Origin of the sequence: Thermus tengchongensis (assembly GCF_021462405.1) — a bacterium.
GTDB lineage: Bacteria > Deinococcota > Deinococci > Deinococcales > Thermaceae > Thermus > Thermus tengchongensis.
Genome location: NZ_JAKEDU010000008.1, coordinates 50,277 through 92,950 on the forward strand (window position 1 = coordinate 50,277; position 42,674 = coordinate 92,950).

Annotated in this window: 36 protein-coding genes, 1 tRNA gene and 3 pseudogenes (1 of these 40 only partly in view); 22 read left to right on the forward strand and 18 right to left on the reverse strand. The window is 66.4% G+C overall.

Features of this window, described 5'->3' with window-relative positions; genetic code table 11:
* A protein-coding gene (locus L1087_RS09920) for a secondary thiamine-phosphate synthase enzyme YjbQ (RefSeq protein WP_038040528.1) crosses the window boundary here: on the forward strand, positions 1-48 show its 3' portion. 342 nt of this gene lie to the left of the window's left edge; the window shows 48 of its 390 coding nt (coding positions 343-390); its start codon lies beyond the left edge, outside the window; it ends in the stop codon at positions 46-48.
* Here L1087_RS09920 and L1087_RS09925 read toward each other — a convergent pair.
* The 4 genes and pseudogenes from L1087_RS09925 to L1087_RS09940 form a co-directional block, all read right to left on the reverse strand.
* Positions 45-1,070 (reverse strand): annotated as a pseudogene (locus L1087_RS09925) (TGS domain-containing protein); the annotation flags it as partial. The gene L1087_RS09920 and the pseudogene L1087_RS09925 overlap by 4 nt on opposite strands.
* A 163-nt stretch (positions 1,071-1,233) precedes the next feature.
* Positions 1,234-2,391, reverse strand: a pseudogene (locus L1087_RS09930) (RelA/SpoT family protein); the annotation flags it as partial.
* A 17-nt stretch (positions 2,392-2,408) separates the two neighbouring features.
* Positions 2,409-4,730, reverse strand: a complete 2,322-nt coding sequence (locus tag L1087_RS09935) for a coiled-coil domain-containing protein (RefSeq protein ID WP_234558736.1) — start codon at positions 4,728-4,730, stop codon at positions 2,409-2,411.
* Between the two features lie 2 nt (positions 4,731-4,732).
* Positions 4,733-5,788: a mechanosensitive ion channel family protein gene (locus L1087_RS09940; RefSeq protein ID WP_234558738.1), complete on the reverse strand. Its 1,056-nt coding sequence runs from the start codon at positions 5,786-5,788 to the stop codon at positions 4,733-4,735.
* A gap of 32 nt (positions 5,789-5,820) precedes the next feature.
* Here L1087_RS09940 and hemQ point away from each other — a divergent pair, with 32 nt between their 5' ends.
* Together hemQ and L1087_RS09950 are read left to right on the forward strand one after the other, a co-directional pair.
* Positions 5,821-6,573, forward strand: a complete 753-nt coding sequence (gene hemQ / locus L1087_RS09945; protein ID WP_234558740.1) for a hydrogen peroxide-dependent heme synthase — start codon at positions 5,821-5,823, stop codon at positions 6,571-6,573.
* The gene (locus tag L1087_RS09950) at positions 6,570-7,058 is read left to right on the forward strand and encodes a chlorite dismutase family protein (RefSeq protein ID WP_234558742.1); all 489 of its coding nucleotides are present in this window, start codon (positions 6,570-6,572) and stop codon (positions 7,056-7,058) included. The genes hemQ and L1087_RS09950 overlap by 4 nt, the downstream gene beginning before the upstream one ends.
* Here L1087_RS09950 and L1087_RS09955 read toward each other — a convergent pair.
* From L1087_RS09955 to L1087_RS09965, 3 genes are read right to left on the reverse strand one after another with little or no spacing between them, the layout of a single operon-like run.
* The gene (locus tag L1087_RS09955) at positions 7,055-7,669 is read right to left on the reverse strand and encodes a PepSY-associated TM helix domain-containing protein (protein ID WP_267964853.1); all 615 of its coding nucleotides are present in this window, start codon (positions 7,667-7,669) and stop codon (positions 7,055-7,057) included. The genes L1087_RS09950 and L1087_RS09955 overlap by 4 nt on opposite strands.
* On the reverse strand, positions 7,647-8,186 hold the full coding sequence (locus L1087_RS09960) for a DUF2271 domain-containing protein (protein ID WP_234558743.1): 540 nt from the start codon (positions 8,184-8,186) through the stop codon (positions 7,647-7,649). The genes L1087_RS09955 and L1087_RS09960 overlap by 23 nt, the downstream gene beginning before the upstream one ends.
* On the reverse strand, positions 8,167-8,955 hold the full coding sequence (locus L1087_RS09965; protein WP_234558744.1) for an FAD:protein FMN transferase: 789 nt from the start codon (positions 8,953-8,955) through the stop codon (positions 8,167-8,169). Before L1087_RS09965 ends, L1087_RS09960 begins: the two co-directional genes overlap by 20 nt.
* A gap of 85 nt (positions 8,956-9,040) precedes the next feature.
* Between L1087_RS09965 and L1087_RS09970 the strand changes: the two genes are divergently transcribed.
* Together L1087_RS09970 and L1087_RS09975 are read left to right on the forward strand one after the other, a co-directional pair.
* Positions 9,041-9,700, forward strand: coding sequence for a response regulator transcription factor (locus L1087_RS09970; protein WP_234558745.1), 660 nt, complete (start codon positions 9,041-9,043; stop codon positions 9,698-9,700).
* Positions 9,690-10,910: a sensor histidine kinase gene (locus tag L1087_RS09975; protein WP_234558746.1), complete on the forward strand. Its 1,221-nt coding sequence runs from the start codon at positions 9,690-9,692 to the stop codon at positions 10,908-10,910. The genes L1087_RS09970 and L1087_RS09975 overlap by 11 nt, the downstream gene beginning before the upstream one ends.
* Here the strand turns inward: L1087_RS09975 and ruvA are convergent.
* Together ruvA and L1087_RS09985 are read right to left on the reverse strand one after the other, a co-directional pair.
* Positions 10,882-11,457 (reverse strand): Holliday junction branch migration protein RuvA, encoded by a 576-nt coding sequence (gene ruvA / locus L1087_RS09980; RefSeq protein WP_135260546.1) that lies wholly within the window; start codon positions 11,455-11,457, stop codon positions 10,882-10,884. The genes L1087_RS09975 and ruvA overlap by 29 nt on opposite strands.
* Positions 11,454-12,218, reverse strand: coding sequence for an enoyl-CoA hydratase/isomerase family protein (locus L1087_RS09985; protein WP_234558747.1), 765 nt, complete (start codon positions 12,216-12,218; stop codon positions 11,454-11,456). The genes ruvA and L1087_RS09985 overlap by 4 nt, the downstream gene beginning before the upstream one ends.
* Positions 12,219-12,306: 88 nt before the next feature.
* Between L1087_RS09985 and L1087_RS09990 the strand changes: the two genes are divergently transcribed.
* The 3 genes from L1087_RS09990 to lpdA are packed head-to-tail and all read left to right on the forward strand — an operon-like array spanning position 12,307 to position 17,595.
* Positions 12,307-15,006 (forward strand): 2-oxoglutarate dehydrogenase E1 component, encoded by a 2,700-nt coding sequence (locus L1087_RS09990; protein ID WP_234558748.1) that lies wholly within the window; start codon positions 12,307-12,309, stop codon positions 15,004-15,006.
* An 11-nt stretch (positions 15,007-15,017) separates the two neighbouring features.
* Positions 15,018-16,220 (forward strand): 2-oxoglutarate dehydrogenase complex dihydrolipoyllysine-residue succinyltransferase, encoded by a 1,203-nt coding sequence (gene odhB, locus L1087_RS09995; RefSeq protein ID WP_234558749.1) that lies wholly within the window; start codon positions 15,018-15,020, stop codon positions 16,218-16,220.
* Between the two features lies 1 nt (position 16,221).
* Positions 16,222-17,595 (forward strand): dihydrolipoyl dehydrogenase, encoded by a 1,374-nt coding sequence (gene lpdA / locus L1087_RS10000; protein ID WP_234558750.1) that lies wholly within the window; start codon positions 16,222-16,224, stop codon positions 17,593-17,595.
* Between the two features lie 50 nt (positions 17,596-17,645).
* On the opposite strand, the gene L1087_RS10005 is transcribed toward lpdA, so the two are convergent.
* Both L1087_RS10005 and L1087_RS10010 read right to left on the reverse strand, forming a co-directional pair.
* Complete coding sequence (locus tag L1087_RS10005; protein ID WP_234558751.1) at positions 17,646-19,718, reverse strand: S8 family serine peptidase; 2,073 nt, start codon at positions 19,716-19,718, stop codon at positions 17,646-17,648.
* Between the two features lie 9 nt (positions 19,719-19,727).
* Complete coding sequence (locus L1087_RS10010) at positions 19,728-21,737, reverse strand: Ig-like domain-containing protein (protein WP_234558752.1); 2,010 nt, start codon at positions 21,735-21,737, stop codon at positions 19,728-19,730.
* Positions 21,738-22,059: 322 nt separating this feature from the next.
* Here L1087_RS10010 and L1087_RS10015 point away from each other — a divergent pair, with 322 nt between their 5' ends.
* From L1087_RS10015 to carA, 4 genes are read left to right on the forward strand one after another with little or no spacing between them, the layout of a single operon-like run.
* The gene (locus L1087_RS10015; RefSeq protein WP_234558753.1) at positions 22,060-23,304 is read left to right on the forward strand and encodes an argininosuccinate synthase; all 1,245 of its coding nucleotides are present in this window, start codon (positions 22,060-22,062) and stop codon (positions 23,302-23,304) included.
* On the forward strand, positions 23,294-24,682 hold the full coding sequence (argH, locus tag L1087_RS10020) for an argininosuccinate lyase (protein WP_234558755.1): 1,389 nt from the start codon (positions 23,294-23,296) through the stop codon (positions 24,680-24,682). Before L1087_RS10015 ends, argH begins: the two co-directional genes overlap by 11 nt.
* A 1-nt stretch (position 24,683) precedes the next feature.
* Entirely contained in the window at positions 24,684-25,217 is a 534-nt protein-coding gene (locus L1087_RS10025) for an N-acetyltransferase (RefSeq protein WP_234558777.1), read from the forward strand.
* A 1-nt stretch (position 25,218) separates the two neighbouring features.
* Entirely contained in the window at positions 25,219-26,394 is a 1,176-nt protein-coding gene (gene carA / locus L1087_RS10030; protein ID WP_234558757.1) for a glutamine-hydrolyzing carbamoyl-phosphate synthase small subunit, read from the forward strand.
* A gap of 90 nt (positions 26,395-26,484) precedes the next feature.
* Here carA and L1087_RS10035 read toward each other — a convergent pair whose 3' ends face one another.
* From L1087_RS10035 to L1087_RS10045, 3 genes are all read right to left on the reverse strand, one after another.
* Complete coding sequence (locus tag L1087_RS10035; protein WP_234558758.1) at positions 26,485-28,116, reverse strand: formate--tetrahydrofolate ligase; 1,632 nt, start codon at positions 28,114-28,116, stop codon at positions 26,485-26,487.
* A gap of 9 nt (positions 28,117-28,125) precedes the next feature.
* Positions 28,126-29,277 carry an ATP-binding protein gene (locus L1087_RS10040; RefSeq protein ID WP_234558759.1) on the reverse strand — a complete coding sequence of 384 codons (1,152 nt, stop codon included), beginning with the start codon at positions 29,275-29,277 and terminating at the stop codon, positions 28,126-28,128.
* Between the two features lie 86 nt (positions 29,278-29,363).
* Positions 29,364-30,311: a threonine/serine dehydratase gene (locus L1087_RS10045; RefSeq protein ID WP_234558760.1), complete on the reverse strand. Its 948-nt coding sequence runs from the start codon at positions 30,309-30,311 to the stop codon at positions 29,364-29,366.
* Positions 30,312-30,376: 65 nt separating this feature from the next.
* Between L1087_RS10045 and secG the strand changes: the two genes are divergently transcribed.
* Both secG and L1087_RS10055 read left to right on the forward strand, forming a co-directional pair.
* A complete protein-coding gene (gene secG / locus L1087_RS10050; RefSeq protein WP_038040470.1) occupies positions 30,377-30,604 on the forward strand; it encodes a preprotein translocase subunit SecG in 228 nt (75 codons plus the stop codon).
* 36 nt (positions 30,605-30,640) lie between these two features.
* Positions 30,641-30,716: transfer RNA gene (locus tag L1087_RS10055), tRNA-Ala, on the forward strand.
* Positions 30,717-30,750: 34 nt separating this feature from the next.
* On the opposite strand, the gene L1087_RS10060 is transcribed toward L1087_RS10055, so the two are convergent.
* A complete protein-coding gene (locus L1087_RS10060; RefSeq protein WP_234558761.1) occupies positions 30,751-31,857 on the reverse strand; it encodes an LptF/LptG family permease in 1,107 nt (368 codons plus the stop codon).
* A complete protein-coding gene (locus tag L1087_RS10065) occupies positions 31,854-32,489 on the reverse strand; it encodes a hypothetical protein (protein WP_234558762.1) in 636 nt (211 codons plus the stop codon). Before L1087_RS10065 ends, L1087_RS10060 begins: the two co-directional genes overlap by 4 nt.
* A 65-nt stretch (positions 32,490-32,554) precedes the next feature.
* Here L1087_RS10065 and L1087_RS10070 point away from each other — a divergent pair, with 65 nt between their 5' ends.
* Positions 32,555-34,000 (forward strand): O-antigen ligase family protein, encoded by a 1,446-nt coding sequence (locus L1087_RS10070; RefSeq protein ID WP_234558763.1) that lies wholly within the window; start codon positions 32,555-32,557, stop codon positions 33,998-34,000.
* Complete coding sequence (locus L1087_RS10075) at positions 33,997-34,410, forward strand: hypothetical protein (RefSeq protein ID WP_234558764.1); 414 nt, start codon at positions 33,997-33,999, stop codon at positions 34,408-34,410. Before L1087_RS10070 ends, L1087_RS10075 begins: the two co-directional genes overlap by 4 nt.
* Here the strand turns inward: L1087_RS10075 and L1087_RS10080 are convergent.
* Together L1087_RS10080 and L1087_RS10085 are read right to left on the reverse strand one after the other, a co-directional pair.
* On the reverse strand, positions 34,407-35,186 hold the full coding sequence (locus L1087_RS10080; RefSeq protein ID WP_234558765.1) for an apolipoprotein A1/A4/E family protein: 780 nt from the start codon (positions 35,184-35,186) through the stop codon (positions 34,407-34,409). The genes L1087_RS10075 and L1087_RS10080 overlap by 4 nt on opposite strands.
* Before the next feature lie 14 nt (positions 35,187-35,200).
* Entirely contained in the window at positions 35,201-36,826 is a 1,626-nt protein-coding gene (locus L1087_RS10085; RefSeq protein WP_234558766.1) for a hypothetical protein, read from the reverse strand.
* Positions 36,827-36,866: 40 nt separating this feature from the next.
* On the opposite strand from L1087_RS10085, the gene L1087_RS10090 reads away from it, so the two are divergent.
* The 6 genes and pseudogenes from L1087_RS10090 to L1087_RS10115 all read left to right on the forward strand — a co-directional run.
* Complete coding sequence (locus tag L1087_RS10090) at positions 36,867-38,204, forward strand: nucleotide sugar dehydrogenase (protein WP_234558769.1); 1,338 nt, start codon at positions 36,867-36,869, stop codon at positions 38,202-38,204.
* Entirely contained in the window at positions 38,201-39,118 is a 918-nt protein-coding gene (locus L1087_RS10095) for a Gfo/Idh/MocA family protein (protein WP_234558771.1), read from the forward strand. Before L1087_RS10090 ends, L1087_RS10095 begins: the two co-directional genes overlap by 4 nt.
* Positions 39,119-39,120: 2 nt before the next feature.
* Complete coding sequence (locus tag L1087_RS10100) at positions 39,121-39,708, forward strand: acyltransferase (RefSeq protein ID WP_234554983.1); 588 nt, start codon at positions 39,121-39,123, stop codon at positions 39,706-39,708.
* Positions 39,705-40,802, forward strand: coding sequence for an aminotransferase class I/II-fold pyridoxal phosphate-dependent enzyme (locus tag L1087_RS10105; RefSeq protein WP_438948067.1), 1,098 nt, complete (start codon positions 39,705-39,707; stop codon positions 40,800-40,802). Before L1087_RS10100 ends, L1087_RS10105 begins: the two co-directional genes overlap by 4 nt.
* Entirely contained in the window at positions 40,799-42,070 is a 1,272-nt protein-coding gene (locus tag L1087_RS10110; RefSeq protein WP_234558773.1) for a lipopolysaccharide biosynthesis protein, read from the forward strand. Before L1087_RS10105 ends, L1087_RS10110 begins: the two co-directional genes overlap by 4 nt.
* Positions 42,071-42,114: 44 nt before the next feature.
* Positions 42,115-42,674 (forward strand): annotated as a pseudogene (locus L1087_RS10115) (DUF4277 domain-containing protein); the annotation flags it as partial.

Here is a 42,674-nt window from a genome sequence, read left to right on the forward strand (position 1 = left end):
GGACCGAGGATGCGGGAGGTGTGGGTCAAGCTCCTCTGGCCGGCCTAGACCCAGCGCACCTCCTGCACGCTTTTCACGCCCTTTATGGCCTGGACCAGGCCCTCCCGCTCCCCGTCCTGCACGGTGAGGCGGAGGCGGATGCGGGCCAGGGGGCCGAGGATGCGGGTTTCCGAACCCAGGGCGCTTTTGCCCGCCTCGGCCACCACCTGCATCACGTCCCTCAGGAGCCCGGCGCGGTCCTGGGCCAGGACCTCGAGGGTGGCCACCTTCCCCCCCACCCCCTCCCAGTAGGCCCCGATGACCCGGTCCGCCTCCGGTCCCTGGAGGATGCGGCGCAGGTTGGGGCAGTCCGCCCGGTGGATGGTGACCCCCCGGCCCCGGGTGACGAAGCCCAAGATGGCGTCCCCCTTCATGGGCTCGCAGCAGGAGGCCAGGCGGATGGGGGCCTGCAGGTCCTGCTCCAGGCGAATCCCCCACTCGTTCCTGGGGGGGGCCTTGGGCTTTTCCGGCTTGAGAAGGACCTTGGGATAGAGCTTCTCCGCCACCTGCTTGGGGGTGAGGCGGTTTAGGGCCAGGGCCAGGTAGAGCTCCTCGGGGGAAGGGGTGAGGCCCAGCTTCCTGGCGGCTTCCTCCAGCTGGCTATCGCTGGGCTTGGGGAGGCCCCGGCGCTTCAGGTAGCGCTCCAGGAGGTTCTGCCCCCTCTCCAAGGTTTCCTGGCGCTCCTGGGTGCGGAAGTACTGGCGGATCTTGCTCTTGGCGCTCCGGGTCTTGGCAAACTCCAGCCAGTCCTTGGAAGGGTGGGCGTTTTTGGCGGTGAGGATCTCCACGATCTCCCCGTTTTGCAGCTCGTAGGAGAGGGGGACGATCCTTCCGTTCACCTTGGCCCCCACCATGTGGTGCCCCACCTCGGTGTGGATGTGGTAGGCGAAGTCCACGGGGGTAGCCCCCTTGGGCAGGTTGATGATCCGCCCCTTGGGGGTGAAGACGAAGACCCGGCCCCCGAGGAGGTCCCGGGTCACCGCCTCCACGAACTCCCGGGAGCTAGAGAACTCCTGCTGCCATTCCTGGATGNATTCCAGCTCTTCTTTTGGTTGCGTCTGGTGGTCCTGGAAGGGCGGGTGGCGGTGCTAAACCTCAAGCCCCATCACGAGCGGGTGGTGCGCCTCTTAGGGGTGGAGCGATATTACCTCCTGGAGTGAGAGGGGTGCGGAATGTGGGTTTGATTACTTTTTNGCTTTTAAGCCATGAAACCCGCCTTTTTAGCTCCTCGGGGTCGGTGAGGCCTTCCTTGTAAAGCCAGTGGGCAGCGATCCCGTACTCGGCCACGCGGTGCATCTTTTGGGTGCGGATCTGCACCTCCAGGGGAAGCCCTTCCAGGGCGATGACCGTGGTGTGGAGGGACTGGTAGCCGTTCGGCTTGGGCACGGCGATGTAGTCCTTGACCCGCCCGGGGATGGGCTGCCAGAGGGCGTGGACCAGGCCCAGCACGTGGTAACAGACCTGCTTTTCCCTCAAGGCCCTTCCTTCCTCCGTGAGGGCGGGCTTGGGGTCCAGGATGACCCGGACCGCCAAGAGGTCGTAGATCTGTTCCAGGGCCTTTCCCTCCCGCTCCATCTTCTTCCAGATGGAGTAGAGGTGCTTGGGGCGGCCCGTCACCTCCAGGCCTTGGAGCTGGGCCTGGAGGAGTTCATCCTTCCTTAGGGCTTCCTCCAGGACCGCCATGGCCTTTCGGATGATCTGTTCCCGGGCCTCCTGGGTTTCCCGGATGCGGGAAAGAAGGGTGTGGTAGGCCTCGGGGTGGAGGTAGCGGAAGGAAAGGTCCTCCAGCTCCCACTTGAGCTGCCCCATCCCCAGGCGGTGGGCCAGGGGGGCGTAGATCTCCAGGGTTTCCTGGGCGATGCGCTTTTGCTTCTCGGGGGGCATATGCTCCAGGGTGCGCAGGTTGTGCAGGCGGTCCGCCAGCTTCACGATGATGATGCGCACGTCCTCCGCCATGGCGATGAACATCTGGCGGAGGTCCTCGGCCCGTTTCTCCTCCCCCTCGAGGTTGGCCAGTTTGTAGAGCTTGCTGACCTTGGTCTCCCCCTCCACCAGCCTGCGCACCCCTGGCCCAAAGCGCCTTTCCAGCTCCTCGGGGGCCACCCCGCAATCCTCCAGGGTATCGTGGAGGAGGCCTGCCATCACGGTATCCGCATCCATGTGCAGGGAGGCCAGGATCTCCGCCACCGCCACCGGGTGGGTGATGTAGGGCTCCCCGCTTCTCCTGAGCTGGCCCCGGTGGGCCTCCTCGGCGAAAAGGTAGGCCTCCCGCACCTTTTCCCGCTCCCCTGCCGGGAGGTAGTCTAGGAGGGGTGCAAGCTTTTCCCAAAGAGCCGAGACGGATACCACCATTCTTCAGTGTAGCACCCTTAGGAGGTGAGCTCCATCAGGAAGGCGGACAAACTGGTTTTTTCCAGCAGGGCCACCAGGATGCGGCCCTTGCGGGGGGCCAGGACCAAGGCCTTCTCCCCCAGGAGGATGGCCGCAGGCCCCCGGGTCTGGCCCAGGCTTTTATCCAGCTGGTCCAGGGCCTGGACCAGGGCCTCCAGGGGCTCCCTGGGCAGGGGGAGGGCCTCCCCCAGGTAGCCCAGCACCTCCACCCCGGGAAGGCGCAAGGGGGCGAGGTCCGCCTCCAGGTCCATGGGAGAGGGTGCCTCCGGTGCCTTTGCCTGGGTTGGGGTTCTGCCCTGGTCGAAGATTCCCAGGAGGGCCTCGAGGTCCTCGCCCTTGATCTCCTGGAGCACGGCCTTGGCGGCCTCCTGCTCCCTTTCCAGTTCCCGCAGGAGGGCCTCCACCTGGCCCAGGGTCCTCTCCACCTGGAGGAGGCCTTGGGGTCCCAGCCGGGAAAGCTTTTCCTGGGCGCTTCTCAGCACCGGCAGAAGGGACCTCAGGCGGCGGCCCGTTTCGCTCTGGAACCCCTCGAGGCGGGCGTAAGCCTGGAAGAAGGCGGTGAGGCGCGTGGTGAGCTCCTCCCGCTTGGCCTCCATCCGCCGCTTCAAGGCCTCCAGGGCCCGGGCGATGGGGGTGGGATCAGGGAGGGGCTTGCCCTTTTCCTCGGCGATGGCCCGCAAGATCCCTTCCCCCCCGAAACCGCGGAAGCGCTCCGCCAGGGCCTGGAGGCGGGAGAGCTCCGAAAGGGCTTCCTGCCGAGCCTTGGCCCTGGCCTCCTCCAGGCTGGTTTGCAGGGCTCCCAGATCGGGAAGGCTTCCTTGGGCTAGGAGGGTTTCCGCCTCGGCCACCTTTTCCTTAAGGCCCAGGGCCAGGGCCTCGGGCTTTAGGGCCTCCAGGGCCTTGGCTGCCTCGGCGAGCTTGGCCCTTAGGGCGGCCTCCTCCCCCTGGGCCTTGAGGAGCTCGGCATACCGGGCCCGCACCTCGGGCAGCCGTTGGGGAAGGGCTTCCAGGGGAAGCGCCCTCAATTCCTCCAGAAGGGGACGGAAGGCTTCTCCCTTTTCCTCCAGCTCCGCCACCAGGGCTTCCTTTTCCTGGAGGAGGCGCTTTTCCTCCTCCGCCTTGCGCTGGGCCTCCCCCTCCAGGCGCCTGAGCTCCTCCTCCAGGGGAACGAGGTCGGGGTAGCCTCCCTCCTCCAGGGTTTCCTCCGCCAGCTGCAAAGCCTGTTGCAGGGGGAGCTTGGCTTCCTCGGGCAGGGAAAGGAGGCGCAGGGTCTCCTGAAGCTGGATCAGGCGGGCCCGCTTTTCCGCCCGCAGGTTTTTCTCGGCCTCCTGGAAGGCTTCCTCCAGGGCCTTGAGCTTCTCCCCCACGGGGGTGCCCGCATCCAAAAGGGCCTGGACCTCGGCGAGGAGGGGGCTTACCGTGGCCCTTTCCACCAGGGGGGCGTAGCGGCTTAAGAGTTCCTCCAGCCTGCGTTTCTCCTCCTCCAACTCCAGGGCCAGGATCCGCTGGCTGGCCTCCTGGGACAGGGCCTCGAGGTCCACCAGAAGCTCCCCTTCCAGCTCGGAGGCCTCCTCCACGGTGAGGAAGACGTCGGTGGGATGGGAGGGTGTTTCCGCCTGGGGTGGGGTTTCCGGGGGAGTTTCCTGGGTTTCAAAGACGATCTCCGGCAGGGTGGGGGCCTTGACGGCGCTGGACTCCAGGAACTTCCGTAGCTCCAGGGCCAGGCTCCGGGCCCGCTCCACCTCTGCCTGGGCCAGGATGCCCTCCCCCTGGGCCTGGCGTATGGTTTCCACCAGGCTCTCGAGCCTTCGCACCTTGGGCCCCCCCAGGTGGCGCACCCTTTCCAGGGCCTCCTCCAGGTGAGCCAGGTCCTTGGCCTGGCGCAGGAGGGCCTCCTCCAGCTTCTCCTCCAGGGCCTCCAAAAGCTCCTCTCCCTCCGCCAAAAGCCCGGGGTCTGGGGCCTGGCGCAGGCGGTTGACCAGGGCCCGGAGGCGGGCCACCTCCGGCCAGTCCACGTAGAGCCCGAAGCGCTTCAAGCCCTGCTCCAGCTTGGCCAGCCTGGTCCCTTGGTCTCCGATCTGGGCCAGCACCCCCTCCACCAGCCGCCGGGCCTCCTCCGGGCGCATGCGGGCCTGGAGCTCACGGTAGACCAAGCCCTTCAAGAGGTGAGCCCCATCCGCTGGGGTGAGCTCGGAAGGCCGTTTGCCCAGGCGCTTTAGCCCCTCCTCCAACACCGCTACGGCCCTGGTGCCTAGGTGAGGGTGGATGGCTTCCAGGATGGTTCCGTAGACGTCCAGCATCCCTACGCTCCTTTCTCCAGCCTAAGGGGTTCGCCGAAGTAGAGCTTTTGGTGGGGGTAGGGGATCTCGATCCCCTCCCGGTCCAGGCGGTTTTTGATGCGGCGGCGGAACTCCCGGGCCACCGCCCATTGCTGGGCGGGCTTGGTGTTGAAGAGGACGCGGATGACCACGGCGCTGTCGGCCAGCTCCTGCACCCCAAGGACCTGGGGGGGCTCGGTGAACTTCTCCTGCCACTCGGGGTCTTGGAAGAAGCGCTCCACCTCGTCCTGGAAGACGGGGAGGACCCGCTCCAGGTCCTCCTTGTAGGCCACGCTCACGTCCACCACCGCCCGGGCCCACTCCTGGGTCATCACCGTCACCTGGCGCACCTCGGAGTTGGGGATGAAGTGGACCCGGCCCTCCAGGTCGCGGAGCACGGTGAGGCGCAGGTTGAAGCGCTCCACCACCCCCCCCACGCTCCCGATCTGCACGATGTCCCCCACCCCGTACTGGTCCTCCAGGAGGATGAAGAAGCCGTTGATGAAGTCCCGGATCAGGTTCTGGGCGGCGAAGCTGATGGCCAGGCCCGCCACCCCCGCCCCCGCCAGCAGGGCGGTGACGTTGAAGCCCAGGTTGGAAAGGAGGAAGAGCCCCCCCAGGGTGAGGATGGCCACCTTTAGCACCGAGTCGGCCACCGCCCTCAGGGTTTTGCGGCGCACCACTTCCCGGGTGAGCTCCCCTTCAGGCTCGGGGAGGCGGGCGAGGAGAAGGGGGATGAGGCGGTAGCCCAGGAAGGTGAGGCCCACCACCGCCAAAGCCGCCAGTCCCCGGCTTCCCAGCCACTGGGCGAGGGCCTTGCCCCAGGTGGCCAGGGGCTCCAGGGGCCAGGCGAGGGCGTGGGCCAGGTAGCTTAGGGCCAACAGGGCCACCACCCCCCACCAGAGGAAGCCCAGGGCCCGGAAGAAGCGGTCGTCCCGCTCCGTGGGGGTGAGGCGCCCTAGGGCGCTTAAGGCCCTGGCTCCGTAGCGGCCTAGAAGCCAGGCCAGGAGGAGGGCGAGGGCTACGTGTAGGGCCACCATGGTGGGAGTATATCCCCGGGTATATTGGGGGCATGGGAGGTTATATTCCTGAGCCCACCTTCACCCTCGAGGGCTGGCACATCCTCCACGACTTCCGCCGCCTGGACTATCCCGCTTGGTTTGCCGCTTCTCCCCAGGAGCGTCAGGCGGCCTGGGGGGAGCTTTCGGAAATCCTGGGGGAGTGGGAAAAGGTGGAGGCGGAGGGCAAAGGGTCCTTCGGCGTGTACCAGGTGATCACCCCCAAGGCCGACCTCCTCTTCCTGAACCTTAGGGAGAACCTGGATGCCCTCCTGGAGGTGGAGGCCAGGCTCAACAAGAGCCGTTTCGCCCGCTACTTAACCCCTGCCTACGGGTTTTACTCCGTGGTGGAGCTGGGGAGCCAGACGGGGCCTTTGGACCCCGAAGCCCCCTACATCAAGCCCCGCCTCACCCCCCAGGTGCCCAAGGGGGGGTATGTCTGCTTCTACCCCATGAACAAGCGCCGCCAGGGCCAGGACAACTGGTACCTGCTTCCCGCCCGGGAGAGGGCCGAGCTCATGAAGGCCCACGGGGAGACGGGCCGCAAGTACCAGGGGAAGGTCCTGCAGGTGATCAGCGGGGCCCAGGGCCTGGACGACTGGGAGTGGGGGGTGGACCTCTTCAGCGAGGACCCCATCCAGTTCAAGAAGATCGTCTACGAGATGCGCTTTGATGAGGTCTCCGCCCGCTTCGGGGAGTTCGGGCCCTTCTACGTGGGCAAATACCTCACCGCGGAGGCCCTGGCCCGCTTCCTGGAGGTGGTATGAGGCTTTGGGCCTTTGGCCTCTTCCGGGTCTTGCCGGAATTCCGCCGCCTCGAGGCCGAGCTCCAGGAGCACCTTAAAGAGGAGTTCGCCCAGTTCCTGGCTCGCTGGCAGGAAAAGGAGGGCTTCCTCCAGGTCTACAGCCTGGTGGGGCTTTCCTCCGAGGCTGACTTCCTCCTCTGGCAGGGGGCCTCGCACCCCAAGGCCCTCCAGGCCCTGAGGAGGGAGATGCACCGCACCCGCCTCATGGGGTTTCTGGAGTCTGTGGCCCTTTACCTGGACCGGGGGGAGGGGGAGCCAGGGGAGGAGTCTCTGGCCCTTTTCCCCTTTGGCCTGGAGGTAGGCTCGCCCGAGGGAGCGAGGGTCTTCCAAGGGGAGGGGCTTTTGGCCCTCGAGGGGCCCTGGGAGGTGCTCTTTCCCCTGGCCCTGCGGGAAGGGGGGTACCTCGCCGCCCGGCGCACCCCCAGGGAGCTTCTGGACGAGCTTTAAAGGGAGGCCCAGAGGGCCAGACCCCCGAAGAGGAGAAGGCCCAGAAGCAGGGTGAGGAGGGCCGCCCGCCTCGTCTTGCGCAGGAAAAGGCCCAGGAACAGCCCGGTGAGGCTCACCAGGGCCAGGAAGAGGGCGGAAGCGTCCAAGGCCCACCGCCAGGCCCCCGGGGTGTCCCGGCCCTTGTGCAGGTCGTTTAAAGCGGCCACCAGGCCCGCCTCCGTGAGGGTCAGGGTGTAGGCCCCGCTCCTCGGGTCCACCTGGGCGTCGGCCCCGTAGCCGGGGGCGCGGAAGGAAAGCCACACCGCCCCCCCGCCCTCCCCGTGCTCCGCTACCCGGCCCCGCAGGCCCAAAGCCCGCAGGTCCTCCGCCAGGCGGAGCCAGTCCACGGCTTCCCCCTGCAGGTAAGGGGCTCCGGGAAGGGTGCCCGACGCCTTCCGCACCCGCCCCTCCCCGAACCACTCCGGGTGGTTCAGGGTGAGGCCGGTGAGGGCGAAGAAGAGGAGGGAGAGGAGGGCCAGCATGGAGAGGTAGAGGTGGAGGGTCCGGGCCCAGGCATAGAGCCGGGCCCGCAGGGGGCCCACCCCACCCTTAGCCCTTCCGGCGGTAATCAAGGACCACCTCCTTGAGTTCCCCCTGGAGGGGGTAAGTCTTCTGGAAGGGCTTTTCCCCGATCTCCACCCTTTCCCGGAAGAGCTCGTAGGGGCCGTGCTCCCGGGCGTACTCCACGCACACGTAGTAGGTGCCCTGGGCCACTCCCCTTCCCCGGTCATCCCGCCCGTCCCAGGCCACGGCGTAGCGGCCGGGAGGGCGGGTGGGGCCGGAAAGGGTGCGCATCTTTTCCAGATCTGCCAGGCCGAAGTAGCGCCTCAGCTCGTTCCACCAGCGTTCCCCCTTCCCGGGCATGAGGAAGAGGGCCAGGGTCCGGACCAGGTTGCCCCGCTCGTCCTCCACGTAGGCCGCCACGTAGGGGGCCCGGTAGCGGAACCCCCCGCCCTCGTAGGCAAAGCGGACCTGAAGCTCCATACCCTCAGGCCAAGCCTTTCCTTGAGCCTTGGCGAGGCCTAGGACCAGGGCACCCCCCAGGAGTTTTCTAAAAAGATTCCTGCGGCTATAGTAGCGTTTCAGCATGATTCCCTCCTGCATGTGGGCCGGTGAGGGGGCCTTGGGGGGTCAAAAGAAGCCCCCGGGCGCCAAAGGCCTGAAGTACCGGGAAGCCTTCCGGGCCCAAAACGAAAAGGGCCTTGGCCAGGCCGTCGGCCAAAAGGGCGCTTGAAGCCTGGACCGTGGCCTGAAGGCCCTGGGCAGGTTGACCCACGCGGGGGTCCAGAAGGTGACGGCCCTTGTGGCGGATGCCGCTGGTGGCAACCCCGCCTTGTTCCAGGTGAAGAACGAAGATGGGCGGGGTGTTGTCGGGGCCGAGGGGCTGTTCCACCCCTACCTCCGCCTTCCCAGGGCCCAGGCGGGCCAGGTCCCCGCCCAGGTTCACCAGGGCGGACCGGGCCCCCGCCTGGATGGCCGCTTGGGTTGCTCGGTCGGCGATGTAGCCCTTGGCCAGGCCGTCCAAGTCCAGGGGAGCCAAGACCTCCACCTCATCTCCCCGGAAGCGCAAGGCTTCTCCGCCATGAAAAGGCGCCGGATGGAAGGCTCCTCCCGTGGCTTCCTGAAGGGCTAGGGCCGTGGCCAACACCTCCCGCATCTCCGGGCTCGGCCGACCTCCCCCTTGGCGGACCAGGCGGGTGAGCTCGCTTTCCCTGTGGCGGCTGAAGAGGCCCTCGAGCCTTTGCACTTCCCTCAGGATCGCCTGGAAGACCCTTTGCGCCTTCCACGGGGGTACGTGAACCTGAACCTCCAGGAAACTTCCCAGGATGCTTTCCCACCTGGCCCCGTACCGGCCCATGCCCTAAAGGGTAGGGGAGGGCGGTTAGGTGAGGGTTAGCCTGGCCCATAACCTCCGCCTAACCGCGGGGGGGCATACTGGAAGTGTGCAGGTTTTCCTCCTCGAGGACGAGCCCCGCCTGGGCCGGGCAGTGGAGGGAGCCCTTAAGGCCCAAGGCTACGGGGTGCGCTGGGCCAAGGGTTTGGAGGAGGCTAGGGATGCCTTCTTAGAGCTGGAACCCGACCTCATGGTGCTGGATGTGCGCCTGCCCGAGGATCCCGACGGGGGCTTCCGCTTCGCCCAGGAGGTGCGCCAGGCAGGGTACAAGGGGCCCATCCTGTTCCTCACCGCCCGGGATACCCTCGAGGACCGGGTCTTCGGCCTGGACCTGGGCGGGGACGATTACCTGGTGAAGCCCTTCCACCTGGAGGAGCTTCTCGCCCGGGTGCGGGCCCTGTTGCGCCGGGGGGCGGAGGCCAAGGCCAGCCGGGTGCGCCTAGGGCCTTTGGAGGTGGACCTGGCGGGGCGGGCGGTCCGCCACCGGGGCCGGCGGGTGGACCTTTCCCTTAAGGAGTTCGCCCTCCTGGAGGTCTTCCTCCTCCATCCTGGCCGTGTCTTCTCCCCGGAGGAGCTGGCGGAAAAGGTCTTTGGGGATGTGGAAAAGGTGGGGGCGGTGAAGGTGTACATCCACTACCTGAGGCAGAAGCTTCATCCGCAGGTCATACGCACCGTACCCGGGGGGTACCGGCTTGGCCATGAGCCTTAGGGCCCGTTTAGCCCTTTTCCTGGCCCTTTCCATTGGGCTTGCCCTCCTCTTTCAGGGGGCCTTGAGTTACCTGGCCTTCAAGCGCCTCCTCGAGGCCGACCTGGACCGCTCCCTCCTCTTCTTCGTGGGGGCCCTCTCGGAGGGCCGGAGGCCCCCAAGGGGCGAGTTTGCCTTCCGCCTGGTGCGGGGGGAGGAGGCGCACCAAAGTCCCAACTTTCCAGACTGGCCGCGGCTTACCCCAGGGGCCTATTGGCGGGAAGGGTGGCGGGTCTTGGTGCTGGAGGTGCCGGGGGGCACCCTCACCGTGGCCCGCTACGACCCGGGGGCGGTGGCCGCTTTGCAAAGCTTCCGCCTGGCCCTTTTGGGGACCGGGGGAGCGCTTACCCTGCTTTTCGCCCTCTTGGCCTCGAGGGTGGCCCAAGTGGCCCTCCGCCCCCTTTCCCGTCTCACCGAGGTGGCCCAAAGGGTGGCGGACTCCGGGGACCTCTCCCACCGGGTGGAAGCTAAGGGAAGCGGAGAGCTTAAGGCTTTGGCGGAGAGCTTCAATCACATGCTGGAGCGGCTCCAGGCTTTTCTGGACCGGGAGCGCCGCTTCACCCGGGACGCGGCCCACGAGCTGAGAACCCCGGTGGCCGCCGCCTTGGCCCAGGTGGAGGGGGCGGAGGCCGGGTACCTGCCCAAGGAGGAAGCCCTCCAGGCGGCCAAGGAGGAGCTTTTGCGCATGAAGCGCCTGGTGGAGGCCCTTTTGGTCCTGGCCCGGGAGGGGCGGGTGGAGCGGGTGGGGCTGGACCTGGCGGCCCTGGCCCGGCAGGAAGCGGAGGCCTTCCGCGTGCCCTACCAGGGGCCGGAGGCCCTGCCCTTCCTTGGGGACCCCCTCCTCCTGGCCCAGGCCCTCCGGAACCTCTTGCAGAACGCCCGCCTCCACGGGGAGGGGCGGGGGGTGGAGGTAGCCCTCCGGGAAGAGGGACAGGAGGCGGTCCTGGAGGTGCGGGACCAGGGCCCGGGGATGCCGGAGGAGGCCCTTAAGGAGGCGGGGAGGCCCTTCTTCCGGGCCTCAGGCAAGCCCGGGGAGGGGCTTGGCCTCTCCGTGGCCCAGAAGGTGGCCGAAGCCCACGGGGGGCGGCTGGAGCTCCTCGCCAACCGCCCTTCCGGCCTGGTGGCCCGCCTGCGGTTACCCCTCCCTACCGGAGGCGCTTCAGGGCCTCCTTGATGAGCTCCTGGGCCTTGGCCGAGGGGCGCTTGGCCAGAAGGTCCAGGACCACCCCTCGGGCCTGGCCCTCCTTGAAGCCCAAGGCGGTGAGGGCCAGGATGGCCTCCTCTGCCGCTTCGCTTTCCACCTTTGGCCCGGTGAGTAGGCTTGGGGGCACCTTCCCCTTGAGCTCCAGGGCGATGCGCTCGGCGAGCCTTTTGCCCACGCCGCTTGCTGCAGTGAGGAGCCTCAGGTCCCCCTCCGCCAGGGCCCGGGCCAGGAGCTTAGGCCCTAGGGCGGAGAGGAGGGCAAGGGCCGCCTTGGGCCCCACCCCGCTCACGGAAAGGAGGAGCTCAAAGAGGAGGAGGCTTTCCTCGTCGGGAAAGCCATAGAGAAAGAGGCCTTCCTCCCGAAGCTGGAGGTGGGTGTGGACGCCTACCTCCTGGCCTTCTTTGAGGCTTTGCAGAAAGGTCTGGGGGGCCTGCACCAGGAAGCCCACCCCGTTCACCAGAAGGAGAAACCCCCCTTCCTCCCTCTTCAGGACCGTGCCCCGTAGGTAGCGGATCATCGGCCCACGAACCTGGGCGGGCGCTTTTCCCTAAAGGCCCTTACCCCTTCCTCGTGGTCCTGGGTGCGGCCAGCCTCCCCCTGGAGGATGGCCTCCAAGGAAAGGGCCTCGGTGAGGGAAAGCCGGTAGGTTTCCAGAAGGAGCTTCCGGGTGAGGGCATAGGCCCGCGTGGGGCCTTGGGCCAGCTCTTTGGCCACTGCCAGGGCCTCCTCCAGAAGCCTTTCCCCCGGCACCACCCGGTGCACCAGGCCCAGGGCCAGGGCTTCTTCCGCCGAGAGCCTGGGGGAGAGGAGGAGGAGTTCCTGGGCCTTGGCCAGGCCCACCAGGCGGGGCAGGAGGAAGCTCATCCCCGAGTCCGGCACCAGGCCGATGCGCACGAAGGCAGTGGTGAAGGTGGCCTCCTGGGCGGCCAAGCGGTAGTCCCCCCAAAGGGCCAGGCTCATTCCCGCCCCCGCCGCTGCTCCGTTCACCGCAACCACTAGGGGCTTTTCCAAGGCGGCCATGGCCTCCACCACCCGGTTGTAGCGGCGGAGGTGGGCCTCGTAGTCGGGCTTTTCCTCCCCAAACTCCCCTAGGTCCTGCCCCGCGGAAAAGGCCCGGCCCGCTCCGGTGAGGAGGAGGGCCCGGACCCCGGGGTCCTCCTGGGCCTCCTTGAGGGCCTGGTAGAGCTCGTCCAGCAGGGCACCGGTTAGGGCGTTCAGCTTTTCCGGCCGGTTGAGGATGAGGATAAGGACGCCCTCCTGTCTCTCCTTCAGAACCATGGCCCTATTGTAAAGGTCCTAAAGCACCTACACCGCTTTTTGGTGTAGCGTAGATGAAGGGGTGTATGCCCCCTTCTTGGGAGGTAGGATGGAGCTCACGTTGGAAAGCCAAGGCTACCTGGAGGCCCTCTACCGGGCCTACCTGGAGGATCCCTTTTCCTTGCCGGAGGAATGGCGGCGCTACTTCTCTGCCCTCACCCTGGAGGGTTCCCGACGAGAACCCCAGGGGGACGGCCGAAGAACCACCCCCGCTCCCCTGGCCGAGACGGTGGACCTGGCCTTCCTCCTCAAGGTGGAGCGCCTGGTCCAGGCCTACCGGGAGCTGGGCCACCTGGCGGCTCGGATCGACCCTTTGGGGCGGGAACGGCCCAGGCCCAAGGAGCTTTCCCTGGAGGCCCACGGACTTTCCCAGGAGGATCTCTCTAGGTCCCTTCCCCCCTTCTTCGGCGCCCCCACCCTAGGGGATCTCCTGGGCCGCCTGGAGGCGGTTTACCTAGGCCCGGTGGGGTTTGAGGTGGTCCATACCGAGCCCGAGGAGCGGGCCTGGCTTCTTTCCCGCCTCGAGGCCCCCTGGCCCAAGCCTCCCCGCGAGGTGCGCCGGCGCATGTTGGAGCGCCTGATGCAGGCGAGCCTCTTCGAGGCCTTCCTGCAACGCAAGTACCTGGGGGCCAAGACCTTCAGCCTCGAGGGCCTGGAAAGCCTTGTTCCCCTTCTTCTGGAAGCGGTGGAGGAAGCTGCCCGCCACGGGGTTAGGGAGGTGGTCCTGGGCATGGCCCACCGGGGGCGGCTCAACGTCCTGGCCCACGTGGTGGGCAAGCCCTTCGAGCGCATCTTCCGCGAGTTCGAGGAGATCTTCCCCGAGGGCTACTCCGGGGATGTGAAGTACCACCTGGGCTTCTCCAACGACCTCACCACCGCCTTCGGGAAGGTGCACGTTTCCCTCAACTTCAACCCCAGCCACCTGGAGTTCGTGAACCCCGTGACCCTGGGGCGCCTTCGGGCCAAGCAGGACCGCTTCGGGGACCGGGAGCGGAAGAGGGGCTTGGCCATCCTGGTCCACGGGGACTCGGCCTTCATCGGGGAGGGCATTGTCCAGGAGACCCTAAACCTCTCCCGGCTTCCCGGCTACCGGGTGGGGGGGACCCTCCATGTGGTGGCCAACAACCAGTTGGGCTTCACCACCCTGCCCGAGGAGTACACCTCCTGCCGCTACCCCACGGACATCGCCAAGATGGTGGGGGCCCCTGTCTTTCACGTGAACGCCGAGGCCTTGGACGAGCTTTGGTTCGTCCTGCGCCTGGCCCTGGAGTACCGCCAGCGCTTTGGTAAGGACGTGGTCATCGACCTGGTGGGCTACCGCCGCCGGGGCCACAACGAGACGGACGAGCCCACCTTCACCCAGCCTTCCATGTACGCCCTCATCTCCAAAAAGCCCGAGCCCTGGAGGGTCTATGGGGATAGGCTCCTTGCCGAAGGGGTGGTGGCGGAAGGGGAGCTTAAAGCCAAGGAGGAAGCCTACCTGGCGAACCTGGAGAGCGAGTTCGCCCGGGTCAAGGCGGAGCCGGGCCCTGTGGTGCCCCACGGGCTTTCCGGGATCTGGCAGGGGTATGTGGGCGGGCCCGACCACCTGGTGGCCGAGGTGGACACCGGGGTGCCAAAGGAGGCGTTAAAGGATCTCCTCCTTCGCTTGAGCACCGTGCCCGAGGGCTTCCAGGTGCATCCCAAGCTAAAGCGGTTCCTCGAGGCCCGAAGGGAGATGGCCGAGGAAGGGCGCCCCCTGGACTGGGCCGCGGCCGAGGCCCTGGCCTTCGCCTCCCTGGCCGCCGAGGGGCACCGGGTGCGCCTCACGGGCCAGGACGCCCTCAGGGGCACCTTCACCCAGCGCCACGCCGCCCTCTACGACTACCAGACGGGCAGGCCCTATATCCCCCTGCAACACCTGGCCGAGGGGCAGGCGGAGGTGGAGATCCATAACTCCCCCCTCTCCGAGGCCGGGGTGCTGGGCTTTGAGTACGGGTACAGCCTGGACTACCCCGAGGCCCTGGTCCTCTGGGAGGCCCAGTTCGGGGACTTCGTCAACGTGGCCCAGGTCTACATCGACCAGTTCCTGGCCAGCGCCGAGGCCAAGTGGAACCGGCTTTCCGGCCTGGTCCTCCTCCTGCCCCACGGCCTCGAGGGGCAGGGCCCCGAGCACTCCTCCGCCCGGCTGGAGCGCTTCCTGCAACTGGGGGCCCAGGATAACCTCCAGGTGGCCTACCCCACCACCCCCGCCCAGTTCTTCCACCTCCTGCGCCGCCAGGTGAAGCGCAAAATCCGCAAGCCCCTCGTGGTCCTCACCCCCAAAAGCCTCCTCCGCCACCCCGAGGTGGTTTCCTCCTTGGAGGAGTTCGCTCAAGGGCGCTTCCAGAAGGTGATCCCGGAAAGGGTCAAGGGCGCCAGGAAGGTCCTCCTTACCTCGGGCAAGGTCTACTACGACCTCCTGCAGAAGCGCCGGGAGTTAGGGGCGGAGGACGTGGCCATCCTAAGGCTGGAACTCCTCTACCCCTTCCCCGAGGCCGAGCTTAAGGAGGCCTTGGGCTTCTACCCCAAGAAGACCCCGGTGGTCTACGTCCAGGAGGAGCCCGTGAACCAGGGGGCCTGGTGGTACCTCTCCGCCCGTTTCTGCGGAGAGATCTACGGCCACCCCTTCGGCGTGGTGGCCCGCCCCGAGTCCCCGAGCCCCGCGGTGGGCTCCTCCAAGGTGCACAAGCTGGAACAGGAAAGGCTTTTGGAAGAGGCCTTCAAGTGAGGAGGTAAGCGGTGCAAGAGCTGAAAGTGCCCTCCGTGGGTGAGTCCATTGTGGAAGTGGAAATCGGCGCTTGGCTGAAGCGGGAAGGGGAGAGCTTTGCCCAGGACGAGCCCCTGGTGGAGCTCATCACCGACAAGGCCACCCTCGAGCTCCCCGCCCCCTTTGCGGGAACCCTTGCCAAGATCCTGAAGGGCACCGGGGAGACGGCCCGGGTGGGGGAGGCCATCGCCCTCTTGGAGGCGGGGGCGCAGGCGGCCGCCCCGGCCCCCCAGGCCCCGGCGGAGGCGGCCAAGGCCCCCGAGCCCCTGGCCATGCCCGCCGCCGAGCGCCTCCTGCGGGAGGTGGGGGTGGCCCCTGAGGCGGTCCAGGGCACGGGCCTAGGGGGGCGCATCCTCAAGGAGGACGTGCTCCGCCACCTGGAGGCCCAAGCGGCTTCCGCTCCCGCGCCCACGCCGCCTCCTGCTCCGGCCCCCGCACCCGCTCCGGCGGCCCAGCCCCCCGCCGACCGCCCCTGGCGGGTGAGCGAGGCGGTGCCCATGAGCCCTTTGCGCCGCCGCATCGCCGAAAGGCTCCTTTTGGCCCGGCAGACCACGGCCATGCTCACCACCTTCAACGAGGCGGACATGTCCGCGGTCATCGCCCTCAGGAAGGAGCTGGGCGAGGCCTTCCAGAAGAAGCACGGGGTACGGCTTGGCTTCATGAGCTTCTTCGTGAAGGCCGTGGTCCAGGCCCTGAAGGAGATTCCTGAGCTGAACGCCGAGATCCGGGACAACACCATCGTTTACCACCGCTACTACGACATCGGGGTGGCTGTGGGCGGGGGCGAGGGGCTGGTGGTGCCCGTCTTGCGGGATGCCGACCGGCTTTCCTTCGCCGAGATCGAGCGCCAGATCGCGGACTTCGCCGAAAGGGCCCGCAGCAAAAAGCTCAAGCCCGAGGAGCTCATGGGGGGCACCTTCACCATCACCAACGGCGGGGTCTACGGCTCCCTGAACTCCACCCCCCTCCTCAACCCGCCCCAGGTGGGCATCCTGGGCATGCACGCCATCCAGGAGCGCCCCGTGGCCCGGGACGGCCAGGTGGTGATCCGGCCCATGATGTACCTGGCCCTCTCCTACGACCACCGCATCGTGGACGGGCGGGAGGCGGTCACCTTCCTGCGCCGGGTGAAGGAGCTGGTGGAAAACCCCGTGCGCCTGATGCTGGAGGTCTAGCGTGGAGGCCTACGACCTGTTGGTGATCGGGGCGGGCCCCGGGGGGTACGTGGCCGCCATCCGCGCCGCCCAGCTGGGGATGCGGGTGGGGGTGGTGGAGAAGGAAAAGGCCTTAGGGGGCACCTGCCTGCGGGTGGGGTGCATCCCCTCCAAAGCGCTTTTGGAGACCACCGAGCGCCTCTACGAGGCCAAAAAGGGCCTCATCGGGGCCAGGGTGGAGGGCCTCACCCTGGACCTTCCCGCCCTCATGGCCCACAAGGACCGGGTGGTTCAAGCCAACACCCAGGGCATCGACTTCCTCTTTCGGAAAAACGGCATCGCCCGCCACCAGGGGACGGCCCGCTTCCTTTCGGATCGGAAGGTTTTGGTGGAGGAAACCGGGGAGGAGCTTTCCGCCCGCTTTATCCTCATCGCCACGGGAAGCGCCCCCCTCCTCCCCCCCTGGGCAGAGGTGGATTTTGAGCGGGTGGTGACCTCCACCGAGGCCCTGAGTTTCCCCGAGGTGCCGGAAAGGCTCATCGTGGTGGGGGGCGGGGTGATCGGCCTCGAGCTCGGGGTGGTCTGGCACCGCCTGGGGGCTAAGGTCACCGTGCTGGAGTACCTGGACCGCATCCTCCCCACCATGGACGCCGAGCTTTCCCGGGCGGCGGAGCGGGTCTTCCGCAAGGAGGGGCTGGAGATCCGCACCCGGGTGAGGGTGCAGGCGGTGCGCCCCGAGGGGAAGGGGGCCCGGGTGGAGCTGGAGGGGGGCGAGGTCCTCGAGGCGGACCGGGTCCTCCTGGCCGTGGGCCGTAGGCCTTACACGGATGGCTTGGGCTTGGAAAGCGCTGGGCTAGCCACCGACGAGCGGGGCCGCATCCCCGTGGACGAACACCTCCGCACACGGGTGCCCCACATCTACGCCATCGGGGACGTGGTGCGGGGCCCCATGCTGGCCCACAAGGCCAGCGAGGAGGGCATCGCCGCGGTGGAGCACATGGTGCGGGGCTATGGCCACGTGGACTACTTGGCCATCCCCAGCGTGGTCTACACCCACCCCGAGGTGGCCGGGGTGGGGTACACCGAGGAGGAGCTAAAAGCGCAGGGCATCCCCTATAAGGTGGGCAAGTTCCCCTACTCCGCTTCGGGCCGCGCCCGGGCCATGGGGGAGACGGAGGGCTTTGTTAAGGTCCTGGCCCACGCCCAGACGGACCGCATCCTGGGGGTCCACGGGATCGGGGCCCGGGTGGGGGACGTCCTGGCCGAGGCCGCCCTGGCCCTCTTCTTTAAGGCCAGCGCCGAGGACGTAGGCCGGGCCCCCCACGCCCACCCCTCCCTCTCGGAGATCCTCAAGGAGGCCGCTTTGGCGGCCTGGGAGAAACCCATCCACCTTTAGGCAAAAGCGCGGCCCCGGCCAGGCACGCCTGGCCGGGGCTCGGTTTTTGCTCAGTTGGTTTTGACCAGCTCCAGGCGGTACTTGTTGAAGGGGCTATCGTCGGAGGCGGTGGGGTTGCTGGCGATAGTGTAGCTGGTCACCACCAGGTAGTAGGTGCCGCTTGCAGGCAGGGTAAAGGCGATTTCCGAGTCGGTGATCTGGCCCGGTACCAGATCGTCGTTTTCCGCCAAAACGTTCCCCTCAGCGTCCAGGAGGAAGAGGTAGGAGTCCAAGGTGCCGCCGAGGCTGGACTTGGCGTAGACCCGGGCCCGGATCTGGTCGCCTGCGGTTCCGGTGAAGGTGAAGAAGTCAAAGTCCCGGGGCTGGCCGAAGATGTAGGCGAGCTGGGTAAGGGTGCCGTAGGCGATGGGCTTGGCCTGGGCCAGGTTATCGTTGGGCTCGTAGGGGTCGGTGGGGTTGAGGTTGACCTCGGCGGCGTTCAGGCGCACCAGCTTGAAGTCGGGGTTGCCAGCGTGGGAGCCAGAAGTGGCCACCAAGGTGCCCACGAAGGTGCCCCGCTCCTCGGGGAGCCCGCCGGTGAGGGCGAGGTCGGCCCCGGCCACGTAGATGTCGTACTCCCCGGGGGCGATCTCGTAGAACCAGGCCTCGCCGTTTAGGTCGGTGCGGGCCCAGTAGACCGGGGTAGGGTCGGTGGGGTCGCCGGGCCGCAGGCCCTTGCCCCGCAGGATCACGTCCGCCAGGAGGCCAGGGAAGAGGCCGTTTTCGTTGAGGTACTCCACCTTCACCCGCACCACCGAGCCCTTGGGAGGTAAAGCGGCGCAGCCCTGGCGAAGCAGGTCGGCCAGGTTGCCAGCGTTCAGATGGCCCCAGCCCTTTTCCCGGGAGAAGCTTCTTTCCCAGGTGGTGGACTCCAGGGCCCGGCGCACCTGGTAGGGGGTAGCCTGCGGGCAGGCCGCCTTGACCAAGGCGGCGGCAGCGGCGGTGTAGGGGCCCGAGAAGGAGGTGCCGGAGATGAGGCCGTAGCCCCCTCCCAGCCAGGTGGGGTTGGCGAGGAGTACGTCCAAGCCAGGGGCAGCGCTGGACACGTGGCGCCCGTAGGTGGAAAAGTCGGTTTTGTTGCGGTTGCCGTCTGCGGCCACCGAGGCGATGAGGCCCGGGTAGCCCGCGGGGGTGCGCACTTCGTCCTTGGAGGAGTTGCCCGCGCTGGCCACCACCACCACGCCGTTGGCCAGGGCGTAGTCAAAGGCTTCCTTCACCAGGTTGCCGTAGCCCAGGCCGCCCCAGGAGTTGTTGAGCACCTGGGCGCCGTTGTTCACCGCCCAGACGATGCCCCGGGCCACGTAGAAGTCGCCCACGTAGCTGGGTTGGAAGATGGCCACCGGGAGGAACTTGGTCTTGGGGGCGAGGCCGGCGATGCCCTGGCCGTCGCGGGGAGCGCTCACGGCGGAGGCCACGAAGGTGCCGTGGTAGGTGTTGGCGGGGTCGTTGGCGGTGGCGAAGTTCACCCAGGCGGCAGGGTCCGTGAAGACGGTGTTGCTCACGGGGTCGTAGGCCTTGCCCGCCCAGTTGGCGGCCAGGTCGGGGTGGGTCACGTCGGCGGGATCGTCGATGATGGCCACCGTGACCCCTTCCCCTTCAAAGCCCAGGTCCCAGGCCCGCTTGGCGTCCAGGTGGCGGGGGTCCAGGGCGTACTGGGGGAGGGCGTCCAGGATCTGGTCCGCTGGGTTGGCGAGGGGCGAAAGGCTATCCGAGCGCCCTCGAGGGGCCTCCACAGGGTCATCCTTGGGAGGGGTGGCTTGGGCGAAATGGGGCTCGGCGTAGCGCACCCCCTTCGCGCCCCGAAGGGCACGGCTGGCCTTGAGGGCGTCCCCCGGGACCTGGAGCAGGGCCGCTTTCAGCTCGGGGATGCGGGCCAGCTCCTTGGCGCCGAGCTTCTTGATGGCTTCCTCAAGGGTAGCCTCGTCCTGGTAGCCCACCACCACCTGCCCCTGGAAGTGGCGGACGCCTTCGGAAGTGACCGTCACGCCGGGCGTGGCCGGGGAGCGGGTTTGGGCAGGCGGCTGGGAGCAGGCGCCTAGCAGGGCGGCGAGGCCGAGAGCAAGGGTCAAGCGTAGAGCCTTCATCTTCCCTCCTTACTGCCCGGTGGTGAAGTCAAAGACCTGGGTTTCCGTGCGGCTGATGCGGAAGGGGGCGGCGTTGTTGGGCCAGGTTTGGACGCTGTAGGCCGAGATGCGGTAGCCCTCTGCGGGGTTGTACTTGTAGGCGTAGCTCACGTAGAGCTGCCAAGCGTAGGTGCGGAGGGCCTGCAGGGCGGGGAGCTGGGCCAGGCCGTCGAAGTTGTAGGGCAAGGTGACGGTGCCCTGGGTCACGTCCACAGGTACGTGGTTGGGCTTGCTGGGATCATACACGCCTGCGGTGTCGGTGAAGATTACCAAGCCGCCCACGCCGGGGTGGTACCCGTAGACCACCGCTTCCCCGTTCGGGATGTCGTTATCCGGGGTGCCGAACTCCACCAGGAGGTTGTACCCGGCCAGGGTCTGCCAGGCCACGCTGTCCCCGGTGAGGGTGTCCCAGAGGACCAGGTTGTAGGCCGCCCCGTCCGCGCCGATGCTGAGTTGCGGGTGGCCGAGGGTGAAGTCGGGCGTCAGGGAGACCCCCGTGCTTTCGTCCGCCGGGCTCACGAGGGGGGCGAAGAAGGGAGGCAGGGGGGTGGTGGCGCTGGGAGCGCTTTCCGCCCGGTTGGCCCCCCGGGCCACCACCCGGTAGTAGTAGGTCTGTCCAGGCGTAAGGTCGGGGGAGGCGTCGCGGAAGTAGAAGGGGCGGTTGAAGGGGTTGGTGGGGCAGCTGGCGCTTCGGCTTCCGCCTACGGTGCCCACCCGCTGCCAGTTCACGCCGTCGGTGGAGCGCTCGATGTCAAAGGCAAAGGGGGTGGGGTTGGCGCTGGAGTAGCACCAGCGCACCTCCACGTAGAGGTTGCTCCCCGCCGGTGCGGCTTCCGGATCCAGGGTAAGCTCGCCCACCTCTCCCTTGGCCACCGGCACGGTGAGCTTGGCCGGGGCCTTCACGTCGTAAAAGCCCACGGCGCGGGTCAGGGTGATGGCGGTGGCGGCCACGCCCGTGGGAGCGCTCACGGTGTTGTTTTGTGAGGTGGCGGTGTTTCTAAAGGTAATGGGGATAAGGTAGTGGCTCCGGTTCTGGTTGAAGTCGTAGGCCACCACCTCCAGGTAGACCGTCTCCCCGCTGGCGCTGCCGAACCCGGCCACATTGCTTCCCGAAAGGGCTTGAGCGCCTGTGTCCTCCGTGTCTGTGAAGATGCGGCGGCTCCAGGTGGCGCTGTTGGTGACGAAGCCCGAGCCGGGGGTGCGGCCCAGGGCCACGTAGATGTAGCGCATGGGGCGGACGTAGTCCTTGGAGGTGTCCACCTGAACCCGGAAGGGGATGGTGTTGGTGAAGGTCTGGCCCTCGAGGGGCTGGGTGCCGTCTTGGGTGATGATCAGCGTGGGGGGTGTAGTTGTGGCGGTGGCGTCAAAGGCGGGCTTCTGGACCAGGGTCACCGAGGCCATTTCCGGCACCCGGATGCCCTCCATGACGCTGCCCGCCATGCCGGGCTTCTGGGCCTCGAGGCGGTAGACACCCGGCGATAAGTTGGTGAAGCTGAAGGAACCATCGCTAGCGGAGGTAGCCGTGGCTACCAGGGCACTGTTTCTATAAAGCCTCAAGGAGCTCCCTGCCACGGGGCCTCCTGCGTACTCGCTGACCAGAATTCCAGACAGGGTGTGAATGGCCATGGGGTCGTAGGTCACAGCGAGGCTCGAGGATCCCTTATTCCCTGCGGCATCGTAGGCGTTGACGGTGATGGTATTTTGGCCTTGCTGCAGGCTTATCTGGAACTGGAAGTTTACGGAGGTTCCTGGGGTGATGGCGATCTCTTGTTCAGCGCTGCCGTTGAGCTGGTAGGTCAAGCGCACCACCCGGGTGTTGTCCTGGGCGGTGCCCTGGACGGTGACCTGGGGGGTGTTCACGATGGCCCCGTCCTGGGGAGAGGAGATGGTGACAGTTGGGGGGGCGCTGTCGGGGGAACAACCGGTCAAGGCTAAGAGGGTGGCGGCGAGTAAGGTACCCAAGAGACGCGCAAGCCTCATAAGACCTCCTTTGTCAGGAACGTTATCCGTAGGTCGGATGGCCGATGCCTTTCCATAACAGCGTTTCACCTCCCTTTGGAAGCGCCTAGGCTACGACAAAGAGACTATATAGGAAACGCTGCGAAGGGTGTCAATAAGCACCCACACGCAAAGGTTGCCCCATTGGCCAAAGCCAAAGGGGCGTGCTCATGGCCTCTTTGGGGTCCCCGTCGTGGCGCAAGCCACGACGGGGTACTTAGTACGGGCAACGTTCTCCGGGGCACTCGTGCTCACAAAGGTGTATACTTATGCATGCCCCTTCGGGGGTAGACTAGAGGTCGGCATGAAGATCGTCCTGGCATACTCCGGCGGGCTGGACACCAGCATCATCCTCAAGTGGCTTAAGGAAACCTACGGGGCCGAGGTCATCGCCTTCACCGCGGACATCGGCCAGGGGGAGGAGGTGGAGGAGGCCCGGGAAAAGGCCCTGAGGACCGGGGCCTCCAAGGCCATCGCCCTGGACCTGAGGGAGGAGTTCGTGCGGGACTTCGTCTTCCCCATGTTCCGCGCGGGCGCGGTGTACGAGGGCTACTACCTCCTGGGCACCGCCATCGCCCGGCCCCTCATCGCCAAGTACCTGGTGCGGATCGCCGAGGAGGAGGGCGCCGAGGCCATCTCCCACGGGGCCACAGGCAAGGGCAACGACCAGGTGCGCTTTGAGCTCACCGCCTACGCCCTGAAGCCGGACATCCGGGTCATCGCCCCCTGGCGGGAGTGGCACTTCCGGGGCCGGCAGGAGATGATCGCCTATGCGGAGGCCCACGGCATCCCCGTGCCCGTGACCCAGGAGAAGCCCTATTCCATGGACGCCAACCTCCTGCATATTTCCTACGAAGGGGGGGTGCTGGAAGACCCCTGGGCCGAGCCCCCCAAGGGGATGTTCCGCATGACCGTGGACCCCGAGGAGGCCCCCGATGCCCCGGAGTACGTGGAGGTGGAGTTTTTCCGGGGGGACCCGGTGGCGGTGAACGGGGAAAGGCTTTCCCCAGCGGCCCTTCTGCAGCGGCTCAACGAGATCGGGGGGCGGCACGGGGTGGGCCGGGTGGACCTGGTGGAGAACCGCTTCGTGGGCATGAAGTCCCGTGGGGTCTACGAAACCCCAGGGGGGACTATCCTTTACCACGCCCGGCGGGCGGTGGAAAGCCTCACCCTGGACCGGGAGGTGCTCCACCAGCGGGACCAGCTCGCCCCCAAGTACGCGGAGCTCGTCTACTACGGCTTCTGGTACGCCCCCGAGCGGGAGGCCCTCCAAGCCTACTTTGACCACGTGGCCCAGGCGGTCACCGGGGTGGCAAGGCTCAAGCTCTACAAGGGGAACGTCTACGTGGTGGGGCGGAAAGCCCCCAAGAGCCTCTACCAGAAGGACCTGGTCTCCTTTGACGAGCTGGGGGGCTACGACCAGAAGGACGCCGAGGGCTTCATCCGGATCCACGCCCTGCGCCTCAGGGTGCGGGCCATGGCGGAAAGGCCCCAAGAGGGCAAAGCCCTCTCGGGGACCCCAAAGGAGGGGGAGCCCTATGGCCCATAGGACCTGGGGGGGCCGCTTCGCCGAGGGGCCGGATGCGCTGGCGGCCCGCTTCAACGCCTCCTTGCCCTTCGACCGGGCCCTCTGGCGGGAGGACCTCTGGCAGAACCGGGTCCACGCCCGCATGCTCAAGGAGGTGGGCCTCCTCACGGAGGAGGAGCTAAGGGCTATCCTTCAAGGCCTGGACCAGATCGAGGAGGAGATCCAGGCGGGCACCTTCCCCTGGCGGGAGGAGTTGGAGGACGTGCACATGAACCTGGAGGCCCGCCTCATGGAGCTCGTCGGCCCCCCTGGGGGCAAGCTCCACACCGCCCGTAGCCGTAACGACCAGGTGGCCACCGATCTCCGGCTTTTCCTCCGGGGTGCCCTGGACGAGCTCTTGGCCCTGCTTTTGGACCTGCGCCGGGTGCTGGTAAAGGAGGCGGAACGGCACCTGGAGCCCCTTTACGTCCTCCCCGGCTACACCCACCTGCAACGGGCCCAGCCCATCCTCCTTGCCCACTGGTTCCTGGCCTACTACGAGATGCTTTCCCGGGATGCGGGAAGGCTCAAGGACGCCCGGGAGCGCCTGAACGAAAGCCCCTTAGGGGCGGCGGCCCTGGCGGGGACGGGCTTTCCCATTGACCGCCATTACACCGCCAGGGAGCTTGGCTTCCATAGGCCCATGCGCAACTCCCTGGACGCGGTGGCTAGCCGCGACTTCGCCCTCGAGGTCCTCTCCGCCCTCAACATCGGCATGCTCCACCTCTCCCGCCTGGCGGAGGAGCTTATCCTTTACAGCACCGAGGAGTTCGCCTTCTTGGAGGTGCCGGACGCCTTCGCCACGGGAAGCTCCATCATGCCCCAGAAGAAGAACCCGGACATCCTGGAGCTCATCCGGGCCAAGGCGGGGCGGGTCCTGGGGGCTTTGGTGGCGCTTTCGGCGGTGGTGAAGGGCCTGCCCCTCGCCTACAACAAGGACCTGCAGGAGGACAAGGAGCCCCTTTTGGATGCCCTCGCCACCTACCGGGATAGCCTCAAGCTCCTCGCCGCCCTCCTCCCCGGCCTCCGGTGGCGGCGGGAGAGGATGGGACAGGCGGCGGAGGGAGGGTATGCCTTGGCCACGGAGCTCGCCGACTACCTGGCGGAAAAGGGCCTGCCCTTCCGGGAAGCCCACCACGTGGTGGGCCGCCTGGTGCGCAGGCTGGCGGAGGAGGGAAGGCCCCTCAAGGACCTGACCCTGGAGGAGCTTAAGGCCCACCACCCCCTCTTCGCCGAGGACGCCCTGCCCCTCCTCCGCCTGGAGACCGCCATCCACCGCCGCAGGTCCTACGGGGGCACGGCCCCCGAGGCGGTGCGGGCAAGGCTTCTGGAGGCCAAGAAGGAGGTGGGCCTTGACTGAGGTGAAAGGACTCGAGCTCTCCACGGTGGCCCTACCCGAGGTGCGCCCCAACGCGGGGGTGGAGCTCAGGAAGGCCAGGCTTTCCGATGTGGAGGCCATCTACTGGCTCATCCGCTACTGGGCGGAGAAGGGGCTCATGCTGGTGCGGAGCCACAGCCACCTCTACGAGAACATCCGCGACTTCCAGGTCCTGGAGGACGAGGACGGGCAGATCGTGGGCACCGTGGCCCTGCACGTCCTCTGGCGCGACCTGGCCGAGATCCGCGGCCTGGCGGTCCACCCCCAGCGGCAGGGCCAGGGCCTGGGGCGCTGGCTGGTCTTGGGGGCGGAGCGGGAGGCCCGGGACCTGGGGCTCCCCCGGGTCTTCGCCTGGACGCTTCAGGTGAACTTCTTCCGTTCCCTGGGCTACCAGGTGACCACCCGGGAGGCCTTGCCCCCCAAGGTGTGGAGCGAGTGCAACGCCTGCCCCTTCTACGAGAACTGCCGGGAGATCGCCGTCATCAAGGGGCTTTCCCCTGGGGCCTTCGGGGGCTAGAATGGCAGGAGTGAGGGAGCGCGCGGTTTTGGTCCTGGAGGACGGCACCGTCTACCACGGCTACGCCTTCGGGGCCCGGGGGAAGACGGTGGGGGAGGTGGTCTTCAACACCGCCCAGACCGGCTACCAGGAGATCATGACCGACCCCAGCTACCACGGGCAGATCGTGGTCATGACCTACCCCCACCAGGGCAACTACGGGGTGAACGTCTACGACATGCAGTCCAACCGCCCCTGGGTGAAGGGGTTCGTGGCCAAGGAGTTTAGCCGCATTGCCTCCAACCCCAGGGCCCAGCAGACCCTAGGGGAGTTCATGGAGTTCTACGGGGTGGTGGGCCTCGAGGGCATCGACACCCGGGCCCTGGTGCGCAAGATCCGCGAGGGGGGGGTGCTGAAGGGCGCCATCGCCCACGCCTCCCTCTACGGGGAGCCGGACCACGCCTTCACCCCCGAGGAGCTAGAGGCCCTGCGCCAGGAGGCCAAGGCCTGGACGGACATCGACGGCCGGGACATGACCCCCGAGGTCTCCACCCCTCTGCCCTACGCCTGGCCCACCCTAAAGTCGGGGCGGCGCATTGTGGTCATGGACTTCGGCATCAAGCACGCCATCGTGGAGAACCTGGCCCAGCAGGGGTTTGAGATCCTGGTGGTCCCGGGCAAGACCCCCGCCAGCCAGATCATGGCCCTGGAGCCCCACGGCCTCCTCATCAGCAACGGCCCCGGCGACCCCTCCATGCCCCGCTACGCCCACGAAACCATCTGGAAGCTCATGGGGCTTTTGCCCACCTTCGGCATCTGCCTGGGCCACCAGCTTTTGGCCCTGGCGGCGGGCGGGCGCACCTACAAGATGAAGTTCGGCCACCGGGGGGCCAACCACCCGGTGAAGAACCTCCTCACGGGGAAGATCGAGATCACCAGCCAGAACCACGGCTACGCGGTGGACATCGACTCCCTGAAGGAGTTCCGGCCCACCCACATCAACCTCAACGACGGCACCCTCGAGGGCATGGCCCATGCCCGCTACCCCGTCTTCTCCGTGCAGTACCACCCCGAGGCCGCCCCCGGCCCCCACGACGCCCTCTACCTCTTCCGCCGCTTCCTGGAGGAGGTGGAGGCCTTCCACGGGGTCACGGGGCTGCCCGTGGAGAAGCAAAGGGCAGACGGGCACGGGATCTAGACGCCCTCCGCGGCGCAAGCCACGGCGGCGGCCCTGAAGCCCTGGGTTGGCCGGGGCCCCCACCTTGGCGCAAGCCAAGGTGGGGTGGCCTCAGTAGTCCATCCCCCGGATGTTCCCCTCCTCGTCCACGTCGATGGAGAGGGCCTGGGGCACCTTGGGGAGGCCGGGCAGGGTTTCGATCCCGCCCATGTAGACCACCACGAACCCCGCCCCGAGGCGGCACTTGAGGTCCGTGACCCGGACCCTAAAGCCCTGGGGCCTTCCCCGGAGCTTGGGGTTGTCGGAGAGGGAGGTGGCCGCCTTGGCCATGACCACCGGCAGGGCCCCGCACCCTTCCTTTTGGGCGGCCTTGAGGGCCTTCTTGGCCTCCTCGCTCCACTCCACCCCCTCCGCCCCGTAGATGCGGGTGGCGATGGTTTCCACCTTGGCCTCGAGGGGCATCTCCAGGGGGTAAAGGGGGCGGTAGGCGTGGGGAAGCTCCAGGGCGTGGAGCACCTGTTCCGCCAATTCCAGGCCCCCTTCCCCGCCCCTGGCGTAGACCTCGCTCACGGCAAAGGGGAGGCCCCGCTCCTCGGCGAAGGCCCGCACCAAAGCCATCTCCTCGGGGGCGTCCGTGGGGAAGCGGTTGAGGGCGATCACCGGCTTGAAGCCGAAAAGCTCCACGTTCTCCACGTGCTTTTCCAGGTTGGCCAGGCCCCGCTTCAGGGCCTCGAGGTCCGGCATCTCGTAGGCGTCCTGCCCCCCGTGGTAGCGGAGGGCCCGCACCGTGGCCACCAGCACCACCGCCTCCGGCACCAGGCCCCCTGTGCGGGCCACCACGTTCATGAACTTCTCCAGGCCGAGATCCGTGGCGAACCCCGCCTCCTGCACCACGTAGTCCGCGAGGCCTAAGGCGAAGAGGCTTGCCCTCAGGGAGTTGGTGCCGTGGGCGATGTTGCCAAAGGGCCCCATGTGGACGAAGGCGGGGTTGCCCTCGGCGGTCTGGACCAGGTTGGGGAGGAAGGCCTGCCTGAGGAGGGCGGCCATGGCACCCACCGCCCCCAGGTCCTCGGCGTAGATGGGCTTGCCCTCGTAGGTGAAGCCCACGCGGATCTTGCCTAGGCGGCGCTTCAGGTCCTTGAAGTCCCGGGCCAGGCTCATGAGGGCCATGACCTCGCTGGCCACGGTGAGCTCAAAACCCCCCTCCCGCGGCACCCCGTGGGCCTTCCCCCCCAGGCCCAGGACGATGTGCCTTAGGGCCCGGTCGTTCATGTCGATGGCCCGCTTGAGCTCGATGCGCCGGGGGTCGATCCCCAAGGCGTTCCCCTGGTGGAGGTGGTTGTCCAAAAGGGCGTTCAGGAGGTTCACCGCGCTGGTCACCGCGTGGAAGTCCCCGGTGAAGTGCAGGTTGATCTCGTGCCGGGGCTCCACCCGCGCCCTGCCGCCCCCCGTGGCCCCGCCCTTCACCCCGAAGACCGGGCCCAAGGAGGGTTCCCTTAGGGCCAAGGCCGCCTTCTTCCCCAGCCGCCAGAGGGCGTCCACTAGCCCGATGGCGGTGGTGGTTTTGCCCTCCCCCGCCGGGGTGGGGGTGATGGCGGTAACCAGGATCAGCTTCCCTTTGGCCTTAGGGGGCTCCCCCAGCACCTTGGCCATGTGGGGGCCGTAGGGGTAGAGCCGGTCCTTGCCCAATCCCAGCTTGGCCGCCACTTCCTCGATGGGTAGAAGCGCTTCCTTGACGATCACGGGGTAAGCTTACCCCTCCTTCCCAGGGAAAGAAGTCCCGTCCTGGGGGCCCAGGTGCCAAAGCCTTTGCATCAGCTGGGGCAGGGGGATGGCCTGGACCTCAGGGGTAACGGGGTAGGTTTCCTCCCCCGGATAGACCACGAAAGCCGCTTGGGGCTTAAGATCCGCCAGGGCTTGATGGAAGCCCCGGGAGGGTTTGGGTTCCAGGCTGCGTTTTACCTCCACAGCCCAAAGGTTCCCTGAGGGAAAGACCAACAAAAGGTCGATCTCCGCTCCCGCATGGGTGCGGTAGAAGAACCCTAGCGCGCCCTCGGGGGCCACCCGGAGCAGGTTTTCCACCACAAACCCCTCCCAGCTGGCGCCTACCACGGGATGCCCTAGAAGGGTTTCCCAGTTGCCGATACCGAGGAGGGCGTGGACTAGGCCGCTATCCCGCAGGTAGAGCTTGGGGCTTTTCACCAGGCGCTTGCCCACGTTGGCCCCGTAAGGGAGAAGCCGCCTTAGGAGGTAAAGGTCTACCAGATAGTCCAAATAGCGGCTTACGGTTCTGCCGTCCAGCCCAAGGCTCCCCGCCAGGCGGGATAGGTTGAGGGTTTCCCCCTGGAGATGGGCCAGCATGGTGAGAAGACGGCGCAGAGTTTCCGCGGGCAGCCTTCCCCCTAAGGCGGGGATTTCCCTTTCCAAATAGGTGCGGAGAAAGTCTTGGCGCCAGCGAAGGCTTTCTCCGTCGTTGGGAGCCAGGAAGCTTTCGGGGAATCCTCCTCGGAGCCAAAGGCGCTCCAGCCCTTCTGTCACCTCCAGGGGGTCTAGGGGGGTAAGCTCCAGGTAACTGGCGCGTCCCGCCAAACTTTCCCCTGCCTGCCGGGATACCTCGGGGGATACGGACCCCAAAAGAAGGTAAAGGCCCGATTTCCTTCCCGCCCGCCTTGCCCGGTCCACCAAGCTTCGGAGCAGAGGGAAGAGCTCGGGCATCCGATGCGCCTCGTCCAGGATGACCAGGCGGTCCAGATAGCCTTCCAGGTAAAGCTCAGCCGCCGAAAGCTTGGCTCTATCCCTATCCGATTCCAGATCCAGGTAGTGAGCGTCAAGCTTTTTCCCTACCTCTAGGGCCAGGGTGGTTTTGCCCACTTGCCTGGCCCCGGTGAGCACCACTACCGGCACTTGGCGTAAACGCTCCTCCAGGAGAGGTTGGAGGCGACGGGTAATCACGCTTGAAAATCTAGCATCACGATGCCTGATTTTCAAGATTAAAAATCGCCCGGCGAGGGGCAAAACCCGCGGTTACCCCCCGAAAGGAGAAGGGCCAGCGTCCCGGGAAGCCTATCCCCGTGCTCCAGCACCGCCGCCAGGGGCAGGGCCCCGGTGGGCTCCACCACCTGCTTGGTGCGGGTGAAGAGGAGGCGCTCGGCCTCCAGGATGGCCTCCTCGCTCACGGTGAGGATGGCGTCCACCTTTTCCTGCAGGATGGGAAAGGTGTGCCGTCCCAAGGCCAGGGTCCGCACCCCGTCCGCCCGGGTCCTGGGAGCCTCGGGCAGGCGCACGATCTCCCCCCGTTCCAGGCTTCTTCTGGCGTCGTCCGCCCCTTCGGGCTCCACCCCCAGGACCAGGGTGGTGGGGGAGAAGGCCTTCACCGCGGTGGCCACCCCGGCGATGAGCCCGCCCCCGCCCACGGGGACCAAGACCGCCTCGGGGAAGACCCCAAGCCCCGCGGCCTGGGCCATGAGCTCCAGCCCCGCCGTCCCCTGCCCGGCCACCACCAGGGGGTCGTCGAAGGGGTGGAGGAAGGCGTAGCCGGTTTCCTCCTGGAGGGCCTTGGCCACCTCCTCCCGGTTTTCCACCCGTACCCCCCGGTCCACCACCTCGGCCCCGTAGGCCCGGGCGGCCTGCTTCTTGAAGGGGCTCGCGTCCTCGGGCATGACGATGAGGGCCTTCACCCCCAGGACCTGGGCGGCGTAGGCCACCCCTTGGGCGTGGTTGCCGCTACTGACCGCTAAAAGCCCCTTGGGCCTTTCCAGGGTGAGGGCCTTGGCCAGCGCCCCCCGGGCCTTGAAGCTCCCGGTCTTTTGCAGGTGCTCGGCCTTGAGGAAAAGGCGTTTGCCCAAGAGGTTGTCCAGGAGCCTCGAGGTGAGGAGAGGGGTGCGGTGGATGTAGGGGCGGATGCGCCGGAGGGCGGCGTAGATGTCGGCCAGTTCCATGGCCCCATCTTGCCTCACCGCACGGGGTGGACACCCCACCTTCCCCGCGCTAAAGTGGTAGGGGTATGGACTTCCTGTACACCTTGGTCATCCTTCTTTACCTCGGCGTGGCGGGGCTTTTGGTCTACCTGGTGCTGGTGCAGGAGCCCAAGCAGGGGGCGGGAGACCTCATGGGGGCTTCCGCGGACCTCTTTTCCGCCCGCGGCATCACGGGCGGCCTCTACCGCCTGACCATCCTCCTGGGGGTCATCTTCGTGGCCCTGGCCCTTTTGATCGGCCTCTGGCCCCGTTGACAAAAGCCTTCCCCCTCGGTACCATAGGCGTTGCCTGGGGCCGTGGCGCAGTTGGGAGCGCGCCTCAATGGCATTGAGGAGGTCAGGGGTTCGAATCCCCTCGGCTCCACCAGAAGCCCCCTGGGGAAACCCAGGGGGTCAGGCTTTTATCGGAGGGCCCTCACTCCTAGGAGGAGGAAAAGGAGGTTCGCCCCCCAGGCCCCCACCTCCGGGGGCAAAGCCCCAATCCCCGCCAGGGAGCGGCCCAGGAAGAAGGCCCCGTAGTAGGCCAGGGCCAGGACCACGCTGAGGCCCAGGGCCAGCCCCGTGCTCCGGCCGTACCTGAGGGCCATGGCCGCCGCCAGGAGGACCAGGACCAGGTTGGCCAGGGGCAGGGCCAGCTTGGAGTGGAACTCCAGCCGGGCCCGCCACTTCTCCAGGGGGGCCAGGAAGGGGTCGCGGATCTTGGCCCAAGCCTGGGAAAGGCTGTCCTGGCCGAAGCTGAAGGTGTCGGCGTAGTCGGCGATGGCCCGGGCCCGGGAGAGGTCCGACTCCACCTCCAGCACCTTTCCCTGGCTTACCACCCGGAACACCTTCCGGGTCTGGGCCAAAAGGTCCTGGGCGGTTTCCAGCCCCGGCACCTCCTGGAAGTCCACCCGGTAGAGGCGGTAGCCCTTCAGGGTGATCACCTTGTCCTCCCAGCTCCCCCTTTCAGCGAAGAGAAAGGTACCCTCCTCCCCCCGGAAGGAGGCGATGCGCACCCCCACCATCTCCTTGCGCTCCATGTCGAAGTCCTCAAAGTAGAGGCTTCGGCCCTGGCCGATGGGGATCTGCAGGCCCTTCAGGCGGAAAAGGCCCGCCCCTTGGGTGTGGATCTCGTCCCACCAGGCGGTGCGCACCCTTTCGTTGTAGTGGGGGACGAGCTTTTCCTGGAGGTAAAGGGCTAGGCCGCTTAGGAGGAGCCCCACCCAAAGGAGGGGTAGCGCCGCCCGCCAGAGGGGTATTCCCCCGGAGAGGAGGGCAAACTGGGCCCCTTCCGCGGAAAGCCTTCCGAAGACCAAAACCGTGGTGGTGACCAAGGCGATGGGGAAGACCTGGACCAGAACCCCCGGCACGTGGTAGGAGAGCCAGCGGGCCACCTTGGGGAGGGGTACCCCTTCCAGCCAGCGGGCCCCCGCGTAGAAGAAGCCGAAGAGATAGACGGCAGTGAGGAAGAGGAGGGCCAGGAGGAGGACGGGGAGGCTTTCCTTGAGGATGTGGCGGTAGAGGGTCATGGGAGGCGGCTGGCGTACTGGGCCAAGGGGGTGGTGCTGGGAGGCACCTTGGTGCTGGCCTGGACCTTACCGCCTTGGAAGCGCAGGTAAAGGCGGGCGCTTGGCCCCTGGCCCCTGAGGGTGGCCTTTCCTTCCTGGTAAGTGAAGCTTCCCAAGGCCAGGGCCTCCCGGTCCTTCAGGTTCACCACCAGGGTTTCCGCCTGAAGCCTGGGGCTATCCGCCTGCACCCTGCCCTTCAGGACCACGATCTCCTCGGCGAAGAGGGCCAGGGCCCTTTCCGCCTTCAGGCCCTTGAAGTCGGGGTTGCTGAAGGTGAGGCCGGTGAAGCGGGCCTCCTGCTTGGGGATGTCGTGGTCCAGGGTCTGGGCCAGGAAGGTTTCCCGCTGGGAGAGGAGCTCCACCCCCCGGGCCCGCACGAAGCTACCCTCCTTGTACTCGATGTAGCTCCCCTTAAGGCGCAGGCCGTTTTCGTTGTCGGTGAGGATGCCCCCTTGGGGCAGGGTGGTGATGCCGGTGTCCAGGTTGACCCGCTGGGGGCCAAAGGGCTCCACGCTGAAGGCGGCGAAGCGGGCCCCCAGGGCCAGGGCCAGGATCAGGGGGGCCACGGGCAAGAGGCGGCCAAGCCGGTTCATGCCAAGCACTTTACCCTAGGGTTCTGAGGAGCGCCTTAGGGCTCCCTTGGCGTATATTGTCCCCCGTGCGCTTCCTGCCCTTGGCCCTGGCTTTAGCCCCTCTCGTTCCTCCCCTGGCCCTCCTGGCCCCCTTGTTCCTGGGCTACTTGCGGCGGCTTGCCCCTTGGGCGCTGGGCCTTTTGGCCTTTTATGCCTTTTCCCTCCTCCTTCCTGCCCTGTTGGCCCCCGAGCCCCTGGCCTTCCCCCTGGCCCTGGGCCGGGTCCTTTATGTCCTGGGGCTGGTGGGGGCGGGGGTGGCCCTCTTTCGCCAGGCCCCGGAGCCCGCCCGGGCTCTCATGCCTTTGGGCTACGGGCTTTTCCTCCTCTACGGGAGCGCCCTTTTGGCCTCCTACCTGGTTTTTGGGGACAAGGTGGCCGAGATAAGGCTGATGCACCCCTTCCACAGCCCCGTGGGCCTGGGATTCTTGGGGGCCTTGGGGGTGCTCCTTGCGGTTTACGTCCGCTACCCCTGGCCCTTCCGCCTCCTCCTGGGCCTCTTGGGGGGGGTGGTCCTCCTCCTCACCGCCAGCCGCGGGGGGATGCTGGCCCTCCTTTTAGGGAGTGCGGGGGGGCTTCTTTTCCGGGGGCGGGGGCTTTGGGCTTTGGGGATGGCGGGGTTCCTCCTCTTCGCCGCCCTTTCCCTGGATACCCCCATCTCCCAGCGCTTCTTCCAGGCCCACCTCTCGGGACGGGAGGGGCTTTGGCTTCGGGCCTACGAGGTCTTCCAGGCTCACCCTTGGACGGGGGTGGGGCCTTATGTGCTGGGGGATTACCTGAAGGGGACGCTTTTGGGGGACTGCTTTCTCTTTCCCCTCCTCGAGGCCAAAGGCCTCGCCTGCCCGGACGGGCTCAGGCCCCTTGGGGGTCTTTGGACCTTCGCCCACAACCACCTCCTCCAGGCCCTGGGGGAAAGCGGGATCCTGGGGGCGGTGGGCCTCCTCCTCCTGGTGGGGGGGTTTTTGGCGGGGGCCTGGGGGGAGGGGCTCCTCTTCTCCCTCCTCCTGGCCTTTGCCGCCATGGGGATGACCGACAACCCCTTCAGCGTCCCCAGCCCTTTCCGGGGGGAGATCTTCTTCTTGGTGGGGGGGATGGCCCTGGCCCGGGGGGGGCGCCTTCCCGCCGCCTTGGGCTTCGCTGGGGCGGTGGCCCTCCTTTGGGCCCTGCCCTTCCTCTACCTGGCCACCCGGCCCCCCCTGCCCCCTCCTGCCCTCCTCTACGCCGCCATCCCGCCCGGGGAGGGGATGGGCTTCCTGCGCTTTTCGGGGGCCGAGGGGTACCGGGTGCAGGTGTGGCTCTGCGGGGAGAAAGCTTGTCAGCGCCTGGGGTGGGAGTGGCCGGGGGATCGGCGGGTGGCCTTCCCCTTCCCCCAGGACCTTCCCCCGGGGGAGTACCGGCTTCGGGTCCTCCTCTTCAGCCAGCACCGCCTGGCCCAGCGGCCTCTTTACCTTTGGGAAAAGGAGGTGGTGCGGTGAAGCCCTTAGCCCTGGTGGGCGGCGGGGCCCTCTTCGCCTTGGGGGTGGGCCTTGCCCTCTGGAGTCTTTCCCAAGCCTTTTCCGTGAGGTCTATGGAGGGTGAAGCTTGCGTGCCGGGTCCTCTGCCAGAAAGGGGGGAGCTTTGGTCCAACGGGGTGTTGGAGATTCCCCTTTGCCGCGAGGCGCAGGTGGGGTTTCTCCTCGAGGGCACCCTGGCCCAAGGGAAGGGGCCCCACGCCCTGGTGGTGGAAGGAGGCCGGGTGCTCTGGCAGGGGGAGGTGCGGGGGGTAGAGGAGGTCTGGGTGAGGGCCACGGGGAAGGGAACCCTGGCTTTGGCCTTCACCAACGACTTTTACCAGCCCCCCGAGGACCGGAACCTCTTCCTGCGGGCCTTGCGGGTGGAGCCTTAGCGGAAAAGGGTCAGCAGGGCTAAAACCACCCCGATGGCGGTGAAGACCAGGATGGCCTTGTTGAAGGCGGTGTTGATCTCCGTTCGGACTTCCATCCGGATGGCTTCCGCCTTTGCCGCCACCTGTGCGATCTGGGCTTGTAAGTTCTCCTCGGTTTTGGCGATGCGGGTTTCCAGGTCGGTGCGGACCTGGGTGATTTGGGCCTCCAGCCTCTCTTCGGTTTTGGCGATGCGGGCTTCCAGCTCGGCGCGGGTTTGCCCGATCTGGTCCTCCAGCTTCTCCTCGGTTTTGGCGATGCGGGTTTCCAGGTCGGTGCGGACCTGGGTGATTTGGGCCTCCAGCCTCTCCTCGGTTTTGGCGATGCGGGTTTCCAGGTCGGTGCGGACCTGGGTGATTTGGGCCTCCAGCCTCTCCTCGGTTTTGGCGATGCGGGTTTCCAGCTCGGCGCGGGCTTGCCCGATATGGGTTTCCAGCTCTCCCTTGATCCTCTCAAGGCGAGCCCCCAGCTCGTCCCTAGCCTGTTGGAGCTGGTTCTCCAAGTAAGCGTGCGCTTGCTGGATTAAGTCTAGCTTGTTTTCTGCGCGGGCCAGGCGCTCTTCCAGGAAGCCGATCCGGTTTTCCAGGTGGGCGCGGGTTTCCCTTAGCTCGGCCTTTACCTCTTCCCGTAGGGTGTCGATGCGCCGGGAGAGGTCCTGGACCAGGGGCGGGAGGACCTGGACCGTGGTCTCCACGATTCCCTCGAGCTTTTCCAGGCGCTCCAGGAGCCGGCCTTCCATCCTTAACCCCCAGTTTAGCGTAAGGACAGGCCGAAGGTCAGGCTCTGCCCCGTGGCCTCGTCGTACTGTCCCCGGAGGACGTTCTGCCAGCGGAGCTCATAGGCGAAGCAGCCGTCGTAGAGGCGGAAGGTAAGGCCCAGGCGGGTGAGGCCCTCCCCGTTTAGGCCCACCTCGGGGGCAAGCCACAGGGCCTGGCAGCAGGCCCGGTCCGGGAGGGGCATGGCGTAGGCGAGGCGCACCTCCTCGAGGCTCCCCCGCACGTAGGCCAGGCGGAAGTTCCCCAGGGCCTCGTCCCGGTAGCCCCCCTCCAGGCGGTCCAGGCGGTTCCCCAAGGGGTTTTCCAAGGTGTAGCCCAGGCTCCAGGGACCCAAGGCCCCCTCCAGCCGCAGGCGCTGGAACTCGTCCCGGTTCTCGTAGGTGAAGGGGGGCGTGGGGGTCAGGGGCTCCAGCCTGCCCGCGTAGGCCGCCCGCAGGGCGAGGTCCCCTTCCCGGTAGGCCAGCTCCACGCCGCCGCCCACCGCCAGGTAGGGGTCGTACCCGGCGAAGGGGTAGAGGGCCAGGAGGGCCTCGGGCCTCAGGGTGAGGGCCAAGGGGCCCTCCTGGAAGGTGTGGCGGTAGCCCCCTTCCAGGCCCAGGGTGAGCCCCTGGCTCCTGCCCGTTTCCGCGTAGCGCAGGAAGGGCCTGAGGGTGAGGCCCTCCAGGCGGAAGGTGGGGGCGTAGCGGGCCTCCAGCCTAGGGGTGTCCCGGTCCGGGGGGTTGGGGCTTGCGGCGAAGAGGAGGTCGTCCCAGTAGGCCCTTACCCCGGGGGCGTACCCGAACCGCACCTCAGCCCCCCGCCCTCCTTCCCTGAGGCCCAGGCGCAGGGCCTCTTGCGGGGTGCCGAGCCCCGTGGCCAGGAGGGTGAAGCGCCTCTCCCAGCGGCCGATCTCCTCCCCCGGCTGGGGCAGGGGGAAGTCCTGGAGGCCCACGGTCCAGCCCCCCGTGTCCGAGCTTGCCAGGACCAAGGGGCTTCTCAGGTCGGGCCTGCGGTTGGCGTTGGCGGTGGCCTCCCCCAAGGGGATTTCCAGGCCCCAAAGCCCCAAGGCGGCCTCCCCCCTAAGCTCCCCCGTGGCCACCAGGAAGGTGGCCTCCTCCATGCGCAGGCGCACGTCCTCCCCGCAGGGGCAAGGGGTGGCCAGGAAGCCCTTAAGCCTGGCCTCCTCCCGGGTGAAGGTGGCTTCTGCCGCCCGCACCCGGTAGGCGGGGCTTTCCAGGAGGACGCCCTCCCCCTGGAGGGGGGTTTCCAGGCGGAGCCTCGCCACCTGGGCCCTAAGCCGGCCCCGGTTCAGGCGCACCCCCTCCAGGGCCTTGCCCGAGAGGGCCTCGGCCTCCACCTGCCACCCCTCGGCCACCCCCTTCAGGCCCTCCGCCTGGAAGCTCCCTTCTGCCTCCAGGTAGCGGATGGCGGGGGCTTCCAGGTAAAGCCCCTCCCGTTCCAGGCAGGCCCGGCCCTCAAACACCAGGATCTCCCCGTCGTAGCTCATCTCCTCCCCGCCCAAAAGCCCCTCTTCCGTCTCCAGGGTGTAGGGCCGTTGCCCGCAGGGGCCTGCGAGGGCGAGGCTCACGCCTAAGGCGGTTGCCCAAAGCCACTTCACCTTCACGGGTAGAGTTTAATACCCTGCCCTTAGAGGGAGGTGTATCATGCCCTGGATGGAGAGCGGGATAAAGGCACAGACAAATCTAGACAACCTTAAGGAGAAGATTCGCACCCGGCAGGCGGTGGTGGGGGTGGTGGGCCTAGGGTACGTGGGGCTTCCCTTTGCGGTGGAGAAGGCAAAGGTGGGGTTTCGCGTTATTGGGGTGGACCAGAACCCTGCCCGGGCGGAAAAGGTGAACCGCGGCGAGAACTACATACCGGACGTCCGGGATGAAGAGCTCCGGGACCTGGTGGGAGCGGGTTTGATCCAGGCGGATACGGACTTCCGCCGGGTGCCGGAGATGGATGTCATTGTGATCGCGGTGCCCACCCCGCTTACCCGAAACCTCACCCCGGATCTCCGCTACGTGGTCCGCGTGACGGAGGCCATAGGCGAGCGGCTGCGTCCAGGCCAGCTCATCAGCCTGGAGTCCACCACTTATCCGGGCACCACGGAAGAGGTGATGCTCCCCATCCTCCAGTCCTCCGGCCTCGAGGTGGAGGAGGACTTTTTCCTGGTGCACTCCCCCGAGCGGGTGGACCCAGGGAACAAGCGGTACACCACCAAGAACACCACCAAGGTGGTGGGGGGCGTGGGCCCGCGTTCTTTGGACGTGGGCGCTTTTTTCTACGCCCAGACCATTGAGAAGGTGGTCACGGTCTCCAGCGCCAAGGCAGCGGAGCTGGTCAAGGTCTTTGAGAACACCTTCCGGGCGGTGAACATCGCTTTGGTGAACGAGCTGGCCCTTCTTTGCGATCGGATGGGGCTCAACGTTTGGGAAGTTTTGGACGCTGCCTTCACGAAACCCTTCGGCATCATGCCCTTTTACCCCGGTCCTGGCGTGGGTGGGCACTGCATCCCCATAGATCCCCACTACCTGGAGTGGAAGGCCAAGGAGTATAACTTCAACACGCATTTCATCGCCTTGGCAGGGGAAATCAACCGGAAAATGCCAGAGTTTGTGGTGGAGAAAGCCCTCCGGCTTCTGGCCGAGGCGGGAATTCCCGTGAAGGGGGCTAAGGTCCTGCTTCTGGGGGTGGCGTACAAGAAAGACATCGGCGACTACAGGGAAAGCCCGGCCATCAAGGTGATCGAGGGGCTGAAGGGCTTGGGGATGGAGGTCCAATACCACGATCCCTGGGTGCCCCGGTTTGCGGAAGGGGGGGTGAGCATGGAAAGTGTTCCCCTGACCCCGGAGCTTTTGCAAAGCCAAGACCTCGTGCTCATCACCACCGATCATTCGGTTTTCGACTACCCTTGGATACTGGAGCACGCTCCGCGGGTGTTGGACACCCGGGGGGCTACCCGTGGCCTTAAGCATCCCAAGGTGACCCTGCTATGATGCGATTCGCCCTCATCGGTGCCGCTGGCTATATCGCGCCCCGCCACCTGAAGGCCATGAAGGAGGTGGGGGGACAGCTGGTGGCCGCCCTGGACCCCTTTGATGCCGTAGGCGTGCTGGATAGCTTTTTCCCCGAAGCCCGGTTCTTCACCCATCCAGAAGTGTTTGAGGCCTTTCTAGAGGATGACCCTGTGGATTGGGTTTCCGTGGTGAGCCCCAACTACCTCCACGAGGCCCACATCCGGATGGGGTTGCGCCACGGGGCCCATGTCCTGTGCGAGAAGCCTTTGGTGATCGATCCTGCTTCCCTGGATCGCTTGGCGGAGATGGAAAGGCGCACGGGGAAGAGGGTCTTCACCGTGCTCCAGCTGAGGGTGCATCCCTCCTTGTTGGCCCTTAGGGAGCGCCTCCTGGGCGAAGGCGGGAAGAAAGAGGTAGAGCTTACCTACATCACCAGCCGGGGGCCGTGGTACCAGGAGAGCTGGAAGGCGGACGAGAAGAAGAGCGGGGGCGTGGCCACCAACATCGGTATCCACTTCTTTGATCTCCTTAGCTGGTACTTTGGGGGGATGGAAGCCCTCGAGGTCCACCTCCGCACCCCCACCACGGTGGCGGGCTACCTGGAGTTGGAGAGGGCGCGGGTGCGCTGGTTCCTCTCCATCGATCCCTCGGCGCTCCCCCAGGAGGCAAAGGCCCAGGGAAAGCGCACGTACCGCTCCATCCGCATCGAGGGGGAGGAGGTGGAGTTTTCCGAGGGCTTCACGGACCTGCACACCGAGGTTTACCGCAAGACGCTGTCCGGTGAGGGCTTTGGCCTAAACGAGGCCCGTCCGGGTATTGAGCTGGCGGCAAAGGTGCGCACGGCTGAGGTAAGCGTGCCCAGCCCAAGGGCGCGTCATCCTTTCTTGGGGTGAGCATGGAGTACTTCGTGCACGAGAGCGCCTATGTGGACGAGGGGGCCAGCGTGGGCCGGGGAACCCGCATCTGGCACTTCAGCCACATCATGCCCGGCGCGGAAATCGGCGAGGAATGCACCCTCGGCCAGAACGTGTTTGTGGCTAAAGGGGTGAAGGTAGGGCGGGGTTGCAAAATCCAAAACAACGTTTCCCTGTACGAAGGCGTGGTTTTGGAGGACTTTGTGTTTGTAGGCCCAAGCGCCGTGTTTACCAACGTCCGCACGCCGAGGGCCGCCTTCCCGCGCAACCGCAGCGAGGATTACTTGAAGACGTGGGTGAAGCGGGGAGCCACCATTGGGGCCAACGCCACCATCGTTTGCGGCGTCACCATAGGGGAGTGGGCCTTTGTGGCGGCGGGGGCCGTGGTTACCAAGGACGTTCCCCCCTATGCCTTGGTGGCCGGGGTACCGGCCAGGGTGGTGGGCTACGCCTGCGAGTGCGGGGTGCCTCTTAAGTTTGCCTCAGAAGAGGAGGGTGTAGAGGCGGTTTGCCGGGAGTGCGGGCGGCGGTACCGCAAGGAGGGGGAAAGGGTATGGAGGGTGGCGTGAGGGCGCGCATCCCCATCCTGGACCTTACCCCGGAGGTGGAGGCCCTGTGGGACGAGCTTATGGCGGCCATCACCCGGGTGCTCCGTTCAGGGCAGTTCATCTTGGGCCCGGAGGTGGAGGCCTTTGAGCGGGAGGTGGCCGAGTACCTGGGCGTGAAGCACGCCATAGGGCTCAACTCTGGCACCGATGCCCTGGTGATAGGTCTGAGGGCCTTGGGGATAGGCCCGGGGGATGAGGTCATCACCACTCCTTTCACCTTTTTCGCCACCGCAGAGGCCATCAGTTTAGCGGGGGCTACCCCTGTTTTTGTGGATATCGACCCGAGGACGTTTAACATCAATCCCGAGCTGATCCCCCCCGCCATCACTCCCCGGACCAAGGCCATTCTGCCCGTCCACCTCTACGGCAGACCGGCAGAAATGGATGCCCTACTGGCCATAGCAGAGGAGCATGGGCTGAAAGTGTTAGAGGACTGCGCCCAGGCCTTCGGGGCCACCTATCGGGGCAAGAAGGTGGGTACCTGGGGCCATGCCGGAGCGTTTTCCTTCTTCCCCAGCAAGAACCTGGGGGCCTATGGTGACGGGGGGCTTCTGGCCACCAACGACGATGAGGTGGCGGAGCTGGCCCGGATGCTTAGGGCCCACGGCTCGAGGCGCAAGTACTACAACGAGACGGTAGGCTACAACTCCCGCTTAGATGCTCTTCAGGCGGCTATCCTGCGGGTCAAACTGCCCCACGTGGACCGGTGGAATGCCGAGAGGCGGAAGGTGGCAGAGCGCTACAACCAGCTTCTTGCGGGGACTCCTGGGCTTGTCCTTCCCGAGGTGTCCGAGGGACACGTGTTCCACCAGTACACCGTGCGCGTCCTCGAGGGTCAAAGGGATAGGGTAAAGCAAGCCCTGGCGGAAGCAGGCATTGGTACCATGGTCTACTACCCGGTTCCTCTACACCGGCTTCCTGTCTATGGCTACTCTGAAGGTGTTTTCCCGGAGGCTGAGCGGGCTGCTACCGAAGTCCTTTCCCTGCCAATGGGTCCTTTCGTGGGAGTCAAAGAGCAGGAGAGGGTGGCTCAGCACTTGGGTGTCGCGCAATGAAGTTTTTTCTGGCACGCCCTTTGCTCAAGGGTTCTTTTATCCGAGGGGTGTTGGCGATAGCCGGGAGCACAGCCCTGGCGCAAGGGGTTGCGATTATTTCCTCGCCCATATTGACCCGTCTTTATGAGCCCAGCGATCTAGGTGTCTGGGGATTGTTTGTAAGCTATATTGCGGTAGTTTCAGCATTGGGCTCGCTGCGCTACGAGGTTGCGGTCGTTGCGGCCAAAGAGGATCAAGATGCTCGTCAGCTTGCTTCCGGCAGCCTATTTTTGGTTGTCGTAACTTCCTTCCTGGGGGCGCTTGTCTTTGAATGGATGAGGCGGGCGGATATTTTCGGTTTCTCGGCATTCCCGAGCCCAACCGCGGCTCTGGTCTTTTTGACCTTGCTTTTTACCGGCTTTGCCTTGGTGTTTCGCTATTACGCCATGCGTAAGGAAGCATTCTCTTTGATTGGGCGCTTCACGGTTGTGCAAGGATGGGCCAAAGTGGTCTTGCAACTGCTTCTAGCTCCTTTGGGAACGTTGGGACTGCTTCTGGGAGAAACATTTAGTCGCTTGGCGGGCCTCAGGCTGCTTTGGGGAGACCGCTCGTGCTGCAGAATTGGCGTTGATATCCGCACCCTGATTCGCTATTGGAGATACCCCGTATTTCAGCTTCCTTCAAGCATCTTGAATACCCTTGCCTCCTTCGCCTTGGTGCCCGTATTTGTGATGCTGTATGGTTCGGCAGTGGGCGGTGCCTTGGCCCTTGCGCAAAGGGTAGTGGGGCTTCCGGTGACCCTAATCGGGGGTGCGGTGGGAGATGTGTTCTACGGGCGTGCTGCTTCCTTGCTGCGTGAGGACCCCAAGCGGATAGTGGGGTTGTTCCTAGGGGTTTCCTTGAGGCTAGGTGTGTTAGGCTTCTTTCTGGGGGCAGCTGTGTGGTTTCTAGCTCCGAAAGTGACCCCCTGGTTGTTTGGCCCAGGATGGAAGCTTGCCGGCGATATGATGGGTGTCATGGGGCCCTGGATGGCGGCCCAGCTGGCGGTTAGCCCGGTGAGCCGACTGGTGTTTCTTACCTCTCGGGCATGGTTGAAGTTGGTATACGATACCTTCTCCTTATTGGTGGTGACCAGCCCAATATGGCTGTGGAACCTCAGTAGACCCGAGGATGCCTTGAAAAAGGTATCGCTTCTAATGGTTAGCGCTTATATGGTGTATTTCTTCATACTACTTGCGATGGCTATTCGAATGGGATTGCTGAGATTAGAAGATGGAGATGGTTCTTAGACCCCACATTCCGCACTCCTCCCACCCCCTAGTAGGATTTTGGGGTGGCAGAGACTCCCGACCTGCAGGTGTACGACCTCGGCCACCTGGACTTGGTGGCCGGCATCCTGGACCGCATCGGACTGGTATCCCTGGTGGACAGGCGGGTAGGTCCCCGCCCGGGGGAGAAGGTGAGCACGGGGGTAGCCTTGAAGGCCGCGGTCCTCAACGCCCTGGGCTTCCTTTCCTCCCCCCTTTACCTCTTCGGCCACTTCTGGGAGGGCAAGCCCACGGAGTGGCTCTTGGGGAAGGGCATCACCCCGGACCTCCTCAACGACGACCGCATGGGGCGGATGCTGGACAGCCTGTATGCGGTGGGGGTGACGGAGCTCTTCCTGGAGGTGGCCAAGGAGGCCCACCGGGCCTTTGCCTTCCCGGTGCGGGCCTTGCACGGGGACAGGGTTCCACGTGCACGGGAGGGGTGATGGGCCTGGTTTGCAGGGACACGGGGGGCATCCCCCTGCTCTTCCCTCCTGAGGACAGGAATGCCACGGACCGCAAGACCCTGGTGGACCTGGTGTCCCGGTACCGGCAAGCCTTGGATCCTGCGGGTGCCGGCCACATT

Excerpts from the sequence above, each read along its gene's own strand:
- L1087_RS09935 (WP_234558736.1), bottom strand. The coding sequence starts at position 4,730 with ATGCTGGACGTCTACGGAACCATCCTGGAAGCCATCCACCCTCACCTA.
- L1087_RS09940 (WP_234558738.1), bottom strand. The coding sequence starts at position 5,788 with ATGGTGGCCCTACACGTAGCCCTCGCCCTCCTCCTGGCCTGGCTTCTA.
- hemQ (WP_234558740.1), top strand. The coding sequence starts at position 5,821 with ATGGGAGGTTATATTCCTGAGCCCACCTTCACCCTCGAGGGCTGGCAC.
- L1087_RS09950 (WP_234558742.1), top strand. The coding sequence starts at position 6,570 with ATGAGGCTTTGGGCCTTTGGCCTCTTCCGGGTCTTGCCGGAATTCCGC.
- L1087_RS09960 (WP_234558743.1), bottom strand. The coding sequence starts at position 8,186 with ATGCTGAAACGCTACTATAGCCGCAGGAATCTTTTTAGAAAACTCCTG.
- L1087_RS09965 (WP_234558744.1), bottom strand. The coding sequence starts at position 8,955 with ATGGGCCGGTACGGGGCCAGGTGGGAAAGCATCCTGGGAAGTTTCCTG.
- L1087_RS09975 (WP_234558746.1), top strand. The coding sequence starts at position 9,690 with ATGAGCCTTAGGGCCCGTTTAGCCCTTTTCCTGGCCCTTTCCATTGGG.
- ruvA (WP_135260546.1), bottom strand. The coding sequence starts at position 11,457 with ATGATCCGCTACCTACGGGGCACGGTCCTGAAGAGGGAGGAAGGGGGG.
- L1087_RS09985 (WP_234558747.1), bottom strand. The coding sequence starts at position 12,218 with ATGGTTCTGAAGGAGAGACAGGAGGGCGTCCTTATCCTCATCCTCAAC.
- L1087_RS09990 (WP_234558748.1), top strand. The coding sequence starts at position 12,307 with ATGGAGCTCACGTTGGAAAGCCAAGGCTACCTGGAGGCCCTCTACCGG.
- L1087_RS10005 (WP_234558751.1), bottom strand. The coding sequence starts at position 19,718 with ATGAAGGCTCTACGCTTGACCCTTGCTCTCGGCCTCGCCGCCCTGCTA.
- L1087_RS10010 (WP_234558752.1), bottom strand. The coding sequence starts at position 21,737 with ATGAGGCTTGCGCGTCTCTTGGGTACCTTACTCGCCGCCACCCTCTTA.
- L1087_RS10015 (WP_234558753.1), top strand. The coding sequence starts at position 22,060 with ATGAAGATCGTCCTGGCATACTCCGGCGGGCTGGACACCAGCATCATC.
- argH (WP_234558755.1), top strand. The coding sequence starts at position 23,294 with ATGGCCCATAGGACCTGGGGGGGCCGCTTCGCCGAGGGGCCGGATGCG.
- carA (WP_234558757.1), top strand. The coding sequence starts at position 25,219 with ATGGCAGGAGTGAGGGAGCGCGCGGTTTTGGTCCTGGAGGACGGCACC.
- L1087_RS10045 (WP_234558760.1), bottom strand. The coding sequence starts at position 30,311 with ATGGAACTGGCCGACATCTACGCCGCCCTCCGGCGCATCCGCCCCTAC.
- secG (WP_038040470.1), top strand. The coding sequence starts at position 30,377 with ATGGACTTCCTGTACACCTTGGTCATCCTTCTTTACCTCGGCGTGGCG.
- L1087_RS10060 (WP_234558761.1), bottom strand. The coding sequence starts at position 31,857 with ATGACCCTCTACCGCCACATCCTCAAGGAAAGCCTCCCCGTCCTCCTC.
- L1087_RS10065 (WP_234558762.1), bottom strand. The coding sequence starts at position 32,489 with ATGAACCGGCTTGGCCGCCTCTTGCCCGTGGCCCCCCTGATCCTGGCC.
- L1087_RS10080 (WP_234558765.1), bottom strand. The coding sequence starts at position 35,186 with ATGGAAGGCCGGCTCCTGGAGCGCCTGGAAAAGCTCGAGGGAATCGTG.
- L1087_RS10090 (WP_234558769.1), top strand. The coding sequence starts at position 36,867 with ATGCCCTGGATGGAGAGCGGGATAAAGGCACAGACAAATCTAGACAAC.
- L1087_RS10095 (WP_234558771.1), top strand. The coding sequence starts at position 38,201 with ATGATGCGATTCGCCCTCATCGGTGCCGCTGGCTATATCGCGCCCCGC.
- L1087_RS10100 (WP_234554983.1), top strand. The coding sequence starts at position 39,121 with ATGGAGTACTTCGTGCACGAGAGCGCCTATGTGGACGAGGGGGCCAGC.
- L1087_RS10110 (WP_234558773.1), top strand. The coding sequence starts at position 40,799 with ATGAAGTTTTTTCTGGCACGCCCTTTGCTCAAGGGTTCTTTTATCCGA.